Here is a 56,788-nt window from a genome sequence, read left to right as displayed (position 1 = left end):
CCTACCCTCCACTGCACCTCAGCTGAGCCGCTCGATGACCATGGCCATGCCCTGGCCGCCTCCCACGCACATCGTCTCCAGTGCGAACTGCTTGTCGTGGAACTGGAGGCTGTTGATCAAGGTGGCCGTGATGCGGGCGCCCGTCATGCCGTAGGGGTGGCCGACGGCGATGGCGCCGCCGTTGACGTTCAGCTTGTCGATGTCGATGTCGATGCCCAGATCCCGATAGGACGGGATGACCTGGGCGGCGAACGCCTCGTTGATCTCGACCAGATCGATGTCGTCGATGGTCATCCCGGCCCTGGCGAGTGCCTGCTTGGATGCCTCGACCGGTCCGTAACCCATGATCTCGGGCGAGAGTCCGGAGACTCCGGTGGACACGATGCGGGCGAGGGGCGTCAGCCCCAACTCGCTCGCCTTGGTGTCGCTCATGATCACGAGAGCGGCGGCGCCGTCATTGAGCGGACAGCAGTTGCCGGCCGTGATGAACCCATCGGGCCGGAAGACGGGCCGCAGCCCCTGGACGCCCTCCAGCGTCACCCCGGCCCGCGGGCCGTCGTCCGCGCTGACGACGGTGCCGTCAGGCGTGGTGACGGGAGTGATCTCGCGCTCCCAGAACCCCTTGGCGATGGCGGCCTCGGCGAGGTTCTGCGAGCGGACGCCGAACTCGTCCATCTCCGCCCGAGTGATGCCCTTGAAGCGGGCGAGGTTCTCGGCGGTCTGGCCCATGGCGATGTACGCGTCCGGCAGAAGACCGTCCTCACGAGGGTCGTGCCAGCTGTCGACACCGCCCTCGGCGGTCGTGGCGGTACGCGCCTGAGCCTGTGCGAAGAGCGGGTTCTGGGTATCGGGCTGCGCGTCGGAGGAGCCCTTGGCGAACCGGGAGACCATCTCCACGCCGGCCGAGATGAAGACATCGCCCTCACCGGCCTTGATGGCGTGCATGGCCATACGGGAGGTCTGCAGCGACGATGAGCAGTAGCGGGTGATGGTGCACCCCGGCAGATGGTCCATCCCCATCTGAACGGCCACGATCCGTCCCAGATTGTGCCCCTGCTCACCGCCGGGGAGGCCGCAGCCGAGCATCAGATCGTCGATGTCCCGGGGATCGAGCTCGGGCACCTTGGCAAGGGCCGCCTGAATGATCGTCGCGGTCAGGTCATCGGCACGCAGATCCTTGAGTGAGCCCTTGAAGGCTCGGCCGATGGGGGAGCGGGCGGCGGAAACGATGACGGCTTCAGGCATCACGGCTCCAGAGGGAGGGAGAAGTGGAAGGGAGAGGCTGCGTCGGAAGTTACCTCTAGGTAGCCGTGAGGTCACGGGTGCGGGGGTGTGATGGTCAACTCAATTCTAAGCGAGCGCTCGCTTCTGAAGCTGGGCCACTCGGCACCGCGCGCCATCTGCCCTGCCTGATGATTTCCTGCCGATGCCGATGCCGATGCCGAAGCTCGATTGCGTGGTGCGGGCTGCCGCCCCGGTCCGCCTCGCCGAGCCGTCCGAGCGCGCCTGCCTTCGTATCGGCCCGCTTGCTGTCGAGGTGCGACGCGAGCTGCCGCCCGTACCCGCGTTGCCGTTGCCGTTGCCGAGTCGCCCGGGGGTGCGCTCCCGTATCCGCCCAGGCGCACCCCGGGCAGGCGCCTGGGCGCCCGCCCGCGGTAGCCCCTATCGGTGGGTCGTCTCCGAGGCGTGTGGCTTGGGTGAATCCGGCACCGACGCGGGCTCCGGCAGCCGCCGCCGTCTGCGGTGCTTGAGCAGAGCCCAGGGAGCTCGGGCCCCTGTGACCTCGGTGCCCGCCTCCTTCGCCGCCGTGACAGCGGCCTTGGCCACGGGGAGCATCGCCTCGTCGCGAGCCGCCTCCGGGCGGTCCGACTCGGGCCACACGCCCAGTGCCGCACACACGGTCGGCAGCATCGCCATCGCCGCCGTCGCGTACCCCTCCGCGGACGGGTGGTAGTTGTCCGCGCCGAACATCTCCCGGGGGTTCGCCTCGAACTCGGGGCCGAGCAGATCCCCGAGGGAAACCGTACGGCCCCCCTGCTCCACCGTCACGATCGTCTGGGCCGCCGCGAGTTGCCGTGACGCCCTTCGGGCCAACCAGCGCAACGGTTGGTAGACCGGCTCGATCGTGCCCAGGTCAGGGCAGGTGCCGACCACGACCTCGGCGCCTGCCGTGCGGAGTCTGCGGACGGCCGCTGCCAGATGGCGCACCGAATCCGTGGCGGGGATCCGGTGCGTGACATCGTTCGCACCGATCATGATCACGCAGACATCGGGTCTTCTGGACGGGTCCGCGAGCAGTTCGGCGATCTGGCGCTCCAGATCGTCCGACCGTGCCCCCGGCAGGGCCACATTGGACAGCTCGACCGGTCGCTCCGCGACCGCTGCCAGTCCCGAGGCCATGAGCGCCCCCGGTGTCTGGCCCGCTCTGCGTACCCCCTGCCCCGCCGCCGTGGAGTCGCCGAGCAACCCAAGGAGCAGCGGATTGGTGCGCCCGTAGGCCAGTCCGTAGAGACCGTTCCCCCGGGGTGGCACCGGGGCGGTACCCCCGCCGACCGTGCGCTTCGCCAACTGAACCTCTGCGACCACTACGCCCACGGTCGCCACTCCGAGCAGGCCGATGCTTCCGCCGCCGTAGGCGGCGCCCGCTGCGATGCGCCGTGCCACTCTCGCCCTCGACACCGTCCGGACCTCCTCTCCTCGCGCTCCGACGCCGTTCACTACTCGTCGGTTATGAGCTAACTGCCCCGTAGCCGCCGTCCCCCAATCCCGCCCCGGTCCGCTTACTCTGGCCGCATTCACTACGGAGCTCCCGGAGATACATTGTGCGCATTCACCACTCGATGATCAGTCTTGTCGGCAATACCCCATTGGTGAAGCTCAACAGCGTGACCGAGGGCATTCAGGCGACGGTCTTGGTCAAGGTCGAGTACTTCAACCCCGGCGGCTCGGTGAAGGACCGCATCGCCCTGCGGATGATCGAGGCTGCCGAGGAGAGCGGCGCGCTGCTGCCGGGTGGCACCATCGTGGAGCCGACCAGCGGAAACACCGGTGTGGGACTGGCGATCGTGGCCCAGCAGAAGGGCTACAAGTGCATCTTCGTCTGCCCGGACAAGGTCTCCACGGACAAGATCAACGTGCTGCGGGCGTACGGCGCCGAAGTGGTGGTCTGCCCCACCGCGGTGGACCCGGAACATCCCGATTCGTACTACAACGTCTCTGATCGGCTGGTCACCGAGACGCCGGGTGCCTGGAAGCCCGACCAGTACTCGAACCCCAACAACCCGCGTTCGCACTATGAGACGACTGGTCCCGAACTGTGGGATCAGACCGAGGGAAAGATCACCCATTTCGTCGCGGGTGTGGGCACCGGCGGCACCATCTCCGGTACCGGCCGCTACCTCAAGGAGGCCAGCGGCAACACCGTCAAGGTGATCGGCGCTGACCCCGAGGGCTCCGTCTACAGCGGGGGTTCCGGCCGCCCCTATCTCGTTGAGGGCGTCGGTGAGGACTTCTGGCCCACCGCCTACGACCGGACGGTGACCGACGAGATCATCGCCGTGTCCGACAAGGACTCCTTCCAGATGACCCGCCGTCTCGCCAAGGAGGAGGGCCTGCTGGTCGGCGGCTCCTGCGGCATGGCGGTCGTCGCCGGACTGGAGGTGGCCGCGCGCCTTGGGCCCGACGATGTGGTGGTCGTCCTGCTCCCCGACAGCGGACGCGGCTATCTGAGCAAGATCTTCAACGATGAGTGGATGGCGGACTACGGCTTCCTGGAGGACTCCGGCCCGTCCGCGTCCGTCGGTGACGTGCTGCGCCACAAGGAGGGCGGCAGGATCCCCAGCCTGGTGCATATGCACCCGGAGGAGACCGTGGGCGAGGCCATCGAGGTACTGCGGGAGTACGGCGTCTCCCAGATGCCCATCGTGAAGCCCGGCGCCGGTCATCCGGATGTGATGGCCGCCGAGGTCATCGGCTCGGTGGTGGAGCGGGAACTGCTCGGCGCCCTCTACACCGAGCGCGCTTCCCTCTCCGATCCGCTGGAGAAGCACATGAGCTCCCCGCTGCCCCAGGTCGGCTCGGGCGAGCCGGTGGCGGATCTGATGAGTGTGCTGAGCGATACGACCACCGCGGCGGATGCGGCGATCGTGCTGGTGGAGGGCAAGCCCAAGGGAGTCGTCAGCCGTCAGGACCTGCTGGCGTTCCTCGCCGCCGGCAAGTGATGCCGCCCCGGTAGCCGGTAGGGCGGCTCAAGCCCCTGCCCCGGTAGCCGGTAGCCGGTAGCTCGGGTGCGTACGGCTGTCGGCTTTCGGATGTCCCCCGGCGCAGTCGAACGCCTGTGGCCATACACGGCCGGGGGCCGGGGCTGTGCCCGTGACGGGTCTTTGGGGAGCGGAGCAGTTCGCATGATCGGTACGTGTGTGTCACATATGCGCAGCATCCGGTTAACACGCGTCCTGCACAGTGGTGAGACCACCGACGGCGTCGAGAACTCCGGAGCGGCTCCCGGATCGAAGACGCCCAGGACGCGGTGACCGGCCCTGACCCGGGACCGTGTCCCTCGCGGGGACCGCCGTCGTCCCGCTCCCTGGCCGGCGGCCGGGGGTGCGGCGGTTCCCGCGCCGGACTTCCCCGTGCCGCCCGGTCGGACGGCCTGCTGGTCGATGATCCCCCCGGCCGTACGAACCCGGGCTCGGGCCCGCCCTCCAGAGACGGCGGTGCGGGTTTCCGGACCCACGTGGCCAGGACCCGGAACTGAGACTCCGCGCCGCTGGACAGGATTGGCGCTGGTGGTCAGGCTCGGGGATCACTCCTCCCAGTCGGAGGCCTTCTGCTTCTCCTCGCGCCGACGCGAGAGGGAGAAGCCCCTCGACGCATGGACGAAGTTGACCCCCACAATGCCGATCCAGGTCACGGTCAGCCCGGGGAGGTCGGCGTTCACCACGCCGATGGCGGACAGTGGCACCGCCAGGATCATGGTGATGATGCCGAAGCCGAACCGTTCCCCGAAGTTCGGATCGACACTCTGCTGAGGTGGGCGGGCACCGCGTGCCACGACCATCTGCTGTTCGGCGAGCTGGCGGCGTACCCGGCGGTCCACCGTGCCGTCGAGACGTTGCTCCACCTTGTCCAAGAAGGACTCGACGAGTGCGGACTCGTATTCTTCGCCCAGTTCGCGGCGGGCATGAAGGGTGGCGTCGAGCTCTTTCTTGAGCTCTGGGTCGCGGGCTTCCATAACCCGGAACGCTACGGGGCGAAATCATCCGAGTCAGTGGGGCTACCCCCACTGTTTCCCGTTCGGTCACCCGGAGGGACCGGAACCCGGCCGTGGCGCGCCGCTCTGACCGATGATGGGACGTCAGGGTCCGGCTCGCCGGCCACCACCGCACGGATACCACGGACCCAAGGAGTGAAGAGGCGATGACAGGCGCGATGAGGGGGGACGGCATGAGCGACGGCCCCGCCGCACGACTACAAGAGCTCTTCGAAGGGCACCGGCTCACTCCCACCCAGCGGCGAATCGCCCACAGCATGGTGCGCCGGGCGGCCGATGTGCCCTTTCTGTCCAGTGTGGAGTTGGCGGAACTAGCCGGGGTCAGCCAGCCGTCCGTCACCCGCTTCGCCGTTGCGCTCGGCTTTGACGGCTATCCGGCGCTGCGCAAGCACCTCCGGGAGTTCGCACCTCCCGACAGCGCCCCCACGGCCGACGACGCCCCGAACGGATACCAGCAGGCCGTCCACGCCGAGATCGAGAACCTTCGGCAACTCTCCGAACTGCTCGCCAACCCGGTACCGGTCGAACGCGCCGGGAGGCTGCTCGCCGCTTCCCGACCGCTGCCCGTTCTCGGGCTGCGCGCAGCCGCCGCCCAGGCCCGTGGCTTCGCCTACTTCGCCGACAAGGTCCACCCGGACGTCCGGCTCCTCGACGAGGGGGGCAGTCTGCTGGCCGACCGCATCGACAGCGCTCGTCGCGCGGGCGCCAGCGTGCTGCTCTGCTTTGCGCTGCCCCGGCATCCGCGGGAGGTCGTGGAGACGCTCGCCTATGCCCGGGGCACCGGGCTGACCGTGGTGACGGTCGCGGACTCGGCGTTCGCCCCGGTCGCGGAGCACAGCGATCTGCTGATCCCGGCCGCGGTGGGCACGGGATTCTCGTTCGACACCGCATGTGGGCCGATGTTGTTGGGGAGGGTCCTGCTGGAGTCGATGTGCGACGCGCTGCCGGACGCCCAGGCGCGGTTGGAGGACTTTGACACCCGAGCGGCGGCACGCGGGTTGTTCGTGGACTAGGGGTGGGATCGGCGTGGTCTTCTCAAGTGTCTTCTCAGACGCCCCTCAGAAATCACGGCTATTCTCCGCGCGGGACAGCCGCTGAGGGGTGCGATGGGACACCGCGACGGGACACAACAACGAGCGCGACGGGGCAGAGCGACGGGCGCCCGCCTGCATGGGCCCCTACCGACTTGTGCTGGTGGGCCGCGGTCGGTCGGAGAGCTGGTTGCCAGGGTGGGTTGGGGCAGCCCAGCCAGCCGGCACGTAGGGCACCGACTGCTCTGACAGGCTGGCTGACACGCCGATTGACAGGCCGGCTGACACGCCGGCTGCTCTGACGCACTTGCTGCTCTGACGCACCGGTGGTTGGGGCGGTCCCGACAGCATTGACGGCACGACGGATGGAGTGGGACAAGTGGGGCGCGGGGCGCAGTCGCTGGTGAGGGTCGCGGTGGTGGTACGTGCTGGGGCGGCGCCCCTGTGGTGGGCGGGGTTGATCGCCGCAGGTGTCGGGGTACTGCTGCCCGGCCTCACCGGGCGCCGTATCGGGGTGCTGTCCGGGGCGGCGCTGCTGCTGATCACGGCCGTGGTCACCGCGCTGCTGCGCCGTCGCCGCTATACCCACTTCGCTGAAACCGCCACCCGCGCGGGACGCGGCGATGTGCTCCAGGACCGCCGGGTGACCCTGCGGAACTGGCGGCGTGCTCATCGATGGCAGTTGCTGGCGGCGTTCGCCGTCGCCGTCGCCAGCTCGTTCGCCCTGCCCGCTGCGGGCGGTCTACTGCTGGCTGGTGTCGGTGCGGGCCTCTGGGCCAAGGCGCTGTGGCTCGGTCGGTGGGAGCGCGATGCGCAGACGCTGCTCTGGTTGCGTACGGACTGGGTCAAGGGCGGCCCGGTAGGGAAGCGGGCCAAGGGCTTTCGCACCACGGGGATCGCGGCGGGGGACGCCGCGCCCGGTGGGGCGCGACGCCGCTAGCGCCTCTCGTTCGGATCTTGCCAGGCTCGCCTGATCCTGATCCTGATCCTGATCCTGATCCGAACGAACTACCCCAGTCCTCCTGGGCCCCAGGCCGGGCGGGTCACGTTCGCCCTTGACCCGCCCGCGCGATCAGATCTCCAGCTGGGACTCGATCTTCTTCAGCTGGTGGCGGGCCATCGCCAGATTGGCGCGGCTCTTGTCGAGCGCCAGATAGAGGAAGAGACCATCGGTGCCGCGGCCACGCAGCAGCCGTATCAGGTGGTACTGGGTGCCCAAGGTGATCAGGATGTCTTCGATGCCGTCTTGCAGACCGAGCTGCTCCATCGTGCGGACCTTGGCACGCACCACATCGGTGTTGCCCGCTGCGGCGACCGCGAGATCGAGGTCTTTCCCGCCGCCGATCGTGCCGAGGGCCATTCCGCTGGTGTAGTCGACGAGCGCGGCGCCCAGGACGCCCTCGATGGAGGTGGTCGCTTCCTTGAGGGCGGCTTCGGTGTTGGCCATGAGCTGTGTGTTTCCTTCCGGTTATTGCTTTGCTGCTGGTATCGCGATGGTTGTGGTGCGACTGCGTTCTGTTCAGTGGCGCAGTGTGCAAGTGGGCGAGGGGTGGTCAGTTGGCCTCCGGCCGTTCCAGGGCGCCCAGCGCGTCATCGATCAGATCGCCGACGCGGGCACCGGCGCGCCGGGCCTCCAGATGGAGCCGCCCCACATTGACCCGGGGGCCGGCCAGCAGGGCGAGTACGGCAGATGGGCCCGCCCCGTACACGCCGGTGTAACCCTGCTCCCCGCGGACCAGCAGCTCACGGAAGCCGCCCTGTCCGCCCACCCCGCTGAGCTGTGCTGCCGCGCCGAGTACGGACGCGGTCAGGGCGGCGAGCCGCTCGGCGCGCTCCTTGGCCTCTTCCGGTGTACTTCCGATATCCGCGGCCAGCACCACCCCGTCGGTACGGGCGGCGAATGCCCCGGTCAGCTGAGGTACGCGGACCCGAAGCCGTCTTAGCTCTGCCAGCACATCGGCCTCGGCCGTCATCAGCTGTCTCCTCTCGGCGCGCAGCCGTGTGGCGCGCCTCATGAGGTCCGACGAGGGACCTGGCGGGCGGTGGGGGAATTCACCGGGGTGCCTCCAGTGCTTCACGGATACGGCGGAGCAGAGCGCTGTCCGGCGCGGGCGGTGATTCCTTGACCGCTGGGTCCGATGGTTCTTTGGATGGCTGTGCCCCGGCTGCGGACGGTTGTTGTCCGGGCGGAGGCGGGACGCCGGCGCTTGCGTCGATAAATCCGTCGGCGGCGAGTCTGCGCACTTCGACCAGGGTGTTGAAGGCTGGGCGGCCCAGTTCCCTGGCGATGGTCGATGGTGTCCGTATCCCGTCCGCCAGGTCCAGCAGTGCTCGGCGGTGGGGGCTGATCACCCGCCCGGCGAGTCGAGTTCGGCGTCGTACGGGGGCCGTGTCCACCTCGGCGTAGGGCCAGACGGAGTTCAGCAGCCGAACCCGGCGCATGGATTCGCGCTCGACCGTTCCTGGGGGGACCGGCCGGATGGGCCCCAACCAGTGGGTGACTCCATAGCGAAACCGGGTCGCCCCGCTTCTTGTCGCGAGGGTGAAGAAGGCGGCGTCGAAGAGGGTGGCGAGATGGCAGAGCTCCAGCTCGCCGACCGTGAGGTGGCCATTGATGACGAGTTGGCGGGCGACCTGGCAGCGGGTGCCCGCCTCGGCTATCGCTTCTTCCCAGTGTTCGGGGCGCAGTCTTCCCCCCGAGGTCAGCAGCACATCCAGCCCGGGTGCGGCGGCTGCTTCGGCGTGGACCACCTGGCCGTCGATCAGGTAGAGCGCGCCGTGGTCGCGTATCAGCACTCCGGTGGCCCGCTCATCGGTGAGGCGTATGAGCATGGGTGAGACGACGGAGACGGGGTTTCTCATCCGAGTACCAGCCGTTCGGCGAGGTCACGCATCCTCAGTCGAGCCAGGGCGAGATTGCCCAGATCCCGATCGAGCCAGAGATGGAGGCAGACGGTGCTGTCGAAGGAGGTGGCCAGAAAGCGGACCAGGTGGTAGCCGGAGCGGGTGGTCAGGATGAGGTCCTCCACCAGTGGGGTCGAGCCCCGGGCGGACTGGGATGCCAGGACCGGGAGCGCGGGGACCGCGGTGGCGGGGGCGGTGGCAGGGGCGGTAACGGGTTTGCCGTCGACGAGCGCCCCAGAAGACGGAGTGGCGGCGAAGGTGGCGAACTCGGCGCTCAGACGGGCGAGTTCCCCCGTCTCGGCCGCGGTGGTTTCGTGGTCGTCGCCCGGTGCCTCGCCGACGCTGCCGAGGGACAGCCCACTGGACCAGTCCACAACGGAGGCTCCGCGTGCGCCGGGTACCAACATGGCTTCCAGCAGACACTCATCGATTCCAGGCACGTGGACTCTCCTTTCTCACCCCGGTGTTCCGCGCACAGATGTACGGCGGCAGTGACGGGGAGGCTACGTTATGTGGTGACCCGGGATGAGAGTTCTTTCATTTCTCGTCGAAACCTGAGCATAAACGATAAAATACGCGCACCACATACCCAGTTCATGGCACTATGGGGTCGAACGACCGTCTCGTATGGCTCGCTGCGGTCCTGTCCGGGCGCGCCCGGTTGTGCCGCTTTCGGTTTCAGCCGGTACGGGCGGGTGTGCATCGCTTCCGCAGGCCCCGGCAAGTGAGTTGCTCGGCGGGGGTTGGCTGGTGCCCGCCGAGGCCTTTCCGCGGCGGATGCGTTCGCCGCGACCGGGCTCGCGGCTGGGACGGCGTTGAAGCTCGCGGCTGGGACGGCCGTTGAGATCCGCCCAGATCGCGGCTGAGAGCGAGACTGGGCTCGCGGGTGTGGGTGGACACTCTCCTGACGGTTGGCCACTCCCCGCCACAGGAGAGGCGCCGTCGCGCCGAGAGGGGCCGAAGAGTCGGACCCCTCGCCTCTGCCAGACCCCTCGCCTCTGCCAGACCCCTCAGAGCCTTGTGCGCCATCCGCCGCTGCCCACCCGCGTAGTCCGGCGCGACGTCCGATGACTCGCGACCGAGCTCCAGGACCGATCAGGCCCGCTCCTCGCCGCGTGTCTTCAGTACGGCCTTGTTGACCGCCCAGAGGGCGATGCCGATCGCCAGCAGCACGCCCGCCCGGATGTAGACCTCGACATCTCGGTCGGCCAGCGGGCTGGCCAGGATCAGGGCGGTGATCGCACCGAGCACGGGCAGAGCCGTGGGCGCACGGAAGTGTTTGTGCGCCACCGGGTCTCGACGCAGCACCAGCACCGCGATGTTGACGACTGCGAAGACACAGAGCAGTAGGAAGGCCGTGGTGTCGCTGAGCCCCTCGATCTCGCCCGTGGTCACCAGGCCGATCGCGAGCACCGACACAAACGCGATCCCCACGACGGGGGTGCATCGGCCCGGCAGCACCTTGCCCATGACGCGCGGCAGGATGCGCTCATTGGCCAGGCCGTAGCAGAGTCGCGAAGCCATCATGATGTTGATGAGCGCGGAGTTGGTGACCGCGAATAGGGCGATCAGCGCGAAGAGTTTCGGCGGGAAGTCGACTCCGCCGGCCTTGACCACTTCCAGCAGCGGGCCGCTTGAGCCCGCCAGGGTGCGATGGTCGACGAGGAGCGAGGAGACCAGGGCCACCAGGACGTAGATGGTTCCGGTGACGGCGACGCCGATGAAGATTGCCTTGGGGAAGGTGCGGACCGGGTCCTTGGTCTCCTCGGCCATGTTGACGGAGTCCTCAAAGCCGACGAAGGCGAAGAACCCCAGGGCGGTGGCTCCCAACACGCTGGTGATCAGGGCGTATCCGGTGCCACTGGCTTCGAACTCGGTGAGTCGGGAGGCGTCTCCATCGCCGGAGAGAACCGCCCACGCGCCGATGCCGAGAATGATCGCGAGACCGCTCAACTCCACGATCGTCAGCACCACATTGGCCTTCACCGACTCCGAGACACCGCGCAGATTGAGCGCGGCCAGGACCAGGATGAACAGGATCGCGATGAGGGTGGCCGGGACGGCGTCGGTGAACTCCAGGAAGTAGTCACCGCTGAAGGCGCGGGCCGCGGCACTGGCGGATGCCAGTCCCGAACACATCACCAGGAAGGCCACGATGAAGGTCACAAAGGGGACCTTGAACGCCTTCTGGGTGTAGAGGGCCGCGCCGGCCGCTTTGGGGTACTTGCCGACCAGTTCGACGTAGGAGGCCGCGGTGAGGACGGCGACAAGGAAGCCGATGACGAACGGCAGCCACAGGGCGCCGCCGACTTTGCCCGCGACCTTGCCCGTCGTGGCGTAGATACCGGTACCGAGGATGTCGCCGATCACAAACAGGATCAGCAACTTCGGCCCGATGGCCCGCTTCAGCGGACCGTCGCCGTCCGGAGCCTCGGCGGCTCTGGCGGTTTCGGATGCTGTGGTCATGGCCTCTCCCGATCTTCAGGTGCGGTGTGGGAGGAGGCCTGCCCCCTCAGGCGTGGCTGATGCCTGGGGGATGTGCAGTTAGTGCGTTCGTTCTGTACTCCGATCATGGGCGCACGGGCGGGATCCATGGCTTGCCAACTGCCCGAAACGCAGCCCGTGATGATGGCTCTGAACAGTCTTTGGGCTGGGGGGAGCCTCGATCGCGCACCACTGGCGGTGAACCCGCGAACTGGCCGCCTCCGACCGTGTGGACTTCAAGCGTCCACTGGCGGTGTAACTCGCGACCCGGGCCCCCGACCGTATGGCGCCCGGGTGGTGCTCAACCGTCCACTGGCGGTGAACTCGCGGTTCGAGCCCCTGATCCGTATGGCGCTCCGGTGGTGCTCAGGCGCCCCCGTGCCCCTTCTCCACCGCCGATGCCACCTCTTCCAGGTCCTTGGCGATCGTTTTGGCGACCGCTCGGGCGCCGATCCCCCCGAAGAGCTTGGCCAGCAGCCCGCCCACCCCCGAGGGCGGTACGGCCGTGAAGGTCATCCGCACCTGGGTCGCGTCGGGTCCCACCTCCCGCAGGAGGAACTCCGAGTCGTAGTGGGCGCCGCCGGGGGAATCGGCCTCCACCACATAGCGGTACGGGGCGTCGCTGGCCGTTACATACATTTCCTCGGTGGCCTGCTTCCCCAGCACCCGCCGGGTCTCCCGCCACCGCGTCCCGACCCCGAAGGGTCCTTGGGACAGCATCTCCACCGCATCCACACCACTGAGCAGTGCGGGTGCGCCCTCCAGGTCCGTCAGCGCGTGCCAGACCCGCTCGATGGGGGCCGCGATCCGGCGCTCCACGACCACGCTCCTGTTCGCCATGAGTCCAGGAAAGCAGCCCCCGGTGACAGCCGCCCCTCGGCCGCGCGGTGCGATGCCAGGGTGGCCAGGCCTGGAACCGGCCGCTCCGGGCGCCCCAGGCCGGGGCCCGCCGGGTTCCGTCCTCCGTACGCCTCAGCAGCAGTCTCTACAGCAGCGACCTGGCCAGCCCGCCGCCCGACTCCGCCACGATCTCCGCCGTGGTCTGCGGAGCCCGTACCAGTGAGAACCGCACCCCTCCGTCGGTGCCGTCAGTGCCGTCGGTCACCGCGTATCCGTGCACCCCCACCCGGGGCAGGCTGTTGTAGCCGTAGTGGTTGGAGAAGTAGTACGCACCCGTGTCCAGGGCGGCGACCACATCGCCCTGCTCCAGCAGCGGTAGCGCCCGCCCCTGAGCCAGTAGATCGCCCGCGAAACAGGCCGGCCCGGCCACGTCCTGAACCACTGGCTCACCCGCCTTGGGCCGCCCCTGTCCGTCGTACGCGGCGATCCGCAGCGGCCAGGACTCCGGGTCGTAGACCGTACGGGTCGCCACCTGCACCCCCGCGTGAGTGACCGCGATCGGCCGGGAGCCGGACGTCTTGGTGTACTCCACCCGGGCCAGGAAGAACCCGTTCTTGGCCAGCAGGGACCTGCCGAACTCCGTCACCAGTCCATAGCGTCCATCCAGCAGCCCCGGCACCTGCTCCTTCAGCAGCGCCGCGTACTCGGCGTAGGTCGGTGCCGTCTCCTCGGAGTCGAAGTTGACCGGCAGCCCGCCCCCGATGTCGATGGTGGTGACCTGCTGGCTTCCCGCCGCCGCGTTGATCTCCTGCGCGAGTTCGTACACCTCCCGTACGCCCTCGACCATCCGGGCCAGCGGTATGCCCTGGGAGCCGGAGTGGGTGTGCAGCCGGGTCAACCAGGGGCGGTCGAGATAGGCCCGCACGACCGTTTTGCGGGCGCCCTCGTCCCGGAGTGCCACACCGAACTTGGAGGTGGCGGTGGCGGTCGACAGCGCGCCGATCGAACCGCCGCCGATCTGCGGGTTGACCCTGATCCCCAGCGGCGACGACGTGCCGCCCGCGGTGAGCTCGTCCAGTCGGGCCAGCTCCTGGGGGTTGTCGGCGTTGACCGCGATGCCCAGGGTGAGTGCCTCGCTCAGTTCGGCCAGGGTCTTGGCGGGCGAGTCGAGGACGGTCCGGTCGGCGGGTATCCCGGCCGCCTGGGCCAGTGCCAGTTCGCCGGGGCTCGCCACCTCCGCGCCGATGCCTTCGTCGTTCAGCAGTGCCAGCACGGGAACCAGGGGAGCGGCCTTCACGGCGAAGGCGTGCAGTACGGGGGCGTCGGTGACGTCGGCGAACGCGCCGCGCAGCGCGGCGGCTGAGGCGCGGATGCCGGCGATGTCGAGGAGGGCGGCCACCGGCTGCTCCTCGGTGAGAAGCCCCTGTTCGACGGCGGCTCGTACGGCGTGGTTGCGACGGTCGGCAGTCATTGCAGTAGCCAATCATCCGGGTAGGTCCCTACGCATCTGTTGACTAGAGCTATTCATGTAGTCAGGATGTGAATATCGAACTCAACAGTGGTCGTCACGGCCATGAGGAGGCTTGCCCGATGTCAGGACCCGCAACGCCAGGATCGTCGCAGCCGGCGCGGTCAGCGCAGCCGATGCCGGGCGCTCGTCCCGTACGCGCTCCTCGCGGCACCAAGCTGAACACCCTGGGCTGGCAGCAGGAAGCCGCCCTCCGGATGCTTCAGAACAATCTCGACCCCGAGGTCGCCGAGCACCCTGACCAACTCGTCGTCTACGGCGGCACCGGCAAGGCCGCCCGCGACTGGCGCAGCTACGACGCCATGGTTCGCACTCTGCAAACCCTCAAGCAGGACGAGACGATGCTCGTCCAGTCCGGCCGGCCCGTCGGTGTGATGCAGACCCATGAGTGGGCCCCGCGGGTGCTGATCGCCAACTCCAATCTGGTCGGCGACTGGGCGAACTGGGAGGAGTTCCGCCGCCTCGAAGCCCTCGGTCTGACCATGTACGGGCAGATGACGGCCGGCTCCTGGATCTACATCGGCACCCAGGGCATCCTCCAGGGCACCTATGAGACCTTCGCCGCGGTCGCCGCCAAGCGCTTCGGCGGCACCCTGGCCGGCACCATCACCCTCACCGCAGGACTCGGCGGCATGGGCGGAGCCCAGCCGCTCGCCGTCACCATGAACGACGGTGTGGCGATCTGTATCGACTGCGACCCGCGCGCCATCGAACGCAGGATCGAGCACCGCTATCTCGACGTCCGCGCCGACTCCCTGGACCACGCGCTCCAGCTGGCCACCGAGGCCCGCGACGCCCGCCGCCCCCTCTCCATCGGGGTGCTCGGCAACGCCGCCGAACTGCTTCCGCGGCTGCTCGCCATGGGCGCCCCGATCGATATCGTCACCGACCAGACCTCGGCCCACGACCCGCTGGCCTATCTCCCTCTCGGCGTCCCCTTCGACGAGATGGCGTCCTACGCGGCCGAGAAGCCCGCCGACTTCACCCTCAGGGCCCGGGAGTCGATGGCCCGCCATGTCGAAGCCATGGTCGGCTTCATGGACGCGGGCGCCGAGGTCTTCGACTACGGCAACTCCATCCGCGGCGAGGCCCAGCTCGCCGGCTACGACCGGGCTTTCGCCTTTCCCGGCTTCGTCCCCGCGTATATCCGTCCGCTGTTCACCGAGGGCAAGGGCCCCTTCCGCTGGGCCGCGCTCTCCGGTGACCCGGCCGACATCGCCAAGACCGACCGGGCGATGCTCGACCTCTTCCCCGAGAACGAGTCGCTGCGCCGCTGGATCAACCTCGCGGGCGAACGCGTCCAGTTCCAGGGTTTGCCCGCCCGTATCTGCTGGCTCGGCTACGGCGAACGCGACCGCGCGGGCGAGCGCTTCAACGACATGGTCGCCAGCGGCGAACTGGCAGCGCCGCTGGCCATCGGCCGCGACCACCTCGACTGCGGCTCGGTGGCCTCCCCCTACCGCGAGACCGAGGCGATGCTCGACGGCTCCGACGCGATCGCCGACTGGCCCCTGCTCAACGCCATGGTCAATGTGGCGTCCGGCGCGTCCTGGGTCTCCATCCACCACGGCGGCGGAGTCGGCATGGGCCGCTCCATCCACGCCGGTCAGGTCACGGTCGCCGATGGCACCGCGCTCGCCGGTGAGAAGGTCCGCCGGGTGCTCACCAATGACCCCGGGATGGGTGTCATCCGCCATGTCGACGCCGGCTACGACAGTGCGGAAGCGGTCGCCGAGGCGCGCGGAGTCCGTATCCCCATGCAGGAGGGCGAGTGATCACCACCGCGCCCAGCTCCTTCCACACCATGTGGACGGAGCTCGCCCCCATCGGCCGCGACCAGGGCAGCGGCGGCTACCGTCGCTACGCCTGGACCGGCGCCGACGCGGACTGCCGCACCTGGTTCCAGGAGCAGGCCCAAGCGCGCGGACTGCACTACGAGAGCGATCACAACGGCAACCAGTGGGCCTGGCTCGGCGACCCCACCGCGGGCGATGCGGTGGTCACCGGCTCCCACCTGGACTCGGTCCCCGACGGCGGCGCCTTCGACGGCCCGCTCGGAGTGGTCTCGGCCTTCGCCGCACTCGATGAACTCCGCAGCAGGGGAGTGGAGTTCACCCGCCCGCTCGCCATCACCAACTTCGGCGACGAGGAGGGCGCCCGCTTCGGTCTCGCCTGCGTAGGCTCCCGACTCACCGCGGGACTCCTCAGCCGGGAGCAGGCGTACGCCCTGACGGACGCCGACGGCATCAGCCTGCCGCAGGCCATGGAGAACGCCGGATACGACCCCGAGCACATCGGCCCCGACCGGGAACGGCTCGCCCGCGTCGGCGCCTATGTCGAACTCCATGTGGAGCAGGGCCGGGCGCTCGATCTCACCGGGGACGCGGTCGGCATCGCCAGCGCCATCTGGCCGCACGGCCGCTGGCGCTTCGACTTCCGGGGCGAGGCCAACCACGCGGGCACCACCCGGCTGATCGACCGCCGCGACCCGATGCTGACATACGCGGAAACCGTCCTCGCCGCCCGCCGAGCCGCCGAGCTCGCGGGCGCGGTCGCCACCTTCGGCAAGGTCTCCGTCGAACCCAACGGCGTCAACGCGATCCCCTCCCTGGTCCGCGGCTGGCTGGACTCCCGGGCCGCCGACCAGTCCGCGCTCGACACCGTCCTCGCCGAGGTCGAGCGGGCCGCGCGCGAGCGCGCCGAACGGGACGGTGTCGACCTCACCGTCGTACAGGAGTCCTTCACCCCGGTGGTGGAGTTCGAGCACGCGCTACGAGACGAGATCAACCGGCTGCTGGGCGGTCAGGCACCCATTCTCGGTACAGGCGCGGGACACGACGCCGGAATCCTCTCCGCGGCCGTACCGACCGCCATGCTGTTCGTACGCAACCCCACCGGCGTCTCCCACTCCCCGGCCGAGAACGCGGCCGAGGACGACTGCACGGCCGGGGTCCTCGCACTCGCCGACGTACTGGAAGGTCTCGCGTGCCGCTGACACCGAGCATCGTGTACTGGGCCGAACACGCCTGGCTCGGCGCCTACACCGAACAAGGCGTCGTACTGGAGGTCGCCGAAGGCCGCATCACAGCCGTCCACCCGGGCATCGACACCCCACCGCCCGGAGCCGAGGTACTGCGCGGCCTGACCATCCCGGGCCTGGCAAACACCCACTCCCACGCCTTCCACCGGGCCCTGCGCGGCCGGGTCCAGGTCGGCGGCGGGTCCTTCTGGACCTGGCGCGAAATGATGTACGCGGCCGTCCACCACCTCACCCCCGACAACTACTTCACCCTCGCCAGGGCCGTCTACGCGGAGATGGCACTGGCCGGGGTGACGGCCGTGGGCGAGTTCCACTACCTCCACCACGGCCCCGAAGGCGTCCGCTACGCCGACCCCAACGCGATGGGCGAGGCCCTGATCGCGGCAGCCGCCGAAGCGGGCATCCGCATCACCCTCCTGGACACCGTCTATCTCCACGGCGGTCTCACCCGCGACGGCTACCAGCCGCTGCAAGGCCCCCAGCTGCGCTTCGGCGACGGCACGATCGATGCCTGGCACGACCGCTGGAGCCGGCTGCGGGAGAGCGACCACGTACGGATCGGAGCGGCGATCCACTCCGTACGCGCCGTCTCCGACCGGGACGGCTACGAGGACTTCGCGGCCCGCACCGACGGTGTCCCCGTCCATGTCCATCTCTCCGAGCAACCCGCGGAGAACGAGGCCTGCCTCGCCGTCCACGGCCGCACCCCCACCCGCCTCCTGGCCGACGCGGGCTTCTTCAAGCCCACGGTCACCGCCGTCCACGCCACCCATCTCACCGACGAGGACATCGCGATCCTGGGCGGCGCGGCCACCGGCATCTGTATGTGCCCCACCACCGAACGCGACCTGGCGGACGGCATCGGCCCGGCCCTCACCCTCCAGCGCGCGGGCTCCCCGCTCTCGCTCGGCAGCGACAGCCATGCCGTGATCGACCTCCTCGAAGAGGCCCGCGCCATGGAACTCAACGAACGCCTGCGCACCCAGGCCCGCGGCCACTGGACCATCGCGGCCCTGCTGCGCGCAGCCACCGCCGACGGCCACAACGCCCTCGGCTGGCCCGAATCCGGCGCCCTGGAAACGGGCGCCTTCGCCGACTTCACCACCATCGCCCTGAACTCGGTCCGCACGGCCGGCACCCCGCGCCGGATGGCGGCGGAAGCCGTGGTGTTCGCCGGGACGGCGGCGGACGTAACGGATGTGGTGGTGGGCGGTCGCCGCATTGTGCGGGGCGGGGAACACGCGCTGATCCCGGATGTGGCGGGGGCGCTGGGGGAGGCGATCGAGGGGGTGTGGGGGTAGTTGGACTTCCCACGGTGACGGCCTTTTGACAGCCGCATCCTGCCGTCGTGTCATCGAGCCATGCTGTACGAGACGCCCTCCCTCGACGCCGACGATCTCCGCGTGCTCTCCGAGCTCGCGGAGATGCGTGAGCGACTGCTGCTTGCCCTCAACGCCAAACCCCCCTGGCTAGCCCAACTCCGGCGGAATCTCACCGCGCGAGCGATCGCGGGGTCGAACACCATCGAGGGCTATGCGGCGACGGTGGACGATGTGGAAGCGCTCATGGCGGGGGAGGAGCCTTTGGAGACGGCCGACCGCACGCGGGTCGAGCTGGAGGGCTACCAGCGGGCCATGACCTACATCCAGGCCCTCGCCGACGCAGCGGAGGACTTCCGCTATGACGCCGGCCTCCTCAACGGTCTCCACTTCATGCTCCAGGGCCACCATCTGAACAAGCGCCCCGGCCGCTGGCGCGATGGACCGGTCTTCGTCACCAGCCCGGACGACCCCCTGGTGCCCGCGTACACCGCGCCCGCCCATGAGCAGGTCCCCGCTCTGACTGCTGAGCTGATCGAGTGGCTCAACGAGGGTGAGCTAGCTGCTCCGGTGCATGTCAGGGCCTCGATGGCCCATCTGAATCTGGTCAATATCCATCCCTGGAAGGACGGCAACGGGCGTATGTCCCGTGCCCTCTCGACACTGGTGTTCGCGCGTGAGGCGCTGATGCCACCGGAGTTCTCATCCATCGAGGAGTGGCTGGGGCGGGGCCAGAACACCTATGGCTACTACCGCGTCCTCCAGCAGGTGGGCGGCCCTCGGTGGACCCCACAGATGGATACCCACCCCTGGATTCGTTTCTGCTTGGAAGCCCACCACCGCCAGGCCCAACAGGCCCAGCGCCGCACTGATCTCCTCTCCCGTGCATGGGTTCACCTGGGAGAGACCACCGCCGCCAGCGGCCTGGACGAACGGGTCGTCTACGCGCTGCTGCCGGCTTTCTGGGGCTCCAAGGTCCGGCGCACGGTCTACCAACAGGACGCGGAACTCTCCGACCAGCAGGCCATCCGCGACATCCGCGAACTGGTCCGACTGGGCTGGCTGACCCCCCACGGCAAGGCACGCGCCCGCTACTACGCATCCGGGCCGCGCATGGCGGCGGCGAACGCTGAGGTACGGCAGAGTCTGGAGCCGTACGCCGATCCGTACGAGAGATGACATATGGGTTTCTGACTTCCCTGGTACCCAGGGCCTCGATCGCGGGCGGCGCAAGCGGTAGTGAAACCTGCGCGGTCAGTGCCTCCCTGCGCGGTAGGGAAGTCCTTGGCCGTCAGTTTCCGCCTCTCTAGCATGACGTGGTCAGGAGGGCGATTGAATTGGTAAGCCATGAATTACCCGCACCCACCCCCCGAAGCTCGGGCGGTGAGAACGGCGGCGACGATGGGCACCCCGGCCAGCCGTGGCAGCCGCCCGAGGACCCGCCGAGCCCCGATGGCGGGTCGCCGCCAGGAGACGGGAAACACCGCAAGTGACCTTCACCGAGCACGAGATGCGGCCCGCTCGTAAGGAACTGGGCCGCTATCTCCTGGAGGCCGGGGCGATGTCGGCAGACTGGCTGGAGTCGTTCCAGTCCGTCGACCGTGCCGCGTTCTTACCCCGGCTGATGTGGCCGTACGACATGAACTCACGGTCGAGCACGGTCTGCGACCGCGACGCCGATCCGGTGAACTGGTACGAGCGCGCCGACTCGAATGTGCCGATCACCACCCAGTGGGACGACGGCCAACACATCGGCCCCGCACCCGGCAAGGTGCCCACCTCATCGGCCTCGATGCCCAGCGTGGTGCTGTCCATGCTGCGGGACCTGGATGTACGGGACGGGATGCGTGCGCTGGAGATCGGCACCGGTACGGGCTGGAACGCAGGCCTACTCAGCCATCGGCTCGGCGCGGGCAATGTGGTCTCCGTGGAAGTCGACGAGACGGTGTCGGCGAAGGCACGGGCCGCCCTGAGCAACGTTGGTCTGCGGCCGGCGGCCGTGGTGGGTGACGGCCTCGAAGGCTTCGTTGCCTTGGCCCCGTACGACCGGCTGATAGCCACGGTCGGGGTGCGTCACATCCCTTACGCCTGGGTCGAGCAGACATCTCCGGGCGGTGTGATCGTCGCCCCCTGGGGCACCCACTTCACCCACACCGACCACGTTGTCCGCCTGGTGGTCAGTGCTGATGGGGCCAGTGCATCGGGCCACTTCACCACCCCGGTGGAGTTTATGAAGGCCCGCTCCCAACGCCCGTCCAGGCCCCCACACAACGCCTACCTCCCCGAGGGGTTCCCCGGCGACGCCACAACATCCACCACCTGCCTCACCGCCCGCACCACGGGCTTCGGTGAACTCCTACAACACCCCTTCCCCACAGTGGCTGGGCTGTTGTTACCCCACTGTGCCCACGCGAGCGACCGTCGCGGGCCCAGCCTCAGCGTCTGGCTGTACGGCCTCTCGGACCGCTCGTGGGCTGCGGCGGTACTCCACGACGATCGACCAAGCGCCACGGTGCACCAGGCCGGGGAGCGCAGGCTGTGGGACGAGTTGGAGTCCGCGTACGCGTGGTGGACCGGGGCGGGAAGCCCGTTGTTGGCTCGCTTTGGTATGACGGTTGACGCGAAAGGCGAGCGGGTGTGGGTTGATTCGCCGGAGCAGACCGTTGGGGTGTGAATATGCTGTGCGACGGCGTATCAAGGAGCCGCACCCCGTCTGGTGAGTGGCCGCGTTCTCGCTGAGCTGTCTGTACCGCGCTCCACTCTTTTGGGTGATGCTCTTGTTGGTTGGCCTCCCTGCCGTAGTCGGCGCGAGTAATAAGTACGCTCATGGTACGTGGGGATCGACATCCGAAGAAGGACGTTGAGGCAACAGCTGTGCGTAGTTGGCACTTCATCATGCATACTCAAGACCCGCTTACTCCAGAGCAATCGGATGCCATGGACCATCTCGAATGCTTCGCTGATGGCTTTTTGGGCTTGGAGGAGGGGCCAGGATTTTCAAAGTTCGAGTGCTATTTTCAGGCCGATAGCCTTATGAACGCCATGAGGGAGGCCCTTGTTCGTCTGGAGCAGGTGCCGGGTGTTCTTATCAGTAGCATTGAGTTGAGCCCGCGTTCGTTTGAACACAACGGCATGACCACTAATTCCGTGGTACCCCCTCCCTCGTTGAGAGCTCTGCTACCCGCGCAGGGCATGCGCCCGCAGCCCTCATGAGTGCAGCGTCAGGGCGAAAGGGATTGATGAGCTCAACCGTAGAAACCGAAGCCGTTCGAAAATGGCACTTCGTCCTGCACACGCAGGACCCACTCACTCGGGAACAGGAAGATGTCTTGTCGGGCCTCGACGCTTTCGCCAACGGCGACGTTGGGCTGGAACAGCGCCCCGGGGTGTACTCGCTATTCACCTGCTATGTGGATGCGCCGAGCCTGACCGAGGCGATCGAGGGGGTGCGAGGGTAGCGCTGCTTCCTCGGCATGGGCGGGCCGCGGCCTGAAAGCTTGCGATGTTCGAAGGCGGCTTTGCCTCTCTTCGGCCTACGAAGAGTGGCAGAGTGGGCCAAGAGACGTTGTTGATCCGAGGAGCCCGAGTGAAGTTCGTGATGCGACCAGCCCTGCCCAAGGATGCGGCGGCTGTTATCCGAATCATCCTTGCCCGCTCCGAATGGCTTGAGAAGCGCGATATGCCGAGTTGGCGTGGGAGTGCGGAGAAGCTTGCCGCGCTCACCAGCAACGAGGATGGGTCGATGTTTTTACTCGAAGCAGATGGCCAGCCTGTGGGCTGTACTACTGTGACCGATTCCACCCCCCCAATGGCATGGACTCAAGAGGAGCTTGCAGAGCCTTCGCTCTACTTGTACAGCACGATTACTGACCCGGTGATTCGTGGAGCGAACCCTGGTGCACTCATTGCCCTCTGGGCCATTGATCGCGCAGCTCTTGAGGGGAAACGATGGGTGAGACGCGGCTGCCGTTTCTCCGGCTTGGTCACCTACTATGAGCGCCAAGGTTTTCGAGTTGTTCATGAGATGCAGAAGACGAATGGGCCTATGTATCTCATGGGGCGACACGCCGAGCGAATCGAAGACCTGGAAGATAGACTCAATGGCGTCTTGAGCCCTTTTGGCTAGCAATAAATTCGGTCAACCTCTAAAGGAAAACTGTAGCGGCTGCGTGCAAGTGAATTACCTCGATCAGTTGAGAGTCTCTTCGCTCCTCATACGTGTCGAGTCCTAGTGTCAAGAGCGCTTGCTTTAGGCCGTCAGGGTCTATAAGTCTTGCGTCGAATAGCGGAGATCCAGTTTTCAGCATGTGATGCAGCAAGGATCTGCCGTGAGTGATCAGTGAATCGCGAACGATCTCAGCAAAGCTCTCGCGTTCGACTGGATGGGTCACGTCACGATTCATACCCATGGATGTGAGTCTTCTGCGTTGCAGTTGTTTCAACTGCCGCCAATCTAGCGGAAGTGATTCGCCGAGCTCGACCATGCCGGGGTCTGCGAATGGATGCAGTGGCCATAGGCCAGCTCGGAGTAGTACGGGTGCAGATGTCTCCAGGGACAATAGGGTCATGCTGTTCACAGCTGCTGGTGGAGCAATCCCCAGGTCTCCAAACTCTGCTGTCTCTTGCACGCGCTGGCCGATCCACGGCAATGAAGCAGCATCTTCCATCCGGCCAGACGCTCTATGCGGAAATTCTGCTTGGGAAAGGGCGACCATTTCGTCCCCACCCAAGCCGGTCACCACGCTGTGGGCTCCTGATGCGGCGATCTCTTCAGCCATCCTTACGAAGGGATAGTGCAGAGGCTCCTCGTAGGGACTGATCAAGGCGCCGCGAACACGAGCACATGATGGGTGTAGAGGTTGATCCGTGGTCGCGTCGATCACGACATCCCTGGGACCGAATGGTGTTGCGCGCAGTATCTCTGCACGCCGTCTAACCTGCTGCTCGCGTCCAGGTCCGCCAATCAAGAGCGTGGCACTGGTGATCAGGCCAGGGTGGCGCTGAGCGGCATGTGTAGCAACGGTTCCGGAGTCTAAGCCCCCCGTCAGGTGGAAGACGGTTTTTTCTGGGATCAGGGGGCGAGTATACAAAGCGCAGTCCAGAGCCTGGGTAAAGGCTCCGAGGACGTCTGCATCTGGAGCCAGAATTCGCGGACCGGCGTGCAGCGCTGGATCTGGGTACCGCAGGTAGAGGTGGCCCCCGAAGTGTGCGGTGGAGCGCTCGGTAAGCCGATGAATCCCGCTGAAGAGAGTGGCGTGGCTATACCGAGGCCTATAGAGCAGAAGCCGTGTGGCTTCGAGCGTATTTAGCCCACCGGCGTGCTCCCAGAGGTCAGCCATATCCCACGAACCATAGAGGGTCGATGCGTCGTGCGCGAGGTAGAAGGGTGTCGTACGGCATGGGCCAGCCGTTACCTCTACCGGCTCGTCGGCCTGCGTTTCCACTGATACATAGTCCGTAGGCCACGCATGGATTGCAGTGAGCCCTTGATCGTATTCGTTCCGTGTGACTGAACGTACAGAGGGTTCGCAGACTGGTCGATCAGCGACGCGTTCCCGTACTACTAGCACTGAACGGTGTCCATCCGTCATTGCCAGATGTTCGACCATCGGGTGTTGGAACGGCTCGATCTTGCTCAAGGTATCAGTGGTCGCGTACTGCGTTCCGGTCCATCGCCAGGCGCTTTCACCTAGGTATGGAGTGACTTGAATTTTGAGCAAAGAAACTCCCACTCACTAAGGAGTGAGGCCACTAGCAGCCTCACCCCCAGCTTGCATTCACTGTGTTAGATGGCGGTTGTGTCATAGGTGTGCGATCCGTCAGAGGATCCTTGCTCCTTCTTGTACTCGTGAGTCTCAGCAGGTGTCTGGACGCGTCGCACTGCCTTGGTGACGAAGAGGTGCTCAAACGGCAGACGGCGCCGCGGCGGGGGAGCTGTTAGATCGTGATGCGGCATGAGTGCATCCCTCCGCAGTGATTGCGGTTGATGGAGCGTCAACCGCAATGCTACGAAGTGTAGTTGTTCGTTTCCAGAAGGTAATTGGTCATCTTCGGGAGATGAGGTGCAGGCCAAGCAGGGTGCCCCCATGTCTGGGGCACCCTGCGTTGTGCGTTGTGGCGCTGCGTGTTGAGGTCAGGCAGCGCCGGCCCTCGCTGCGAAGGCAATGAAACCGTGCCAGGCCCCCGACGGGACGACCAGGGCGGGGCCCTGCTTGTTCTTGGAGTCGCGGATGCCGACCCCGCTTGTCAGGCGCGCGACCTCCACACAGCAACCTCCCGAGTCGTTGCTGTATGAGGACTTGAACCAGGCCGTTTCATTTGTCGCGTTGGAGCCTCTGTTTAGTGGCATGTCTCCCTCGATTGCAAGATCAGTTCCTGAATGTGCGCTAACGACTCGTTGAGACATAGGCCCGTGGGTCCATGCGCACCAGGCCGACGAACGACAACCAGACAGCCGATGGAACGACCAGGGCGGGTCCTTGCAGGTTCTTGGAGTCGCGGATGCCGACCCGGTGGGACAAGATCGCAACTTCCAGGCACGCCCCTCCAGTGTCGTTGCTGTAGGAGGATTTGAACCAGGCGGAGTCCTCGGCGACATCAAGCGCCGTGGTGTGAGTGCTGATGATTACTCCCATCCTTGGGCTAGTTGTTGTAGGAAGTCAGCGGTACGAGCCGGAGGAAGCGCGCTGTCTCGCATTGCATCGAAGCGCCTGATGTTCCTCTGAACCTCTCTCCACTCGTCCGTGACGCTGATGGTGTTTGACATGTCGACTTGGACGACTGGGGCGAGCGCGTCGGAGAAGTCGAGCAAGATGAAGTTGCTCTCAGTTCGGTAGGTCACCACATCGTGCGGGAGGATCTGGATGGTCACGTTGTCCAGCCGCCCCAACTCCACGATTGCGGCGTACTGCTCACGCATTACCTCGGTACCCTCCACCATCCGACGCACAGCCGCCTCATCCATGATGACCCGCAGCTCAAGAGGGGAGTCAGACCGAGTGATCAGTTCCTTCCGCTCCATGCGAAGCCTGACGTTCTGCTCGATGTACTCCGAGGTGGTCTCTTCGACAGGTTTGGCGATCGTGTAAAGAGCCCGTGTGTACGCCTCGGTCTGAAGCAGCCCGAACACAAAACTCGGCTGGAACGCCCGCATCACCCGAGCGTCCTGCTCCAGCCCCCGATACGTCGGCATCTTCGACGGCATAAAGGCCTTGTACGGCGTCCACGGTTCCTTGCTCAGTGACTCTCGGTGGAGCTTGAGCAGTGTGTCTCGATCCTCCCGAGGCATATGGGCGTCGTAGAGGTCCATCAGGGCGTCGAGATCGCCCGAGCGAGGGAGGTCGTTCTCGCCGATCTCCACCCGCGCCAGTTTGGTGAATGAGAAGCCCAACTCTCCTGCCACTTCCTGGAGGGTTAAGCCCTTCCTCTCCCGGAGCTTCCTCAGCTCCTTGCCAAGCTCCCTGCGTCGGAACGTAGCGCCCCGTTTTGCTGCCACCTTGCTGTCCCCTTTCGTCATCGGTCTGTCGCTGGCTGACGTGACCGCTGTGGGGTACCGACGCATGTCGTACCCCCGAGTGTGCCACCCAGTGCCCACCCCTGAGCAACCCGTGTCCGTGCTCGGGCATTTGCCAATTCTTAGGTCAACAGCCATGAGCTTGAATATTAACTCCCATATGCGGCACGGTATTTGAGTCAAGCCAAGTCGGACGGCGATGAACAAAACTGGACCTTCTCTGCCTCTTGAGGTTCGGCTTTGCCCTGTCCGAAGACCGTGGAGGACCAGCCCATGTCGATCGCCGTTGCCCCACCCCGTGCCCGTACCGCCCACCACACCGGGCGGCTCACTCTCGGGCGGTCGGACATAGAGCCCGGGTTCCATCTCACCCTGCGTCGCACCGGGCAGGTCGGTGGGCAGATGAGCGTCCAGGACCGGACGTGGGCCGCCCTGATGCGGCGGGTCGGGCGGGTGCACCTGCGGATCTGGGGGCTGGAGGGGGTGGGCGACGCGGTGGAGCTGTTGGTGTCGGAGCTCGTGACCAATGGCTTTCAGCATGGGCAGGGCGACACCGTCGACGTACGGATGTGGCGGACCGGGAGCTATCTGGGGCTGGAGGTGGCCAGTGGGAGCGGGCCGGGGGTGCCGTGTCCTCGGGTGCCCGGGTTGTTTGAGGAGAGTGGGCGGGGGTTGGGCTTGGTCGCCGGGGTGGCCGACGCCTGGGGGATCGCGGACGGTGGGCGGATCTGGTGCCTGGTCGCGTTGGGGGAGGTCTGATGTGTCAGCTCATCGGGCCCGGCTGTGCGGAGACCGCCGGGCTGCCGTTGCAACTGCTGGTGTCCACCCTGGAGATCGCGCCCGATGAGCCCGGTCATCCGCTGGAGGTGGTGACCCATCTGCGGTGTGCGCTGGAGGCGGAACACAACGGGCCGCACTTCGATCTGGTGCGAGTGCTCGACGGTGATCAGGGGGAGGTCTGGGCGCGGTGGGCGGGCGGGCAGGAGCCGGAGTGGGTGGCCGTGCTGGCGGACTGCACTGCCGACAACGGTCTTCCCGGTGGGGCCAACGAGGCCTGCACCCTCTTTCAGGGGCATCGCGGCCGGCACAGTTTCGCCTGCGCGGACTTCGAACTGGACCCCCTCCCGGGGACTGACCGTGTCAGCAGTGCGCCGTAATGTGGGCTATGACCTGCGAGAGGACGTCATGAGCAGCACCCTCATCACCCATATCGGCAGCCTTGTCACCAACGATCCCGGCACCGGCGACGACAGCATCCTTCATGTCATCAAGGACGCGGCCGTGGTCATCGAAGGCGAGCGCTATGCCTGGGTCGGGCGGGCCGAGGACGCCCCGGACGCTGACACCGTGCATGACGCCGAAGGCCGGGCCGGTATCCCCGGGTTCGTCGACTCCCACTCGCATCTGGTGTTCGCCGGGGACCGTACGGCGGAGTTCAACGCCCGGATGTCCGGTCAGCCGTATGCGGCCGGGGGCATCCGTACCACCGTCGCCGCCACCCGGGCCGCGACCGATGAGGAGCTGGAAGCCAATCTCGCCCGTCATATCGCGGAGGCCCTGCGCCAGGGCACCACGACCATCGAGGTCAAGTCCGGCTATGGGCTCACCACCGATGACGAGGTCCGGGCGCTGCGGATCGCCGGGCGGCACACCGAGGACGTGACCTATCTCGGCGCGCATATCGTGCCGCCGGAGTACGCGGACGACCCCGCGAGCTATGTCGACCTGGTCACCGGCGAAATGCTGGACGCCTGCGCTCCGCACGCCCGCTGGGTCGATGTGTTCTGCGAGAAGGGCGCCTTCGACGGCGATCAGGCCCGGGCCATCCTCACCGCGGGCATGGCCCAGGATCTGATCCCCCGGGTGCACGCCAACCAGCTCGGTTACGGCCCCGGCGTTCAGCTGGCGGTCGAGCTGGGTGCGGCCAGCGCCGACCACTGCACCCATCTGACGGATGCCGATGTGGAAGCGCTGGCCCAAGGGACCACCGTGGCCACACTGCTGCCAGGCGCTGAGTTCTCCACCCGGGCCCAGTGGCCCGACGCGCGTCGGCTGCTGGACGCGGGGGTGACGGTCGCGCTCTCCACCGACTGCAACCCCGGGTCGTCGTACACCTCGTCCATGCCGTTCTGTATCGCCCTGGCCGTACGCGACATGGGGATGACCCCGGATGAGGCGCTCTGGGCGGCGACGGCCGGTGGGGCCGCCGCTCTGCGGAGTTCGTCAGAGGGGCGGGTCACACCGGGAGCGCATGCGGATCTGGTCCTGTTGGACGCGCCCAGCCATGTGCATCTGGCGTATCGGCCGGGGGTCCCGTTGGTGAGCGATGTCTGGCGTCATGGGCGCAAGTGCGCGTAGGACTCGGGGTTGGCGCGGAGGAAGTCGGTGAACGTCTGCGCCGGGTGTCCCGCTAGCTTGGGCACCGAGTCCGAGACGGCGGCCAGCTCACCACTGGCGATCGCCTCGTAGGAGGTGACCCAGCCGGCCACCTCCCAGGACTCGGCGCCGAAGATCGACCGGGAGGCGTAGGCCTCGTCCTCGGACTCCGGTTGGTAGACGACCGGGCGGCCGGCGAAGCGGGTCAGTTCGTCGGCGGCCTCGGTCAGGGTGATCGCCGTTGGGCCGGTGATGTCATAGGTGGCGCTGTCATGCCCCTCGCCGAGCAGTACGCCAACGGCCGAGTCGGCGATGTCATCGTGTGCCACCGCCGAGACCCGCCCCGCTCCGGCCGGCCCGCGGATCACCCCGTCCGCACCGGCCATCCGGGCGAGGGCGTCCAGATAGAAGCTGTCCCGGAGGAAGGTGTAGCGGAGGCTGGAGGCGCGGATGTACTCCTCCGTGTGCCAGTGGTCCCGGGCGAAGGTGAAGGTCGCATCCGGCGAAGCGCCTAGGAACGATACGTACACCAGCCGTTCCACCCCGGCCGCGACCGCCGCGTCCACGGCCGTCATATGCTCCCGCACCCGGCCCTGGGACTCCTGCGCCGAGACCAGGAACAGGGTCTTCACCCCATCGCAGGCCGCCCGCATGGCCTCGCCGTTGCCATAGGAGGCGGCCGGGCCGATCGAGCCTCCGGCGATCCGGGGCAGTCGGGCCGGGTTGCGGCCCAGGAGACGCACGGCCTGCCCCTGCTCGGCGAGGCGTGCGGCCACTCGGCCGCCGATCCGGCCGCTCGCTCCGGTGACGGCGATGACTGGAGGCATGGGCGCGTCCTCTCCGAGATCAGGAGATGAGGGTACGGGTGTACGAAGGCCAGTCTCGGTCAGTACCGCCCGGACCGCAGCCGCACAGAAAGCCTCCCGGCGGGCTACGGCGGGCCCGAGCCGTGCAGCCAGAACGCCCCGTACACCGCCGCGACCGCCGCCGCCGCCAGCACCACCGACCAGGCCACCCTCGTCCTGGCCCGGGCGAGGGCGAGACCGAGGGGGATCAGCAGCGGGAAGGCGGGCATCAGCAGCCGTGGCTTGGAGCCGAAGAACCCCGAGGAGCACAGGGCCAGCGCCACCACGATGGCGCAGTACGTCAGCAGGGGCGCGGGCTGTCCCTGCCGTACGCCCTTCGCATAGAGCCAGCCCACCAGCGCCACCCCGACCAGCAGCCCGACGCCGGCCGGGAAAGCCGGGCTGGACAGGCGCTCACCGATGAACTGGGCGAAGGCGACGCCACCGTCAAAACCGTTGCCCCAGGCCTTCTGCACATCGAGGTAGCCGAAGAAGCTACCGGTCTGCTGGCCCACCCAGAGGACATATCCGGCCGCGCCCAACGGGGCGAGCACCATCCCGGCCACCCGTCGGGGGCGGTCATCGGATGTCCTCCAAGAGACGATCGCGGCCACCCAGAGGGCGGCGGCGACCGCGAGGCCCACCGGCCGTGTCAGTCCTGCGAGCGCCGCCAGCACCCCGGCGAGCAGCCAGTTCGCCCGGAGCACCGCATACAGCGCCCAGGCGGCGAGCGCGGTGAACAGGGACTCGCTGTAGGCCATCGACTGGACGATCGCGACCGGCAGCGCGGCCCAGACGGCGACGGTGAAGAGCGCGGCCCGTTCCCCGTAGAGGTGATCGACGACCCGGAAGATCCCCCAGGCCGCCGCGAGCGAGGCGATCGCGCTGATCAGCACTCCCGCATCCGCGGGGCCCAGCGGGGTGATCGCCGAGAGCCCCTCTTCCAGCCAGGGCAGCAGCGGGAAGAACGCCATGTCCGAGAGCACCCGGCCATCGGGCGCGGTCAGGGTGAAGTCATAGCCCTGCTCGACGACCCTGACGTACCAGAGCGAGTCCCAGCGGGCGGAGAGCAGCTGGTAGGCATCCCTGCCCGCGAGCTGTGCCCAGAGGAAGAGCACGGCCAGACAGAGGGCCTTGATCGCGATGAACAGCAGCAGCGCGGGCCGCGCACGGCGCAGGGCCGGGAAGCGGTGGGGCTGCATACCGGAGTCCTTCGGAGGGAGACCGGCGGACCGGACGGGGGCGGGGGCTGACATAGACCACTCAGCGTACCGACCGTCTTGACCTGCTCCTGAGCCCGCCGGAACTGTCTCCGGGCCGGTCCCGGACTACTGAGGCGGCCCGGAAGCGGACTCCTCGTCGGGGACCGCTTCCTGGGTGCGCATCCGATGGCGCGGCGGTCTGGGCAGCTGGGGGCGGGTGAACCGGACGGGAAGTGCCGCGAGCCCCCTGCTCCACGGTGACTTCACCCAGGCCAGCTCGGACTCCGGGACGGCCAACTCCAGATCGGGCAGCCGATGGCGGATGGTGTCCACGGCGGTACGGGTGATCAGCCGGGCCGGGTCCTGGGCCGGGCACATATGGGGGCCGGCGCCGAAGGCGAGATGGGAACGGTTGCCGACCACGGGCTGACCGCTTTCGGGGAGCACCGAGGGGTCCTGGTTGGCGCCCGCGAGGCCGAGTACCAGCATGTCGCCGGCGCGGATCTGCTGGCCACCGAACTCCAGGTCCCGGGTGGCGTATCGGGCCGGGAAGTTCTGGGTGGGCGGATGGCGCCACAACACCAGGTCCAGGGCGTCATCCACGCTGAGATGGCCCACACTCACCGAGGAGCGGAACGCTGGATCGCAGATCAGCACGCGCAGGGTGCTGGTGATCCAGTTGACCGTCGTCTGATGACCGGTCACCAGCGTCACCACCAGATTGTGCAGCACCTCGTCGTCGGTGAGGCCTCCCGCGTGGTTCAGCAGCGCCGAGGTGATGTCAGTGCCGGGCCGGCGACGCTTCTCCTTGATCAAATCCTGGAGGATGGCGTCCATGCGCGCACTGGCGTTGTGGGAGTCGGCATTGGTGACGACCATCCCCATGATCGCCTGTGCCAGCAGTTGTCCGGTGCGGTCATCCAGCCCGAGCAGCCGGGTGAGGACCTGGAGCGAGAGTCCCCGGGCGTAGTGCGGTACGAGATCGGCCTCCCGGCGATCCGCGAAGGAGGCGATCAGCCCCTCGGCCGCCGCCCTCACCGTGCGCCGTAGTTCATGCCCGTCGATCGCGGCGATCGCGTCGGAGACGGCGGTACGCATCCGGCGGTGCTGTTGACCGTCGGTGTGGAGCAGCGCGGGACGCCAGCCGACGATGGGCATTAACGGGGAATCGGCCGGTACTCGCCCCTCGCGCAGTAGGGTCCAGCGCCGCGGGTCATGGGAGAAGTCCTGCTCCTCGCGGGTGAGTCGGAGCAGTTCGCGATGGCCGATGACCAGCCAGGCGGAGACACCGGGGGCGATCAGCACCGGGGCCACCGGGCCGTGGACCCGGCGCAGTCCCGCATAGAAGGCGGGCAGCGAATCGCCGTCCAACTCCGGGCCGTAGAGCGGGGCGGCCGGGCAGCGGCCAACGACCCTGGGCCGCGCTTGCGGAGGCACAGGGGGCGGCGGCAGGGTCACAGGGACTCCGTGGAGACGGGCACGGGGGGCCGTGCCGTGTCGATGAGATGGGAGAGCAGCGCGATCAACGCCCCGACGGAGGAGCGTAGATCCCGGGCGTCACAGCGGACCAGGGGGGTGTCGGGCAGTAGATCGAGCGCGGCCCGCAACTCCTCGTCCTGGTAGCGCGGGCCGTCGGGGAAGGAGTTGACGGCGACCGCGAAGGGCAGCCCGAGGTCCTCCAGATTGCCCAACGCATCGAAGGACGCGGCGAGATCACGGGTGTCGACGAGGGCGAGCGCGCCCAGTGACCCGCGTGCCAAGTCGCGCCACGCGGGGAGGAAGCGTTGCTGTCCCGGGGTGCCGAAGAGATAGAGCACCAGCGCGCCGTCGATGGTGATGCGGCCGAAGTCGAGGGCGACGGTGGTGGTCGTCTTACCGGGGGCGGGTAAGGCGTCGACCAGGGCGCCGGCCTGCGTCATCAACGCTTCGGTGGAGAGCGGCTTGATCTCGGAGACCGTGCCGATCATGGTCGTTTTGCCCACCCCGAGCGGTCCGACGATCAGGATCTTGGCGGAACCGGTGACGGTGGGGCTGACATAGGTGCCGGGTGGCGCGGGAACATCGGATCGGGTGCCGATGGGAGAGCGGTCCACCGCTTCGGCCGGGATCGCCCGGGCGGTCGGTGCGGTGGCCGTCGCCGTTTCCCTCGCTCCGCCCGGGTGGCCGAAGGAGCCCTGAGCGGTATGGGGAACCGTTTCGCCTGCTCCTGCCGCCGGAGCCCCCCGGGCAGCGGACGCGGCATGCGCGGCGTCCGGGCGAGGCGTCGACGGAGCGTGGGGATGGAGGCCCGGGGACGCTCCCGGGATCGGGTAGGGGGCGGAGTCCGCGGGGAGCAGGGGTTCCGAAGGCGCGCCGGGAGCCGGCCGCGGTAGCGAGTCCGCTTGTCCGGCCGGCTGTTCACCTGACTGCTGGTCCGGCTGTTCATCCGGGGCCCGACGCACATCGGAGTCCGGCTGCCGGGGGTGGCCGGTGAACCGCGGGCCCGGTGCTGTGCCCGGGCCCTGCTGTTGTCGCGGCGCCCCGTCCTGGGCGTCAGAGACGGCTTTCGAGGCCATGGAGGACCTTTCTCAGCATGGTCACATCGTGGTGTTCGGCCGGCGGGATGGGCGGGCGGATCACGATAAGCCCCCACGCTACGAGGTCGGACAGCAGGACCTGTACGACCGGGGGCGGCTGGCCTAGATGAGCGGCCACCTCGGCGACCGACAACAGGCCGTGACAGAACGTCAGAATGCGTTGGTGCTCGGGTTGCAGGGAGGCGGGGAAGGCGGCGTCCGTGGCCATCACCAGGGTCTCCCAGGCCAACGGTTCGGTGCCGGTCTCCGAACGCCCACGGGTGATCACATACGGGCGCACCGCCGAGGGAGTCCGGTGATCCGGACGGTCCGTCATCAGGAGTCGATCACCGGGTCCCGTGGCTGGCTGCTCAGGTGTGCGCCGATCTTCGCCACGAGGAGTTGCATCTGCTGGGCGACCAGACCCACATCGGCGTCCGTGTCGGTGGCCACTCCCAGGTGGGTACCGATACCGGCATGGGTGAACAGGACGAAGCCGTGCTCGGACTCCAGCATCAACTGGCGTACGCCGGCCCCTCGCCCGAAGAGCAGCGTGGCGGTGGAACGTCCGGTCATCGTCATCGCGGCACAGGCGGCGGCCAGCGACTCCGCCTCCGCGACGGAGAGCGCCGAGACCGGCCCGAGAAGGTTCTCCGAGGAGACATGGCCGAGCCGTAGACCGTCCTCGGAGACCACGACGGCATGTCGCACTCCGGGGATCTCCGTCAACGGGCGGAGCATCCAGCCCAGGTCGGGCAGTCTGGTGATGATCCCGGTCACAGCCGGCCTCCATGGTGCGGATTGGGTTCGGAAAGTTGCTCGGAGGGTGTGGTCCCCGCGACCGTCGCACGACCGCGGCGGGAGCCGGACACCACACTGCTGATGGACGCCCTGGCTGCCTCGGGAGTCCATGCGGGCTGATCCGGTGGGACGGGTGCGGCGGTTGGTACGAACGGCTGCGGCTGGAGCGCCTGTTGGGCCGCTGCCTCCACGGCGGCACCACGACGGCTACGCCGACGCGGTAGCGGCTGCTGGGGTGGGGCCTGCCCCTGACCCGGGCGCTCGGACTGGCCCTGGACCTGGGCTTGGCGCTGTGGCTGGCCCTGTGTCTGGCCCTGGACCTGTGTCTGGGCCTGGACCTGGGTTCGGCGCTGGCCCTGGACTTTGGGTTGGCCCGTGAACCATGTCTGACCCTGGCTCGGGAACCGCGTCTGGCCTTGGTTCGGGCCGCCCGGGTTCTGCGGTGCTCCTGGGCGGGTGCTCGGTTCCTCGCGTGGGGTCTGGGGCTGCTGTGCGGTCTCCCGCAGCCGTGGGGGGCGCGGTGGTGTGGCGGCCCCACCCTCCTGCTGCGTTGCCCCGCCATAGCGAGGGGCGTCCGTGCGGGCCCGCGCCGGGTAGGCGTCGGTGTGCGCGGCTTGGCCATCCGACCGTGCTCCGGGTGGAGGAGGTGGAGGGGTGCTGGGATGCTGCGCCCCGCCCTGCCCGTCCTGGTGCCCCCCGGGGTACGCGGTCGAGTGTTGTGGCGTGCCCTGGTAGGAGGTCGGCTGTCGCACCATCCCGCGGTAGGCCGCGGCGGCCTCGGCCGCGCCCGACCCGGGATGGTCCTCGGACCCTTCGCCGCGTCCTTCGTACGGCGAGGCCCCCGCCACCTGGTCCGCGGGCCCCGCGTATCCGGCGGAAGCGGCGTCCTGCCGGGCCGCTTGCTGCTCCTGGTGCGCGGCCGTTGCCCGGACCTGGTTCTGGTAGGCGGCGGACGCCGTACTGCGGCCCCGCGCCTGGTACACCGCGCCAGCGGTGCTGGTCGTGCCTCCCGTGTCGTCGCGGTGCCGTCCGCCGGGACGCCCGGTGCCGCCGTACTCCATTCCGCCGGGGGCGGGTCCGGTGTACTCCGTACCCCCGTACTCCACGGTGTCCGGACCGGCTCCGCCGTATTCCGTACCGCTGTATTCCCCACCCGCGTACTCCGGGGCCCTGTAGTCACCTTCCGGGTAGGTCATGGAGCTGTAGGAGGCGGTGGAGGGTGCCGGCTCGGCGGCCGACCACTCGGTGTGGGAGGTGGCCTCGTGCCGTTGGGCGCGGCCCGGGTGCCGGTCGTCCGAGAAGTGCGATCGGGGCTCGGTCAGCAGTCGGTAGGGCACGAAGGCCACCGCGCGGGTGCCGCCGTACGCGGAGGCGCCGGACAGTTCCACACTGAAGCCGAGCTCCCTGGCCCAGCGCCCCACACAGGCGAGCCCCAGGCGGGGCACCGCACCGAGGTTGGCCAGGTCCAACTCGTCCTTCAGCCGTGCCGTCGACTGGAGGAGCACATCGGGCGGCATCCCCAGCCCCGCGTCGTCGATCTCCACCACCGCGCCGGCCCCCACCTCGCGGATGGTGACCATGACCTGGGTACGGGACGGCGAGAAGACCGTCGCGTTCTCCAACAGCTCGGCGATGGTGTGCATCAGCCCCTCGACCGCGGGCGGCACCGCGTAGAGCGTCTGACCGCCGTGCACCTCGATCCGGTTGAACTCCACGATCCGCGACTGCGCCCCTCGGACGCAGTCATAGAGGGAGACGGGCCTGGTCTCCCGCCTGGCCGGCCAGATACCGCACATCACCAGCAGTGTCTGGGCCTTGCGGGTCATCTGGGCCGCCGCGTGGTCGGCCTTCATCACCTCGGCCAGCAGCCGGGGGTCCTCAATGGTCTGCTCCACCCGGTCCAGCACCTGCTGCTGGACCGTGGCCATCGCGTGCATATTGCGGGCGACTGATTCAAAGGCAGCCTGCACGGAGTCACGCAGGGTGCGCTCCCGACGCACGGCGTCCTCCGAGCCGAGTGCCTCGACGATCGAAACCAACGCGTCCGCGAAGTCCTCGCCGACCTCATCGGCCGGGGCGAGGGGGCCCGGGGCCGAGTCCAGCCGCTGGCCGGCGCGCAGCCGCTCGGTGATCGCGGGCAGGCGTACGGAGACGAGATGGGCGACTTCGTCGGCCCGGGCTTCGGCGGTGTGGTGTTCGGCCCTGCGCGCGGTGCGCTCAGCCCGTAGCAGCCGTATGAGCAGCAGTGTCCAGGCCAGTGCGAGCAGTGCCACGGCCGCACAGGCCCACGCAAGTATTTTCCCCAGGTCAGCGTGGGTGTAGAGGTCCGCGAGTATCGATGCTCCGACGACGAGGGTCAGGCCCGCGAGGGGCCACCACAGCGTGGGTCCGGTGCCAGAAGTGGTGGTTGTGCCGGGTGCCCGGCTCACCATGACGATCCCGCCCTGCTCGACATGATGTCTCTGTAGACCACGACCACGAAGACCGAGCCCTTCACGAAGACTGAGCCCTACCAGGACACACCGGACTCCCGCGGAGAATCGGGGAGCGTTAAGAATCCTACGATCAACAGAGCGGGTTCGAATATCAGTTGGCCAACTCACCTGAGATTGTTGCTGCGCCCGGCCCGGATTCATGCTAAGTCCCAGGCACAACTTGAACACCAGGCGCAACTTTCCGATGAGCTGTCATCGATTCTTCACGAATTCGCCACAAGTGGTGGGGGGCGCGTTCCTCGCCGGTGGGTTGCCCGGTACCGTCCCTTCTGGGGTTGGCTCATGGGGGAGTACCGGGGGGTCGCGTTGAGCGGGGTTCAAAATTGCGGTGCCCAGAATGATGGCGTCCGCATTCGAGTGATCAAGCCTGAACAGCTGAGGGACCAGGAGATCGAGTCCTGGCGTGCGCTGCGTGCCAAGACCGGCCTGCCCGCGAGCCCGTTCATGGAACCGGAATTCACCCTCACCGTCGGCCGGGTGCGCCCCGCCGCGTGGGTGGCCGTGCTCCGCCAGAATGGCGAGGACGCCGGCTTCTTCCCGTATGAGCGCGGACCGCTCGGCCATGGCAGGGCCATCGGGTTCGGTGTCTCCGACTGCCAGGGCGCGGTGCTCCGCTCCGGTCTCGGCATCAGCGCCCGCGACCTCCTGCGAGCCTGCTCACTCTCCGCCTGGGAGTACGACAACCTCGAAGCGGGCCAGGATCTGTTCACACCGTCCGTCGCCGAGGGATTCGACTCCCCGGTGATCGACATAGGGGAGGGGTACGACGCCTATGAGCAGCGGTTGCGCGGTGCGTCGCCCAAGTTCCTGAAGACCACCCTGGCCAAGGAGCGCAAGCTCGGCCGGCAGGTGGGTGAGGTCCGCTTCGTCTTTGACGAGCGCGATCCCGCCGTGCTGCGCACACTGATGGAGTGGAAGTCCGCCCAGTACCGAAGGACCGGCCGCCGCGACCGGTTCGCCAAGGACTGGATCAACACGCTGGTGCAGCTGCTCCATGAGACCCGTACGTCCGGCTGTTCCGGCACGCTGTCCGTCCTCTACGCCGGCGACCGCCCGATAGCGGCTCATTTCGGACTTCGCTCGGCCACCGTGCTCTCCTGCTGGTTTCCGGCATATGACCCTGAGTTCTCCAAATACTCACCAGGGCTGATACTGCATCTGCGGATGGCGGAAGCCGCCGCGGCGGAAGGTATCGGGATGCTTGACATGGGGCGTGGGTCGGCCGAGTACAAGAACTCCCTGAAGACCGGGCAGTTGCGGGTCCACGAGGGCTCCTCCTTCCGGCCAGGGGCGGGTGCCGCTCTGTACTGGGTGAGCCGCGAGCCCTCCCGTCGAGCCCACGGCTTTGTGCGCAACAGGCCCAAACTCGCCGGGATCGCCCAGCAGACGCTGACTCGGATCGGCAAGCTGCGCGGCAACTGACGGCCGGGTCCCTCACCGGCCGTACGCCTTACAGAAGCAAGGAAGAACATGGAAAACCCACCCAAGCTGCCTCCGATCCAGGTGGCTCAGCTCGACCTGGACGGACCCGAGGGCGCGGTACTGGACTTCGGACCCGCCATCGGATCGGGTACTGAGATCGGCGGCGGCGATGTGTACGCGCTGGTGCGGCTGCGCGGAAGGCCCGTGGCCACCGTCGTCTGCCGGGTCCCGCCCGGGAAGAAGGCGGCGGACGCGGTTGCCGCCGAGGCCCGGGCACTGCTCGCTCGATCCGCTCCCGAGCCGCCCGCCGAGACCGTCCCCGGCCCGCTGCCGCGGACCAGTGTCATCGTCGCCACCCGTGAGCGCGCCGATTCCCTCGCCCGTGCGCTGGACTCGCTGCTGGCCCAGAACCACCCCGACTTCGAGATCATCGTCGTTGACAACGCGCCGGTGACCAGTGCCACTCAGGACCTTGTCGAGCAGAAGTACGAGGGCCGCGTCCGCTACGCCCGCGAAGAGGTCCCCGGCCTGGCCATCGCCCACAACCGCGGGGTGGCGGTGGCGACCGGCGAGGTCCTCGCCTTCACCGACGACGACGTCATCGCCGACGCGAACTGGCTCACAGCGCTCACCACACCGTTCGCCGCCGACCCCGCCCTCGGTTGCGCCACGGGACTGATCCTGCCCGCCCAACTCGGCACTCCCGCCCAGATCCTGCTGGAGAGCCACGGCGGCTTCGCCAAGGGCTTCGCACCCAGGACGTACGACCCCGCCAACCCGCCCGCCGATGAGCCGATGTTCCCCTTCACCGCGGGCAGCTTCGGCTCCGGCGCCAACATGGCCTTCCGGGCCGCGGCGCTGCGCTCGGCGGGCGGCTTCGACCCCGCCACCGGCACCGGTACGCCCGCCCGCGGTGGCGATGATCTCTTTGCCTTCGTCAGCGTCCTCGCCACCGGACACAAACTGCGCTACTCACCCGAAGCGCTGGTCTGGCACCATCACCGCGAGACCTGGCAGGACCTCAAGAACCAGGCGTACGGGTACGGCGCGGGGCTCACCGCTTTCCTCACCGCCACCCTGGTCCGCCGCCCCTCTCTGCTCCCTTCTCTGCTGCGGAAACTACCCCGTGGCCTGGCCCATGCCCGTACGATCACGGCTCACCGTGATACCGGCGACGCGGCCGTGCCTGGGGCCCATGGCGCACAGGACTATCCCTGGCCACGTCACCTCTCACGGCTGGAGCGCCGCGGCATGCTGGCGGGGCCCATCGGGTACGCGAAGGCCCGGCGTCGGGTCCGCGGCGTATCCCTGCCGTGGGACAGAGAGGAGCAGAGATGAATGACGGCGGTGAGGCGCCCGCGCCTCATATCCCCGTCCTGCTGTACCACGCAGTCATGGACGATCCACCCGAGTGGATCGCGGAGTTCACGGTCTCGCCGAGAGACTTCGCGGCACAGCTCGACGCGATCGTCGCCAGTGGGCGCACCCCGGTGACGGTCAGCGCACTCGCCACCGCACTCGCCGGCGGCACACCGCTGCCCGAGCGGCCGGTGATCCTCACCTTCGACGATGGATTCGCCGATCTGCCGGGGCCGACCGCTGAGGCCCTGGCCGCCCGCTCGCTCCCCGCGACGGCGTATCTGACGACGGGGGCGATCACCCCGGGGCGGCGCAGCCTGCTGCCACCGGCTCCGATGATGACGTTGTCGCAGACACCGCTGCTGGAGCAGTACGGCATGGAGATCGGCGCGCACACGGTCACCCACGCCCAGCTGGACACCCTGCCGGGGAAGGCGCTGCGGCACGAACTGCGCGAGTGCAAGGCGGTCCTGGAGGATGTACTGGGGCATGAGGTGGCACATCTGGCGTATCCGCACGGGTACAACAGCCGTAGGGTACGCAAGGCGGCACTGCGGGAGGGCTATGCCTCCGCGGTCGCGGTGCGCCATGCGCTGAGTTCCCAGACCGATGAGGCGTACCGCATCGCTCGGCTGATCCTTCGGTCCACGCACACGGTGGCGGACGTCGAAGCGTGGATGGACGGCCGGGGCGCGCCGGTCGCGCCCTTCCCCGACTCACTCCAGACGGTCGGCTGGCGGTTGTTCCGCCGCGCCCGCGCGACGATCAAGGGGCCGGTCTTCGCCGGATAGCGGCGGCGGGCAGGTCCGGATGGAGCTCTGAGAGTGCCGACGCTCTCAGAGCTGGATGTCGATGTGCTGGATGTCGATGTGCTGGATGTCGATGTGCTGAACGCGCCGCCGAGACGTCCGGCGGGGATGCCCCAGTGGGTTGTTTCCGTCGCGGTTTTCCATGGGCTTCGGTGTGTTCCCATGACGCCGCCGAACTACTGGATGAGATGTGGGCGGCGCTGGCTCCCGGGTACCGGGTCGCCGCCGCTGTGCTGGACCCCGAGGAGGGCCCGGCCCGGGCGTTGCGACGGATGGTCTGAGCCGCGCCGGGTCCTGCCCGACGGCCAGGGGCGCCGAACCCGTCGTGCCGGCGACAAGGGGCCGGGCTGCGTGATGCAGCCCGGCCCCCGCGTCGTACTGGGTGTCGTTACGGTCTGGGCTGGTTGAAGTAGGGGTCGGAGACCGCGGTGCGCAGGCTCTTCCAGGTCTCATCGCGGGCGAGGGAGAGATCGCAGTGCGGTCCCGGGTCACGCCAGTTCCACTGGAGCGCCGCCTTCACCCCTGCCAACTGCTTCACCACCCGCGGTACCTCCTGGTACCACTCGGCCTGTCGGGAAGGCCTCGACGGATCGTCCGCCGTGCCGAACTCCGCGAGCATCAACGGCTTCTTGGCGGAGATGTTCTGCCGAATCCACTGGTGCGCGTCGGTCTGGGTCTCTTCGAAACTCATCCATGGCGCCTTGTGGCAACGGTAGTAGTTGTACTGGTTGTAGCCGATCCAGTCGACGTACTGATCGCCAGGATAGAGCTGGGTGAAGAGCTTGTTGTTCCCCTCATAGCCGGTGATGTTCCAGACCCACACCACATTGGTGACACCCAGCTCACGGAACCGGTCATGGATATGGCGGTGGGCGGCCACGAACTGAGCCGGAGTGCCCTCGGCGGGGACCCGGGTGTCCATCTCCAGGTCGAAGGAGAGGAAGACCGGCTTTCCGTACTCCTTGAGTCGCTTGGCCTGGACATCGATGACGGTCTTGTCGAGTGCCCCCGAGGAGATCTGGGGCCATCGCGGTTGCTGCGCGGTGGTGCCGCCCCACCACTTGCTCTCCCACGACAGCAGGAGCATGCGGTCCTTGCCGACGCGCTTCTCCTGGTCGGTGAGGAGCTGTCCCTCCACCCCCTTGGTGGACATGTCGTGGTAGGCGTAGACGATGTCCAGCTTGCGGTCGATGCGCTTCTCATAGGCCTTGACCTTCTCTTCCAGGTCCGGCTTCTCATGTCTGACATACGCTCCGAACCATGCCCCGCACCGTGGCTCAAGCAGCTTGGTCGGTTTGCATTTGGGGTCATGGGCGACGGACTTGGAATCGTCCGCCATGGTGTTCTGGAGGGTCAGTACCCCCACGAGCAGTACGCCGGCGAGAGCCGCGGACAGGGTCCACAGCTTTCGTCGTCCGTGCGGCCTGCGAAGAATGCCTGGCGCCCCAGGCTCGGGGCGTCGGGGTTCCGTCACAGAGTTCAGCCTTTCCGAGGCGGTGATGGCGCGCGTGCCGACCGGTGCTTGCCGATGGTGGAGGGCAGCTGCGGACAGCAGGCGGCAATCATCGTTGCGAGGGTGAGCAGTCCCAGGACCGCAAGTCCGCTGAAGAGTTCAACCGCAATCAACGCGGTGGCGACGATGACGGAAGCGCTCAGGCTCAACAGAATGATGAGGAGGAACTGCTCGATACGGTCCGAGTCCCGCTCGAAGTTTCTGTCCCAGTTCTCCGCGGGCCCGACCGCACGATTGCGGTTCAGGGCAGGACCGGCGATACGCAGCGCGGCGAATCCCGGGCCGGCGGCGAGGAACAGAGCCACAGGGGCTATTCGTAGCGGAGACGCGGCGGGCAGGGCGGTCGCGCCCATGGCGACCAGGCCCGCGGCGGGCGTCAGCAGTCGGATGGCGAGGGGGCGGTGCTTCATGAAGTCCTCCTCATGAGGCCGACAGCCGTGCCGGATGAACCGGCTGCTGAGTCGTCGGTCTCTGTGTTCTTTGCCTTCGCCGCGTTCTCCGCGCTCTTCGCGGGCTCCTCGCCCCTGCCCTTGGCGCCGGTCTCAGCCTTACGGTCCTTGGCGGCGGGTTTGGCGGCCGGGGGCGCCGGGGTGCGCTTCAGCTCGAAGAAGACACCCGCGCTGTTGCGCGCCAGCTCCTTGAAGAGCGGCGACGCGGCCACCGAACGCTCGATATTGCGTAGATCGTCGCCCGTGAGCATGCCGTTCATCTCGGAGTTGGCCATCTGCCCCTGGGTGAGCAGGAGATACGCCTTGCCGGGCGGTTCTACGCCTCCCATGTCCGATGCGAGGGTCCCGGCCGGGTCTTTGACGATCGCGTCGACATGCGTCTTGGCGTCATCAAGGAACCAGTAATGCCCGACATCCCAGTACGAATCGTAGGCGAGGGGATAGTTCCGGTGTGCGGCAACGACCAGAGAGCCCTTGGGAGCCTGGTCGAACAGCTTCTGCACCAGGGCGACCTCCTCCGGCGGGAAGTAGCTCAGCCGGTCCTTGCCCGAGTAACTGGGCACGAACAGCGCCGTGAGCATCACCAGCACCACCGCGGGCACCACGCCGTAGCGGAAGCCCTTCACGGTCGTGGGCCGTCCCTTGCCACCGGGCTCGGCCGCCAGCGGGCGGGCGACCGGCAACAGCGCCGCCGCCGCGAAGAAGCAGAGCGCCGGCAGCATGAACATCAGCACCCGGAAGATCATTTCGCTGCCGTAGCCATTGGCGATGGCCAGCAGCGGTGGCATCCCGGCCAGCAGCAGCAGCGGCCGAGCCCGGTGCCTGAGCAGCTTTCCACCGCGTACCAGACCGATCGCGGCCAGCAGGACCACGGCCGCCGACAGGATCCTCGCCGCCCAGGAGGCGACCAGCGCTCCGGTGCCGGTGGGCTTGGCACCGTAGCCGCGCTCCAGGTTGTCGGCGACCTTTCCAAAGGAGTTGATCATGTCGGGGACCGCTTCCTTGAGGAAGGGCAACGACGCGGTCAGATTCCAGGAGAGGAACACCAGCATGAGGATGATCAGTAGCGTCCAGTCGCGGTAGCGCCGCATCAGCAGCAGCGAACCGAGGCTGACCGCCAGCATCACCGGCGTCAGCTGGTGCGCGATCACAATGCCGGCGATCAGCGGGACCAGCAACGCGGTCCACACCATCTGCCGGGAGCGCCTTCCGGGCGCACGCCGTTCCGCCCGGCGCAGGGCCACCGCGATCACGCCCAGATGCAGCGCGAAGGCGAGCGACTGGGGGGAGTAGTAGTCCTGGCCGACCCAGTTGGCGACGTAGAAGATCCAGACCGCGGTCCAGATCAGCCGACGGTCCTGGGTGAAGGTGCGGTAGATCAGCAGGAGCGGTCCCAGCAGCAGCAGACTGGAGAACAGCGGCCACCAGGCCATGAAGGAGGCCGCGGTCTCCGCGCCCGTCAGCTCCACGAGGGCCGCCTGGGCCGTGAAGAACCCGGGCCACTGGTCGTAGACGGCCATGTCGCCGAGCTCCGCACCACGCTGGAGACGGCCCGCGTCGATCAGATGGTCGATGACCGCGTCGTGTTTCCACGCCCAGGCGTACAGCGGGGTGGGATAGACCATCGCCTGGGTGGCGCGTTCCATCAGCAACAGGCCCATGGTGTAGGCGAAAGGCCACCAGTTGCTGCGCTGCGGATCGCGCACCACGATCCAGAAGCCCACGGTCAGCGCAGCCAGACCCACCCAGAAGACGATGGGCAGCTTCGGTACGAGCCCGTAGTCGGTGAGGTTCGAGGCGTCGGTGAGTGCCACCGCCACCAGCCACAGCACCAGTCCCACGATGAGCGGGGCCGCCAGCCGCAGCAGATAGGGCCAGGGCACCCGCTCGGTGACCGCGGCGCGTAGCCCGGCGACCGACAGATTCATGGTGGCCTGGTCATCCAGGCCGCTGTCGGTCAAGCCGGCGGCCCTGCGGGCCTCGGCCATCCGGAGATCGGCGACCGCGAGGGCCATGGTCGACTCATTGGTCGACTCGCCCGTGGGACCGCTCTCGGCCGGTTTGGGAGCGGTCTTCGCCGTGTGCTCCGCCGCGTTCCGGGCCGCCTTCCGCCGGGCCGCTTCCTGGGCGGCCTTCTGGGCCTCGCGCAGATCGGCGACCGACAGCGCCATGGTCGACTCGTTCAGCCGTTCACGGGGGCCCTCGCCATCCGCTGGCCCGCTCGCCGCCCGCTGGCTCCTGCGCAACTCGGCGACGGACAGGGCCATGGTCGACTCGTTCGGCCGCTCGGCGGAGGACTCCTCGTCGGCCCGTTCGCCCGGCGGCCGCTGCTCCGCGCTGGCTTCCTCGCTCTCGTGACTCTCGTCGGCCCCGCTGTTCTCGTTGCCCTCCGCCCTGCTCCCGCTGCTCCCTGAGCCGTCTGTCCGCTCGCCGGACGCGCGCTGCGCCTTGCGGAGATCGACGACGGACAGGGCCATGGTGGACTGGTCCTGCCCGACTGCGTCGCTCCGGTCGTCAGGAGCACGCTCGCCAGGGGGTGCCACGGGTTTCCCGCTGTCAGTGGCTCGTTGTTGCACGGTTCACCCCAGGTAGCTCAGTTCCTTGACGGCTTTGTACGCGCCGCGCGTATGCAGATCAGTGCCAACGCCGCACAGGTAAGGATCAGCTGAAGCGGCAGTGCGATGGGCGCCAGTGGACGCTGAAGTGCCCAACCGCACACCGCGAGCAGCCAGAGGACCCCCCACTGTGCCGGTACCGGAAGCGCCAGACCGCGCGCCATCGCCAGCACCGCCAGCAGGCAGAACAGTTGGCAGACGGTCGGCAACCAGCGCAGTAGGTGCTCGGTGCTCTCCATCCCCCCGGCGGCGGCGAGGAAGCGGGCCAGCGCGTCGTACCACGCGCCTTCCACGGGCTCCGGTTCCCAGCCGAGCACCGCGGGCGCGCTGTGCAGTGCGGCGAAGGTCAGCAGCATTCCCGCCCCCAGCAAGCCGGGCCGCGGGCGGAGCAGCGAGAGCGCCGCACTGTGCACCACGATCAGCAGCACCCCCGCGGTGAGGGTGATCGGGGGCAGCGCCTTCATCAACTCGGTGCCGGAGAGCTCGCCCCCGGTGACATCCGCGGCCCGCAGCAGCGGCACCCAGAACAGCACGGCGGCGAGCCCGAGCAGCAGCCACAGCGTCAACGCGATCCTGCCCTCGACGGCGTCGCTGACCGACACCTGCGAGGTGGTCGCCGTCCGAGGCGCGGCTTGCTGGGCCGTCCGGTCGGGCACATACATCGGGATGCCGAACGCGGGCGTCGCGGTGTCGTCGTGCACACCGCGCAGATAGGCGGTCTGGCGTGCCCAGTCCTCGCCGTACTCCTTGGCGTACTCCTCCGCCGCCGCCTCACGGCGCTCGGCTGCCTTACGGGCCCAACTGGTGCCGTACTCGACGTCCGGCTCGGTGCCCTTGCGGAGCGAGCGGGCCAGTTGGCCGAGCATCTTGGCGGTACGGGACGGCTTGGGTTCCCGACCCACGAGCGTGGCCCGCAGCCCCGGCGCGGAGATGACGGCCATCAGCAGCATCGAGCCGAGCATCGCCCAGCCGGCGCCCGAGATTCCCAGCGGACCGAGCAGCATCGCCGCACTGCCCAGGACCAGGGCGCACATGGTGCTCTGGATGGCGGCCAGCATGCCCGTACGGCCCTGGACGCGCAGCACACCGATATAGAGCTCAACGGCCACCCGAGGCAGTGCCGCGGCGGCCAGCAGACGCAGGACGGTGGTGCCGTTCTCGGCGTACGCGGCCCCGAAGGGGGCGAGGATCAGGGGGGCGAAGAGCACCAGGAACAGCACGACCGGTACCAGCAGCAGGGCCATCCTGCGCAGTGCGCCGCGTACTCCGGCCGCCAGTGTCTCGGGGCTGTGCGAGGCGTGCGCGGTCAGCGACGAGGCCATGTTGATGGCCATGAACTCCATCGTGCCGCCGACGGTGTACGCGATGTAGAAGAAGCCGTTGTGCTCGGCGTTGAAGTTGACCGCGACCATCACCGGCAGCAGATTGATCATCGCCAGTGAGAAGAGCGAGCCCACCGAGTCCCCGGCGAGGAACCGGCCGATCTCCTTCATCCGCGGTGGTTCGCGGTCGCGATCGGCCGCGGCCTGCTGGGGGATGAGCTTGCGGAAGATCAGCCAGGCCAGCGGGAACACCGACAGCACCATGGCCGCTGCCCAGGACACGAAGATCCCGAGGACGGGCAGGGTCGCGGCGAGCGCGGCGAGCAGCAGCAGCTTCCCGACGGAGAAGACCGCATTGCCCACCGGCACCCACACGGCCTTGCGCAGTCCGGTGAGCACCCCGTCCTGGAGGGTCAGCAGCGCCCAGCCGACACATGCCGCGATGAAGAAGAGACCGGGCCCGACCCCGTCGAGGGGCTCATAGGAGGGCCCCCACAGATCGAGGGTGAAGAGGAAGACGACGGAGGCCAGGCAGACCACCACTGAACTGGCCAGATAGGTGCGCCAGACCAGCGGCCCGGTGGCGCGGCCCGCGCGGGGTACGTACCGCACCACCGCGCCGATCATCGTGGTCGCCGTGATGGAGGACAGGAGCCGCATCGCGGCGATGGCCGCGGAGCCCTCGCCGACGGCGTCCTTGCTGTAGTAGCGGGCGGCGACCAGCCAGAAGCCGAGGCCCAGCCCCGCGGAGACACCGGTGGAGAGCATCAGCATGTACGCGTTGCGGAACATGGAGTCTCCGCTGGTGCTCTCGGCCTCGGCGGCCGGCTTCCCCTCTCCCGCTACGGCGCCGGCTGCATCGGCTGCATCGGCTCTGTCAGTTCTGTCAGTTCTGTCGGTGGGGGGCCCTATGTGGCGAAAGTTGAGTGTGCCCGGATCTTCCGGGACGTCCCCGGAGCCAGGGTCGGACGGTTTATGCAGTCGGGTGATGTCAGCCACCGGTCTCGCCCTGAGTGGCGGGATGCCCCGCCGCGGTCCCGGTGTGCGGCGCAGCGCCAGCGGCCCCGCCGGCTTCGTCGGCCGCAGGGGATCCGTCGGCTGTGCCGGTCGGACCGCTCGGCTCGGACGCGGACGTGCCGGGTGACCTCTCCGGGGCGGCGGGCGCTGGACCTATGCCGGACCGGTGCAGTACCGAGAGCACCTGCTCCGCCCGCAGTGGGTCGACCGGCAGGGCGTGCCGAGCGAAGTAGGCGGCGTTCTGCGGCGAGGGCGAGGGATCGGTGAACTCCTCGCCCGCGTAGTCGTCCAGCGGTGGGTCGTAGAGATAGCCGGTGGTTATCCGATGCCGGGCCAGCGCAGCTATGGCCGCCGTCCGGTCGTCCACCAGCAGCGGCACCCGAAACAGCGGCTGCACGGGCCCTGACCGCGGTGGTGCCCACGGTGAGGAGGCGAGCCGTTCCGTACCGGTGCGACAGGCCGTGAGGTGGGTGTCGAGCCGCCTGAGCAATCGCTCGATGCGCCGCAGCCGGGTCCCGCCCGGGGTCAGCCGGTAGTCGTGCATGTCCACTCGTATCCAGGAGTTGAAGTCTTCGAGCGCGGGTGCACCCGTGACCGCTTCCTTCAGCTCACCGGGCCGCAGTGCCATTCGGATTTCCTCGCGCTCCTCAAGGCCCAGCAGCCGCAGGGCGGCACGGGCCGCTCCCGTGAGCCGCAGTCCCCGCACACCGGCCTCGGCGTACGGTCGCAGGCCGTAGGTCAGCTCCGCAGCCAGCCGTGTCGGCTGGAGGAGTTCGTCCCGGGCCCGCTCAAGTGTCCCTCGCAGCGCCGGGTCGGCGACAGCGAGGAAGCCGCCCGTTTTGGCCCCCGTGTGTTTGGAGAGGCTGAAGACGGACGCGTCACCGAAGCTTCCCACGGGCTGCCCGGCTATCTCACTGCCTATGGCGTGGGCGGCGTCCTCAAAGAGCGGGATGCCGAGCCGGTCGCAGCGGGCGCGCAGTTCGGGAGCGGGGTCGGGATTTCCGTACAGATTGGTGGTGAGCACCGCCGAGAGGCCGGACCACAGTGAAGCAGGCACGGCGTCGACATCGATCGAGGCGTCATCAGCCCGCAGCGGGGCCTGCACCGGGCGCAGGCCCGCGGCGAGGACGACGAAGAAGAGCACATCGTCGTTGACGGGTGACATCAACACCCGTCCGCCCGGCGGGCACCAGTGGCGCAGTGCGACGTAGAGCCCCAGACGGCATGACGGCACATACAGACATTCTCTGCCCAGTCGTTGGCGCATCAGCTCTTCCAGTGCTGAGTACGCGGACGGGCAGCCCTCCCCAAGAGCCATTATTGTCCCCCCATTGACGCGGGCTCAATGGGACCCGATCAGGACACTTCCGTCAACACGAGGAAGGGCCCCTTCCGGAGGGGAAAAGGCCCTGTCCCCGTGGTTCGCACCGGGGCTGCTCACTCATCGAGTGTGAGCCCTTTCCGCAGCTTGGAGAGGGTGCGGGAAAGAAGTCGGGACACATGCATCTGAGAGAGCCCCAGCTCTTCACCGATGTCGGATTGTGTCATGTTTGCGACGAAGCGCAGGGAGAGAATTTTACGGTCCCGTGGCGGAAGGGTCGCAATCAGCGGCTTGAGGGATTCGATGTACTCGACCCCTTCCAGCCCGTGGTCCTCGTAGCCGATGCGATCCCCGAGCGTGCCCTCGGTGTCGCCGCTGTCCTCGCTGTCCGTCTGGGCGTCCAGTGAGGCCGCGGTGTACGCGTTGCTGGCGACCATGCCCTCGATGACCTCGTCCACGCCGATGCCGAGGTGCTCGGCCAGCTCGGCCGTGGTGGGCGCGCGGTCGAGCCGCTGGGAGAGCTCGTCGCCGGCCCTCGCCAGTTCGAGGCGCAACTCCTGGAGTCTGCGCGGCACCCGTACCGACCAACTGGTGTCGCGGAAGAACCGCTTGATCTCGCCGATGATCGTGGGCATGGCGAAGGTGGGGAATTCCACACCGCGGCTGAGGTCGAACCGGTCGATCGCCTTGATCAGGCCGATCGTGCCGACCTGGACGATGTCCTCCATCGGCTCGCTGCGGGAGCGGAAGCGGGAGGCGGCGAACTTGACCAACGCCACATTCAGTTCGACGAGGGTGTTGCGGACGTACGCGTACTCGTAGGTGCCTTCCTCAAGATGTTCGAGTCGGGCGAAGAGGGTCTTCGACAGGGCGCGCGCATTCAGCGGTGCCAGCTGGTCGAGAGGGGGGATCTCCGGCATCTCGGTGATGTCCGTGATGGCGGTGATCTCTGTGGTGGCGGCGCCCTTGCTGCCAGGGCTGAGCTCGGGGAGAGCTGCCGTGGTCCGGGTGATCGCGGGCCGGGTACCGGAGTGCCGGTACATCTCCGTGGCGGGGGTGGGGGCTGACATGGGTCTCCTCCATCGTGCTCGGCACAAGGCTGCCGATGCCTCTGCATGCGCTGCGGTGAGCGGCGCCTCCAAAGCCGTCGTCGGGGTTGGTTCTTACTGTCACTCACAGGCCTACCGGTTCCCCGGGGGCAGTTGCAAGTGTCATTTGTCCCAAATGCCTTCTTTGTTAGGGAGTTCTGCTGGCCGTGCCCTGTGAAGGAGGCGTAATGTTCGAGGCAAGTCGCCGTGATGAGTCGTATGACATCGCGGCGTCGGGGCACCCGAAGGCATTGGTCTCGCCGTGCGACAGTAGAAGTCACGAGGAGACCGACGGCGAAGGCCGCGGCCCAGGAAGTCGGCCCGTGGCGTACATCACGGCCGACGTCAGCACGGCGGACGGCATCAAGGCCGATGACACGGCTCACACGGCGAACAGGGACGGACATGGATCGCGGGATGGTTGGTAGCGCGAATCGTGGCCGACTTCAGGTCGAGGTTTGGACCGAGGGCGGCAGTGAAGTGGTGAGACCGGCGGGTGAGTTGGATCACCACACCGCCGATCTGCTGAGTGGACCCCTGGACGAGGCTCTCGCCAAGGGGCGTTCACGCCTGGTCGTCGACTGTTCGAGGCTGGAGTTCTGCGACTCCACCGGGCTCAATGTGCTGCTCGGCGCACGACTGAAGGCCGAGGCGGCCGGGGGAGGGGTCCATTTGGCCGGCATGCTGCCCGTTGTGGCACGGGTACTGGAGATCACCGGAGCAGAGGCGGTCTTCACCCTGCATGAAACGGTTGAGGACGCTCTAGCGCCCTGAGGGCCCGTATGCGGCGGATGCGCCGTCCGGGCCCCGAGATCCGCTTTCGGCGTAGTGAGTGTTGTCACCACGCGGCAGGGCAGGAGAACCCTCGCGGGACCCCGTAAAGGTCCGCCGTCCGGCAGTCTGATGTATGTGGGGCGGCGTCCGAGCGGCGCGGCGGTCACGCTGACCTGATGAGACATGAACGTGAACCGGTGAATCGGTGAGGTGAAGCGCTGATGAGCACCACCCGGCCGCAGCCGGGCGACTTCGGCCCCGAGTCGGACGACGTCGTCGGCGCTGCCTCCGGCGTACCCGGGGGCCCGGTGCGCACCCTTGCCCTGGGGAACGCCAGCGGTATTGTTCCGCTCGCCCGTGACTTCACTCGCCAAGCGCTCTATGACTGGGGATGGCTGCCCGCGGCCACCGCCGATCGCAGAGCTGCGGCCGAGGACGTGCTGCTGGTCGTCTCCGAACTGGTCACCAACGCCTGTCTTCATGCTGAAGGCCCCGAAGAGCTGAAGGTCAGCTGTGACGGCAAGGTGCTCCGGCTTGAGGTCTCGGACCGGGGCGCAGGCCAGCCCGCACCCCGCACCCCGCACCGGGCGGGCCGCCCCGGTGGGCATGGGATGTTCATCGTCCAGCGCCTCTGTCTGGACTGGGGAGTCGTACGGGTGCCGAGTGCGCCGGGCAAGACGGTCTGGGCGGAACTGGCCGCTCCGGCCTGACGCCACCTTTTCCGGCCCACGGCCGGGTGCCTGTCCCTGGTAGGGCACGCCGAGGCGCGGCGTGCTCTTTTGTCTTTTCCGCTCTGCCTCCGCCCTGCCTCAGCTGTGAGGTGTGAGGTGTGAGGTGTGAGGTGTGAGGTGTGCGAGGTGTGCGGGACCCCTATGACCTGTGTGATCCGCAGGGCCTCTTTGGGCCCAGCGGCCCGCTCGCCATGAGGCGCGGTTCCGCTGGCGCTGGTCACCGGGGAAGGCGGGACGGTCACCGGGGAAACGGTCACAGGAGAAACGGTCACCGGGGAAGGCGAAAGGCCGCCGCTCCGGTATCCCACCGGACCACCGAAGCGACGGGCCACTCTCACCCAGGAACGGACCCTGTCCGTTCGAGGGGAATCGTCAGTTCACGCCACCCATGAGCGGCTTGACCTTGCGCCGCCAGATGAAGATCCCGACACCGGCGAGCACGGCGACCACCCCTTGGCTGGCGAACCAGCCCTGGGTGTCCGTCGGAGCGCCCAGCAACTGCAGCAGCGCGATCACCGAGTTGCCCGCGGTCATGGCGAGGAACCAGACACCCATCATCTGGGACGCGTACTTCCGCGGCGCGAGCTTGGTCGTCAGCGACAGACCCACCGGAGACAGGCACAGCTCACCCACGGTCTGCATGAAGTAGACGCTGACCAGCCACATCGGCGACACCTTGGCATCGCCCCCGGCCAGGCCCTGCGCCACCATCATCACGAAGAACGAGCCGCCGACCATGAGCAGGGCGAAGGAGAACTTCGACAGGGTGCTCGGCTCACGGTTCCGCTTGAACAGCGCCACCCACAGCATGGCGAAGAGCGGTGCGAGCGCCATCACGAAGAGCGGGTTCAGCGACTGGAACCAGGTGGTCGGGAAGTCAAAGCCCAACAGCGTGGCCTCGGTGTCCTTCTTGGCGAAGAGCGAGAGCACGGAACCGGTCTGGTCGTAGATCGCCCAGAACACGGCCGCGGCGGCGAAGAACCAGATGTAGCCCGACATCCGGGACTGCTCGACCGGGGTCAGATCCCTGTCCCGGCGGATCTTCACCAGATACCAGGCGGGCAGCAGCAGACCGAGGATCGTCAGCGGCCACAGCACCCAGTCCACGGTGAAGGCACCGAGCAGGCCGACGACCCCGTACGCGGCAGCCGCCACGGCGACCCAGACCAGGCCCTTGCGCAGCAGCGCCGCCCGCTCCGTCGCGGACACCGGCGAGGGAACCCTGGCGGACTCCTCGCTCAGATGCCGGAAGCCGAGGAAGAAGAAGACCAGACCCAGCGCCATACCGACACCGGACATGGCGAAGGCCAGGTGCCAGTCGACGTTCTGGCCGACCGAGCCGATCGTCAGCGGGGCGGCGACGGCACCCAGGTTGATGCCCATGTAGAAGATCGTGAAGCCGCCGTCACGGCGGGGATCGTTCTTGTCCCGGTAGAGCTGGCCCACCATCGTGGAGATGTTGGACTTCAGCAGACCCGAGCCCATGGCGATGACCGCGAGACCCAAGAAGAACATCGCGTCCACCGGGATGGCCAGCATGAAGTGGCCGGACATGATGATCACACCGGCGATGGCCGTCGCCTTGCGCGCGCCCCACACCCGGTCACCCAGCCAGCCGCCCGGAAGGGCGAGCAGATAGACCATGGCGTTGTAGACGGAGTAGATCGCGACCGCGGTCGCCGTTTTCATACCGAGCCCGCCATCGACCACTTCCGTGGACAGATAGAGGACGAGCAGCGCCCGCATCCCGTAGAAGCTGTACCGCTCCCACATCTCGGTCATAAAGAGGAAGGCCAGTCCGCGGGGGTGGCCGAGGAAGGTCTTCTCCGTACCGGCGGAGCCGGCCGAGTCCTTCGTCAGGCTTGACGCCATGGGTCGATCCTTGCGTGCTCGGGACGCACCGCTGCATCAGCGGCTCAGCGCCCGGTGGGGGGTGGCCGGCACCGGTACGAGAACTTCCCCGCCCCACGCCTGATGCGGGGCTGCGCCGACGTTGGGGTGTCGGGGCAAGGGGACAGCACGCACCGGGATCCACGCCCCGAACGCGTCTTGCGCTCGGGGCCCGGCCCACAGGTCATTCACTGTCTTCGAAACCGGTGCTTCCGGCTTCGAGCACAGAAAGAGACCCTTGGATTCACTGCCGCGCTCACTGCTAGCTGCTTGCGCGCAGGCCAAAGGTCTCCGTGTAGTGCTACAGGCGTAGTCGACACCATACGACACGAAACAACGCAATACGAAAGTGCCGGAGAGAGGGATCGTAGGCGTTCACCTCAACCCAAGCCGTGATTCAAAGGCCCTTAGTAAGATCCACTCCCAGACCCGCAGGGGTTCTCGATCGCACCCCGGCGCGCGCGCCTTGCGGACTACCATCACTCCATGACGCGTGTACTGCTCGCCGAAGACGACGCATCCATCTCTGAGCCACTTGCTCGCGCACTGCGCCGGGAAGGATACGAGGTCGAGGTGCGCGAGGACGGCCCGGCCGCACTGGACGCCGGCCTCGCGGGCGGTGTCGATCTGGTCGTACTCGATCTCGGACTGCCCGGGATGGACGGCCTGGAAGTCGCCCGCAGACTTCGAGCCGAAAAGCACACGGTCCCCATCCTGGTGCTGACGGCTCGCGCGGACGAGGTGGACACCGTGGTGGGCCTCGACGCCGGAGCCGACGACTATGTCACCAAGCCCTTCCGCCTGGCCGAGCTGCTGGCCCGGGTCCGGGCGCTGCTCCGCCGCGGCGCGACGGAACCGGCACCTCCGCCGGCGACCCACGGTGTGCGGATCGATGTGGAGTCACATCGGGCGTGGATGGGCGATGAGGAGCTCCAGCTCACCGCGAAGGAATTCGACCTGCTGCGGGTGCTGGTGCGGGACGCCGGCCGGGTGGTCACCCGCGACCAGTTGATGCGCGAGGTCTGGGACACCACCTGGTGGTCCTCGACCAAGACCCTCGACATGCATATCTCCTGGCTGCGCAAGAAGCTCGGCGATGACGCGGCGAACCCCCGCTATATCGCCACGGTCCGTGGAGTGGGCTTCCGCTTCGAGAAGAGCTGACCCGACCGCCTGCGGTGATGCGCGCCTGACCCTGGCCGGCGCGGCCACCGCCGGTTGCCGGTCGTTCCCGTCGGGTGGGTTCGCTGCCGACAGGGGGCGGGAAGGCGGACGGCAGGCTCCGGAGCCGTCATGGGTCGGTGCGGGTGTCTGTTGAAGCCGCACGGTGAGTGGGCGCCTCCCTGGAGACGGGTCGACGCGAGCACGCCCTTTCGGCGGTTGGCCGCCGGCCCTGTGGACACAGGGCAACAAGATCGGCGTTCTTGGCCACGGGACGGTCGACTGATCGCGCGTCGCCGCCTACTCGGTTCCGGCGAGTGCTTGTTTCTGGACCGGGGACGGCCTGATGTGGGTCGTGGGGCGGCCCAACCCTGTGGAACGCTAGGCCGATGATCACTGGTGCACCGGATGACGCGGAGTCGCTTGCCGTCGGGGCCCTTGAGTGGCTGATGAAGGCTGCGCGGGACATCGACGACGGTGTGGCCTGGCCGAACACTCCCGCCGACGACCAGGTCACGCCAACGCTGTACAGCGGAACTTCGGGAGTGCTGCCGACTCTCCTCGACGCATGGCGGTACTTCGGCGACGATCGGTACGCGGACATGGCTTTGCGCGGTGCCCGCAGCGTCGCTGACGCGGTCGAGGATTGGGATGACAGCGGCCTCTACCCGGGAGTGGCCGGCATGGCTGTCGCCCTGCGGGGCGTGCACCGTGTGCTCGGTGACACCGCGGCGGGGGCGTCCGCCGACCGTGCTCTGGACATCCTGCGGTCCCGCTACGACGGCGCGGGATGGAACGACTGGTTCGAACTGATCGCCGGCAACGCCGGCATAGCGCTCGCCGCGCTGGCATGCGGCGATCTCGACCTCGCCCAGCTGGCCGTGGATCGCTACGCGCACACTGCCGAGCCCACCACGGCTGGCGTTCAGTGGGAGATCCGGGCCGGTGCGGTCCCCCGCCTGCACCATATGTCGCACGGCACCCTCGGCATCGTCTACGCGCTCGCTGCCGTCGGCCGGGCAGCCGACCGCCACGACCTCGTCGACCTCGCCGTGGCCGGAGCCGCCGATGTCGTCTTCCGCAACGAAGCAGGCCCGGAGGGCTTCCTCGTCGGGCACTCCGATCCGCAACAGCGGCACGAGAAGATCGAACGCCACAACTACGGCTGGTGCCACGGCCCAGCCGGCGACGCCCAGGCATTCCGCCTACTGACCCACGTCCTGCCCGACGATCCCGCCTGGCCCGCCCTCGCCGACCGCTGCTGGCACACAGTCGTCAACTCCGGCATCCCACGACGGATCCGCCCCGGCTTCTGGGACAACAACGGCCGCTGCTGCGGCACCGCCGGCGTCCTGGCCCTCGCCTGCGACCGCCAGGTCGAACGCGGCGACGGCCGTGACTTCGCCGACATCCTCGTCGCCGACCTCGCGGCCCGCGCGACGACCGATGCCGAGGGTGTCCGCTGGTCCAATGTCGAACACCGGGAGACGCCCAGTGACCTCGCCCCCGCCACCGGCTGGGGCATGGGCAACGCGGGCATCATCCGGGAGCTCCTGCGCCACGCCCGCATCACCGCGAACCGCGAACCGCGGTACGCCGTCCCCCTTCCGGACCATCTACCCACTGCCTGAGCAGAGCTGCTCTGTGCCTCCGGCGATCGATTCGCCGTGATCGCCCGGGCAGAGCCAAGCAGCGTGTGCGGATCCTCCGCTGACGTTGGGAACGCCATCGGGGACGGGGTGGCCAGGGAACGTGTGCGTACCGCTGTGATCGACGCGCGTACCCGGCTGATCGGGAGGGAGCCATTTCCCAACGGGCCCGGGCTCCGGCCTCGCGTACTGGGCCGAACGGCTCGCCTTCAGGTTCCGGTTCTGGTTGCGGGGTGCCGAACGGTTCGCCTTCAGGTTCCGGTTCTGGTTGCGGGGTGCCGAACGGCTCGCCTTCAGGTTCCGGCCTCGCAGTGGTAGACCGAGCGGGCTCTCGGGCTCCGCCCTTCGATCACTGACCCGAACGGGCGACAAGTGATCGTTTCCGCACCCCGCCCAGGTGAGCTGGGGTGATCCACCGGGGTAGGCCGCTGGCGTCCCGCACTCCAGGGACCTTCTACGGACAAGGAGCCTTCCGTGCGACCCCGTATCTCCGCCGCTGCCCTCGCTCTTGGCGCACTCGCCCTGGTGATGCCGCTGGCCTCCCCGGCCCATGCGGCCAACGGCGACTTCCACTACCGCTACACCGGTCTGGACGGGCAACCCCAGCCGGGCGTGATCTTCGACCCGCCCAGCCGCAGGTGCCTGGTCATTCCCGAGGCCGCGAACCCTGGGTCCTCCTCGCCCGCGTTCGGGCCCCGGAACGACACCGACTCCATCGCGGTCGTCTACACCGAGCCCGACTGCACCGGTGAGTCCTTCCGCTTGCGCCCGCACGGGGAGCAGACCACAGACCGGCTCCTGCTTCGCTCGGTGATCTTCAGCTGAGCGAACGGGAGCCCGCCCGCCCCGGCTCGCGCCGCCCCCAAGGCGCGCGCCGGGGCTTTCGCTTCACTGCCGTTGCCGCACCCCGCTCACCAGGGCGTACCCAAGAAGTTCTCTGCGGAGGGCAAAGAGCGCGGGGGGCCATGCGCCGGCGCATAGGCTCGGGGCCGACACCCGACCCCGGAGGGACCACCCTTGCGTCGACGACTCATCAACTCCACACTCGCCGTCGTCCTCGTGGTGATCGCCGTCTTCGGTGTCTCCCTCGTCCTCGTCGAGACCCGCACCATCACCAGCAGCGCCGAGCAGAGCGTCAAGGCCGAGGCCCTGCGGCTGGTCAGCATCGTGGACAACAGGCTCATCGTCGGTGAGCCCCTCAACCCGGTCATCCTCGCCAGACAGATCGGCGGCGGACGGTACGCGCGCATCGAGATCCCGGGGAAGCCCGACATCGAGATCGGCGATCGTCCCAGCGGCAGCGTGATCCGGAGCGAGGTCCTGGGGGAGCGGAACGAGACGGTCACCGTTGAGGAGTCCCGTTCCTCCATCACCCGAGAGATCGGCCGCACCCTCCTGATCATCGGTGGGGTCGCCCTGCTCGCCGTGATCGCCGCGATCCTGCTCGCCGTACGGCAGGCGAA

Annotated in this window: 52 protein-coding genes (1 of these 52 running past the window's edge); 24 read left to right on the top strand and 28 right to left on the bottom strand. The window is 68.0% G+C overall.

What is annotated here, in order from left to right; translation table 11 throughout:
• Positions 1-18 precede the first annotated feature (18 nt).
• Both NBG84_RS17945 and NBG84_RS17940 read right to left on the bottom strand, forming a co-directional pair.
• A complete protein-coding gene (locus NBG84_RS17945; protein ID WP_250920481.1) occupies positions 19-1,245 on the bottom strand; it encodes an acetyl-CoA C-acetyltransferase in 1,227 nt (408 codons plus the stop codon).
• Between the two features lie 417 nt (positions 1,246-1,662).
• The gene (locus tag NBG84_RS17940; protein ID WP_250920588.1) at positions 1,663-2,664 is read right to left on the bottom strand and encodes an SGNH/GDSL hydrolase family protein; all 1,002 of its coding nucleotides are present in this window, start codon (positions 2,662-2,664) and stop codon (positions 1,663-1,665) included.
• A 158-nt stretch (positions 2,665-2,822) separates the two neighbouring features.
• Between NBG84_RS17940 and NBG84_RS17935 the strand changes: the two genes are divergently transcribed.
• The gene (locus NBG84_RS17935; protein WP_250920480.1) at positions 2,823-4,220 is read left to right on the top strand and encodes a cystathionine beta-synthase; all 1,398 of its coding nucleotides are present in this window, start codon (positions 2,823-2,825) and stop codon (positions 4,218-4,220) included.
• A gap of 584 nt (positions 4,221-4,804) precedes the next feature.
• Here the strand turns inward: NBG84_RS17935 and NBG84_RS17930 are convergent.
• Positions 4,805-5,233 carry a hypothetical protein gene (locus NBG84_RS17930; RefSeq protein WP_250920479.1) on the bottom strand — a complete coding sequence of 143 codons (429 nt, stop codon included), beginning with the start codon at positions 5,231-5,233 and terminating at the stop codon, positions 4,805-4,807.
• Between the two features lie 212 nt (positions 5,234-5,445).
• On the opposite strand from NBG84_RS17930, the gene NBG84_RS17925 reads away from it, so the two are divergent.
• Both NBG84_RS17925 and NBG84_RS17920 read left to right on the top strand, forming a co-directional pair.
• Positions 5,446-6,285, top strand: a complete 840-nt coding sequence (locus NBG84_RS17925) for a MurR/RpiR family transcriptional regulator (protein WP_250920478.1) — start codon at positions 5,446-5,448, stop codon at positions 6,283-6,285.
• Positions 6,286-6,682: 397 nt separating this feature from the next.
• A complete protein-coding gene (locus tag NBG84_RS17920; RefSeq protein ID WP_250920477.1) occupies positions 6,683-7,243 on the top strand; it encodes a hypothetical protein in 561 nt (186 codons plus the stop codon).
• 132 nt (positions 7,244-7,375) lie between these two features.
• Here the strand turns inward: NBG84_RS17920 and NBG84_RS17915 are convergent, their stop codons facing one another.
• The 7 genes from NBG84_RS17915 to NBG84_RS17885 form a co-directional block, all read right to left on the bottom strand.
• Entirely contained in the window at positions 7,376-7,750 is a 375-nt protein-coding gene (locus NBG84_RS17915) for a hypothetical protein (RefSeq protein WP_250920476.1), read from the bottom strand.
• 106 nt (positions 7,751-7,856) lie between these two features.
• Positions 7,857-8,276, bottom strand: coding sequence for a roadblock/LC7 domain-containing protein (locus NBG84_RS17910; RefSeq protein ID WP_250920475.1), 420 nt, complete (start codon positions 8,274-8,276; stop codon positions 7,857-7,859).
• Positions 8,277-8,355: 79 nt separating this feature from the next.
• On the bottom strand, positions 8,356-9,165 hold the full coding sequence (locus tag NBG84_RS17905; protein ID WP_250920474.1) for a transcriptional regulator: 810 nt from the start codon (positions 9,163-9,165) through the stop codon (positions 8,356-8,358).
• Complete coding sequence (locus NBG84_RS17900) at positions 9,162-9,647, bottom strand: hypothetical protein (protein WP_250920473.1); 486 nt, start codon at positions 9,645-9,647, stop codon at positions 9,162-9,164. Before NBG84_RS17900 ends, NBG84_RS17905 begins: the two co-directional genes overlap by 4 nt.
• A gap of 655 nt (positions 9,648-10,302) precedes the next feature.
• Positions 10,303-11,673: an APC family permease gene (locus NBG84_RS17895; RefSeq protein WP_250920472.1), complete on the bottom strand. Its 1,371-nt coding sequence runs from the start codon at positions 11,671-11,673 to the stop codon at positions 10,303-10,305.
• Between the two features lie 384 nt (positions 11,674-12,057).
• The gene (locus tag NBG84_RS17890) at positions 12,058-12,531 is read right to left on the bottom strand and encodes an SRPBCC family protein (protein WP_250920471.1); all 474 of its coding nucleotides are present in this window, start codon (positions 12,529-12,531) and stop codon (positions 12,058-12,060) included.
• A gap of 145 nt (positions 12,532-12,676) precedes the next feature.
• Positions 12,677-14,002, bottom strand: a complete 1,326-nt coding sequence (locus NBG84_RS17885) for a type III PLP-dependent enzyme domain-containing protein (protein WP_250920470.1) — start codon at positions 14,000-14,002, stop codon at positions 12,677-12,679.
• A 173-nt stretch (positions 14,003-14,175) separates the two neighbouring features.
• Between NBG84_RS17885 and hutU the strand changes: the two genes are divergently transcribed.
• From hutU to NBG84_RS17845, 7 genes are all read left to right on the top strand, one after another.
• Positions 14,176-15,834: a urocanate hydratase gene (gene hutU / locus NBG84_RS17880; RefSeq protein ID WP_250920587.1), complete on the top strand. Its 1,659-nt coding sequence runs from the start codon at positions 14,176-14,178 to the stop codon at positions 15,832-15,834.
• Between the two features lie 29 nt (positions 15,835-15,863).
• Complete coding sequence (locus NBG84_RS17875; protein WP_250920586.1) at positions 15,864-17,054, top strand: allantoate amidohydrolase; 1,191 nt, start codon at positions 15,864-15,866, stop codon at positions 17,052-17,054.
• Complete coding sequence (locus NBG84_RS17870; protein WP_250920469.1) at positions 17,045-18,400, top strand: formimidoylglutamate deiminase; 1,356 nt, start codon at positions 17,045-17,047, stop codon at positions 18,398-18,400. The genes NBG84_RS17875 and NBG84_RS17870 overlap by 10 nt, the downstream gene beginning before the upstream one ends.
• Positions 18,401-18,460: 60 nt before the next feature.
• Positions 18,461-19,597, top strand: a complete 1,137-nt coding sequence (locus tag NBG84_RS40680; RefSeq protein ID WP_285367019.1) for a Fic family protein — start codon at positions 18,461-18,463, stop codon at positions 19,595-19,597.
• 310 nt (positions 19,598-19,907) lie between these two features.
• Positions 19,908-21,092 (top strand): methyltransferase domain-containing protein, encoded by a 1,185-nt coding sequence (locus NBG84_RS17860; protein ID WP_250920468.1) that lies wholly within the window; start codon positions 19,908-19,910, stop codon positions 21,090-21,092.
• A gap of 565 nt (positions 21,093-21,657) precedes the next feature.
• On the top strand, positions 21,658-21,876 hold the full coding sequence (locus NBG84_RS17850; protein ID WP_250920466.1) for a hypothetical protein: 219 nt from the start codon (positions 21,658-21,660) through the stop codon (positions 21,874-21,876).
• 128 nt (positions 21,877-22,004) lie between these two features.
• Positions 22,005-22,544, top strand: a complete 540-nt coding sequence (locus NBG84_RS17845; RefSeq protein WP_250920465.1) for a GNAT family N-acetyltransferase — start codon at positions 22,005-22,007, stop codon at positions 22,542-22,544.
• 19 nt (positions 22,545-22,563) lie between these two features.
• On the opposite strand, the gene NBG84_RS17840 is transcribed toward NBG84_RS17845, so the two are convergent.
• The 4 genes from NBG84_RS17840 to NBG84_RS17825 form a co-directional block, all read right to left on the bottom strand.
• Positions 22,564-23,757 (bottom strand): asparagine synthase-related protein, encoded by a 1,194-nt coding sequence (locus NBG84_RS17840; RefSeq protein ID WP_250920585.1) that lies wholly within the window; start codon positions 23,755-23,757, stop codon positions 22,564-22,566.
• A gap of 794 nt (positions 23,758-24,551) precedes the next feature.
• Positions 24,552-24,767 (bottom strand): DUF397 domain-containing protein, encoded by a 216-nt coding sequence (locus tag NBG84_RS17835; RefSeq protein ID WP_250920464.1) that lies wholly within the window; start codon positions 24,765-24,767, stop codon positions 24,552-24,554.
• A 37-nt stretch (positions 24,768-24,804) separates the two neighbouring features.
• A complete protein-coding gene (locus NBG84_RS17830) occupies positions 24,805-25,053 on the bottom strand; it encodes a DUF397 domain-containing protein (RefSeq protein WP_250920463.1) in 249 nt (82 codons plus the stop codon).
• Entirely contained in the window at positions 25,044-25,934 is an 891-nt protein-coding gene (locus NBG84_RS17825) for a helix-turn-helix domain-containing protein (RefSeq protein WP_250920462.1), read from the bottom strand. Before NBG84_RS17825 ends, NBG84_RS17830 begins: the two co-directional genes overlap by 10 nt.
• 270 nt (positions 25,935-26,204) lie before the next feature.
• Here NBG84_RS17825 and NBG84_RS17820 point away from each other — a divergent pair, with 270 nt between their 5' ends.
• From NBG84_RS17820 to hutI, 3 genes are read left to right on the top strand one after another with little or no spacing between them, the layout of a single operon-like run.
• Positions 26,205-26,690: an ATP-binding protein gene (locus NBG84_RS17820; RefSeq protein WP_250920461.1), complete on the top strand. Its 486-nt coding sequence runs from the start codon at positions 26,205-26,207 to the stop codon at positions 26,688-26,690.
• Positions 26,690-27,088 (top strand): hypothetical protein, encoded by a 399-nt coding sequence (locus NBG84_RS17815; RefSeq protein ID WP_250920460.1) that lies wholly within the window; start codon positions 26,690-26,692, stop codon positions 27,086-27,088. Before NBG84_RS17820 ends, NBG84_RS17815 begins: the two co-directional genes overlap by 1 nt.
• Positions 27,089-27,116: 28 nt before the next feature.
• Positions 27,117-28,289: an imidazolonepropionase gene (gene hutI, locus NBG84_RS17810; protein ID WP_250920584.1), complete on the top strand. Its 1,173-nt coding sequence runs from the start codon at positions 27,117-27,119 to the stop codon at positions 28,287-28,289.
• Here the strand turns inward: hutI and NBG84_RS17805 are convergent.
• From NBG84_RS17805 to NBG84_RS17775, 7 genes are all read right to left on the bottom strand, one after another.
• Positions 28,268-29,134: an SDR family oxidoreductase gene (locus NBG84_RS17805; protein ID WP_250920459.1), complete on the bottom strand. Its 867-nt coding sequence runs from the start codon at positions 29,132-29,134 to the stop codon at positions 28,268-28,270. The two genes, hutI and NBG84_RS17805, sit on opposite strands and share 22 nt — an antisense overlap.
• Positions 29,135-29,238: 104 nt before the next feature.
• Complete coding sequence (locus tag NBG84_RS17800) at positions 29,239-30,354, bottom strand: glycosyltransferase family 39 protein (protein ID WP_250920458.1); 1,116 nt, start codon at positions 30,352-30,354, stop codon at positions 29,239-29,241.
• A gap of 126 nt (positions 30,355-30,480) precedes the next feature.
• Positions 30,481-31,806 (bottom strand): cytochrome P450, encoded by a 1,326-nt coding sequence (locus NBG84_RS17795; RefSeq protein WP_250920583.1) that lies wholly within the window; start codon positions 31,804-31,806, stop codon positions 30,481-30,483.
• 2 nt (positions 31,807-31,808) lie between these two features.
• On the bottom strand, positions 31,809-32,321 hold the full coding sequence (locus NBG84_RS17790) for a GTP-binding protein (protein ID WP_425608656.1): 513 nt from the start codon (positions 32,319-32,321) through the stop codon (positions 31,809-31,811).
• Positions 32,322-32,886: 565 nt separating this feature from the next.
• Positions 32,887-33,246 carry a DUF742 domain-containing protein gene (locus tag NBG84_RS17785; protein WP_250920457.1) on the bottom strand — a complete coding sequence of 120 codons (360 nt, stop codon included), beginning with the start codon at positions 33,244-33,246 and terminating at the stop codon, positions 32,887-32,889.
• The gene (locus NBG84_RS17780) at positions 33,246-33,689 is read right to left on the bottom strand and encodes a roadblock/LC7 domain-containing protein (RefSeq protein WP_250920456.1); all 444 of its coding nucleotides are present in this window, start codon (positions 33,687-33,689) and stop codon (positions 33,246-33,248) included. The genes NBG84_RS17785 and NBG84_RS17780 overlap by 1 nt, the downstream gene beginning before the upstream one ends.
• Positions 33,686-36,142 carry an ATP-binding protein gene (locus NBG84_RS17775; protein WP_250920455.1) on the bottom strand — a complete coding sequence of 819 codons (2,457 nt, stop codon included), beginning with the start codon at positions 36,140-36,142 and terminating at the stop codon, positions 33,686-33,688. Before NBG84_RS17775 ends, NBG84_RS17780 begins: the two co-directional genes overlap by 4 nt.
• A 414-nt stretch (positions 36,143-36,556) precedes the next feature.
• Here NBG84_RS17775 and NBG84_RS17770 point away from each other — a divergent pair, with 414 nt between their 5' ends.
• From NBG84_RS17770 to NBG84_RS40675, 4 genes are all read left to right on the top strand, one after another.
• Positions 36,557-37,627: a GNAT family N-acetyltransferase gene (locus NBG84_RS17770; RefSeq protein ID WP_250920581.1), complete on the top strand. Its 1,071-nt coding sequence runs from the start codon at positions 36,557-36,559 to the stop codon at positions 37,625-37,627.
• A gap of 48 nt (positions 37,628-37,675) precedes the next feature.
• Positions 37,676-38,965, top strand: a complete 1,290-nt coding sequence (locus NBG84_RS17765; RefSeq protein ID WP_250920454.1) for a glycosyltransferase family 2 protein — start codon at positions 37,676-37,678, stop codon at positions 38,963-38,965.
• Positions 38,962-39,777 carry a polysaccharide deacetylase family protein gene (locus NBG84_RS17760; protein ID WP_250920453.1) on the top strand — a complete coding sequence of 272 codons (816 nt, stop codon included), beginning with the start codon at positions 38,962-38,964 and terminating at the stop codon, positions 39,775-39,777. Before NBG84_RS17765 ends, NBG84_RS17760 begins: the two co-directional genes overlap by 4 nt.
• A 170-nt stretch (positions 39,778-39,947) precedes the next feature.
• Positions 39,948-40,076, top strand: coding sequence for a hypothetical protein (locus tag NBG84_RS40675; RefSeq protein WP_285367011.1), 129 nt, complete (start codon positions 39,948-39,950; stop codon positions 40,074-40,076).
• A gap of 107 nt (positions 40,077-40,183) precedes the next feature.
• Here NBG84_RS40675 and NBG84_RS17755 read toward each other — a convergent pair whose 3' ends face one another.
• From NBG84_RS17755 to NBG84_RS17730, 6 genes are all read right to left on the bottom strand, one after another.
• Positions 40,184-41,269, bottom strand: a complete 1,086-nt coding sequence (locus NBG84_RS17755) for a glycoside hydrolase family 26 protein (RefSeq protein WP_250920452.1) — start codon at positions 41,267-41,269, stop codon at positions 40,184-40,186.
• Between the two features lie 5 nt (positions 41,270-41,274).
• Positions 41,275-41,718, bottom strand: a complete 444-nt coding sequence (locus NBG84_RS17750) for a hypothetical protein (RefSeq protein ID WP_250920451.1) — start codon at positions 41,716-41,718, stop codon at positions 41,275-41,277.
• Positions 41,715-44,234 (bottom strand): glycosyltransferase, encoded by a 2,520-nt coding sequence (locus tag NBG84_RS17745; protein WP_250920450.1) that lies wholly within the window; start codon positions 44,232-44,234, stop codon positions 41,715-41,717. Before NBG84_RS17745 ends, NBG84_RS17750 begins: the two co-directional genes overlap by 4 nt.
• A gap of 116 nt (positions 44,235-44,350) precedes the next feature.
• Complete coding sequence (locus NBG84_RS17740; RefSeq protein WP_308312075.1) at positions 44,351-46,486, bottom strand: lipopolysaccharide biosynthesis protein; 2,136 nt, start codon at positions 46,484-46,486, stop codon at positions 44,351-44,353.
• A 199-nt stretch (positions 46,487-46,685) separates the two neighbouring features.
• On the bottom strand, positions 46,686-47,978 hold the full coding sequence (locus NBG84_RS17735; RefSeq protein WP_250920579.1) for a DegT/DnrJ/EryC1/StrS family aminotransferase: 1,293 nt from the start codon (positions 47,976-47,978) through the stop codon (positions 46,686-46,688).
• Positions 47,979-48,148: 170 nt separating this feature from the next.
• Complete coding sequence (locus tag NBG84_RS17730; RefSeq protein ID WP_250920578.1) at positions 48,149-48,952, bottom strand: RNA polymerase sigma factor SigF; 804 nt, start codon at positions 48,950-48,952, stop codon at positions 48,149-48,151.
• A gap of 356 nt (positions 48,953-49,308) precedes the next feature.
• Between NBG84_RS17730 and NBG84_RS17725 the strand changes: the two genes are divergently transcribed.
• The 3 genes from NBG84_RS17725 to NBG84_RS17715 all read left to right on the top strand — a co-directional run bounded on the left by NBG84_RS17725 (position 49,309) and on the right by NBG84_RS17715 (position 50,604).
• Complete coding sequence (locus NBG84_RS17725) at positions 49,309-49,548, top strand: hypothetical protein (protein ID WP_250920449.1); 240 nt, start codon at positions 49,309-49,311, stop codon at positions 49,546-49,548.
• The gene (locus NBG84_RS17720) at positions 49,526-49,894 is read left to right on the top strand and encodes an STAS domain-containing protein (RefSeq protein ID WP_250920448.1); all 369 of its coding nucleotides are present in this window, start codon (positions 49,526-49,528) and stop codon (positions 49,892-49,894) included. The genes NBG84_RS17725 and NBG84_RS17720 overlap by 23 nt, the downstream gene beginning before the upstream one ends.
• 221 nt (positions 49,895-50,115) lie before the next feature.
• Complete coding sequence (locus NBG84_RS17715) at positions 50,116-50,604, top strand: ATP-binding protein (RefSeq protein WP_250920447.1); 489 nt, start codon at positions 50,116-50,118, stop codon at positions 50,602-50,604.
• A 393-nt stretch (positions 50,605-50,997) separates the two neighbouring features.
• On the opposite strand, the gene NBG84_RS17710 is transcribed toward NBG84_RS17715, so the two are convergent.
• Positions 50,998-52,497, bottom strand: a complete 1,500-nt coding sequence (locus tag NBG84_RS17710; RefSeq protein ID WP_250920446.1) for a peptide MFS transporter — start codon at positions 52,495-52,497, stop codon at positions 50,998-51,000.
• Between the two features lie 504 nt (positions 52,498-53,001).
• On the opposite strand from NBG84_RS17710, the gene NBG84_RS17705 reads away from it, so the two are divergent.
• The 4 genes from NBG84_RS17705 to NBG84_RS17690 form a co-directional block, all read left to right on the top strand.
• Positions 53,002-53,679: a response regulator transcription factor gene (locus NBG84_RS17705; protein ID WP_250920445.1), complete on the top strand. Its 678-nt coding sequence runs from the start codon at positions 53,002-53,004 to the stop codon at positions 53,677-53,679.
• Between the two features lie 386 nt (positions 53,680-54,065).
• Entirely contained in the window at positions 54,066-55,307 is a 1,242-nt protein-coding gene (locus tag NBG84_RS17700; RefSeq protein ID WP_250920444.1) for a lanthionine synthetase LanC family protein, read from the top strand.
• Between the two features lie 492 nt (positions 55,308-55,799).
• Positions 55,800-56,150, top strand: coding sequence for a hypothetical protein (locus NBG84_RS17695; RefSeq protein WP_250920443.1), 351 nt, complete (start codon positions 55,800-55,802; stop codon positions 56,148-56,150).
• A 192-nt stretch (positions 56,151-56,342) separates the two neighbouring features.
• Positions 56,343-56,788, top strand: the 5' end (the start) of a protein-coding gene (locus NBG84_RS17690; RefSeq protein WP_250920442.1) for an ATP-binding protein. It continues 820 nt past the right edge of the window; only the first 446 of its 1,266 coding nucleotides appear in the window; the start codon lies at positions 56,343-56,345; its stop codon lies off the right edge, out of view.

It is taken from the genome of Streptomyces albipurpureus (genome assembly GCF_023701525.1).
Classification (GTDB): Bacteria; Actinomycetota; Actinomycetes; order Streptomycetales; family Streptomycetaceae; genus Streptomyces; species Streptomyces albipurpureus.
Note: the sequence above shows the minus strand (reverse complement) of the source record. Positions and strands in the feature narration are given on the sequence as shown.

Excerpts from the sequence above, each read along its gene's own strand:
- NBG84_RS17945 (WP_250920481.1), bottom strand. The coding sequence starts at position 1,245 with ATGCCTGAAGCCGTCATCGTTTCCGCCGCCCGCTCCCCCATCGGCCGA.
- NBG84_RS17930 (WP_250920479.1), bottom strand. The coding sequence starts at position 5,233 with ATGGAAGCCCGCGACCCAGAGCTCAAGAAAGAGCTCGACGCCACCCTT.
- NBG84_RS17925 (WP_250920478.1), top strand. The coding sequence starts at position 5,446 with ATGAGCGACGGCCCCGCCGCACGACTACAAGAGCTCTTCGAAGGGCAC.
- NBG84_RS17915 (WP_250920476.1), bottom strand. The coding sequence starts at position 7,750 with ATGGCCAACACCGAAGCCGCCCTCAAGGAAGCGACCACCTCCATCGAG.
- NBG84_RS17910 (WP_250920475.1), bottom strand. The coding sequence starts at position 8,276 with ATGACGGCCGAGGCCGATGTGCTGGCAGAGCTAAGACGGCTTCGGGTC.
- NBG84_RS17905 (WP_250920474.1), bottom strand. The coding sequence starts at position 9,165 with ATGAGAAACCCCGTCTCCGTCGTCTCACCCATGCTCATACGCCTCACC.
- NBG84_RS17895 (WP_250920472.1), bottom strand. The coding sequence starts at position 11,673 with ATGACCACAGCATCCGAAACCGCCAGAGCCGCCGAGGCTCCGGACGGC.
- NBG84_RS17890 (WP_250920471.1), bottom strand. The coding sequence starts at position 12,531 with ATGGCGAACAGGAGCGTGGTCGTGGAGCGCCGGATCGCGGCCCCCATC.
- NBG84_RS17885 (WP_250920470.1), bottom strand. The coding sequence starts at position 14,002 with ATGACTGCCGACCGTCGCAACCACGCCGTACGAGCCGCCGTCGAACAG.
- hutU (WP_250920587.1), top strand. The coding sequence starts at position 14,176 with ATGCCGGGCGCTCGTCCCGTACGCGCTCCTCGCGGCACCAAGCTGAAC.
- NBG84_RS17875 (WP_250920586.1), top strand. The coding sequence starts at position 15,864 with ATGTGGACGGAGCTCGCCCCCATCGGCCGCGACCAGGGCAGCGGCGGC.
- NBG84_RS40680 (WP_285367019.1), top strand. The coding sequence starts at position 18,461 with ATGCTGTACGAGACGCCCTCCCTCGACGCCGACGATCTCCGCGTGCTC.
- NBG84_RS17850 (WP_250920466.1), top strand. The coding sequence starts at position 21,658 with ATGAGCTCAACCGTAGAAACCGAAGCCGTTCGAAAATGGCACTTCGTC.
- NBG84_RS17840 (WP_250920585.1), bottom strand. The coding sequence starts at position 23,757 with ATGGCTGACCTCTGGGAGCACGCCGGTGGGCTAAATACGCTCGAAGCC.
- NBG84_RS17835 (WP_250920464.1), bottom strand. The coding sequence starts at position 24,767 with ATGCCACTAAACAGAGGCTCCAACGCGACAAATGAAACGGCCTGGTTC.
- NBG84_RS17830 (WP_250920463.1), bottom strand. The coding sequence starts at position 25,053 with ATGGGAGTAATCATCAGCACTCACACCACGGCGCTTGATGTCGCCGAG.
- NBG84_RS17825 (WP_250920462.1), bottom strand. The coding sequence starts at position 25,934 with ATGACGAAAGGGGACAGCAAGGTGGCAGCAAAACGGGGCGCTACGTTC.
- NBG84_RS17820 (WP_250920461.1), top strand. The coding sequence starts at position 26,205 with ATGTCGATCGCCGTTGCCCCACCCCGTGCCCGTACCGCCCACCACACC.
- NBG84_RS17815 (WP_250920460.1), top strand. The coding sequence starts at position 26,690 with ATGTGTCAGCTCATCGGGCCCGGCTGTGCGGAGACCGCCGGGCTGCCG.
- hutI (WP_250920584.1), top strand. The coding sequence starts at position 27,117 with ATGAGCAGCACCCTCATCACCCATATCGGCAGCCTTGTCACCAACGAT.
- NBG84_RS17805 (WP_250920459.1), bottom strand. The coding sequence starts at position 29,134 with ATGCCTCCAGTCATCGCCGTCACCGGAGCGAGCGGCCGGATCGGCGGC.
- NBG84_RS17800 (WP_250920458.1), bottom strand. The coding sequence starts at position 30,354 with ATGCAGCCCCACCGCTTCCCGGCCCTGCGCCGTGCGCGGCCCGCGCTG.
- NBG84_RS17790 (WP_425608656.1), bottom strand. The coding sequence starts at position 32,321 with ATGATCGGCACGGTCTCCGAGATCAAGCCGCTCTCCACCGAAGCGTTG.
- NBG84_RS17785 (WP_250920457.1), bottom strand. The coding sequence starts at position 33,246 with ATGACGGACCGTCCGGATCACCGGACTCCCTCGGCGGTGCGCCCGTAT.
- NBG84_RS17775 (WP_250920455.1), bottom strand. The coding sequence starts at position 36,142 with ATGGTGAGCCGGGCACCCGGCACAACCACCACTTCTGGCACCGGACCC.
- NBG84_RS17765 (WP_250920454.1), top strand. The coding sequence starts at position 37,676 with ATGGAAAACCCACCCAAGCTGCCTCCGATCCAGGTGGCTCAGCTCGAC.
- NBG84_RS17760 (WP_250920453.1), top strand. The coding sequence starts at position 38,962 with ATGAATGACGGCGGTGAGGCGCCCGCGCCTCATATCCCCGTCCTGCTG.
- NBG84_RS17750 (WP_250920451.1), bottom strand. The coding sequence starts at position 41,718 with ATGAAGCACCGCCCCCTCGCCATCCGACTGCTGACGCCCGCCGCGGGC.
- NBG84_RS17745 (WP_250920450.1), bottom strand. The coding sequence starts at position 44,234 with ATGGCCCTGTCCGTCGTCGATCTCCGCAAGGCGCAGCGCGCGTCCGGC.
- NBG84_RS17740 (WP_308312075.1), bottom strand. The coding sequence starts at position 46,486 with ATGTTCCGCAACGCGTACATGCTGATGCTCTCCACCGGTGTCTCCGCG.
- NBG84_RS17735 (WP_250920579.1), bottom strand. The coding sequence starts at position 47,978 with ATGCGCCAACGACTGGGCAGAGAATGTCTGTATGTGCCGTCATGCCGT.
- NBG84_RS17730 (WP_250920578.1), bottom strand. The coding sequence starts at position 48,952 with ATGCCGGAGATCCCCCCTCTCGACCAGCTGGCACCGCTGAATGCGCGC.
- NBG84_RS17725 (WP_250920449.1), top strand. The coding sequence starts at position 49,309 with ATGTTCGAGGCAAGTCGCCGTGATGAGTCGTATGACATCGCGGCGTCG.
- NBG84_RS17720 (WP_250920448.1), top strand. The coding sequence starts at position 49,526 with ATGGATCGCGGGATGGTTGGTAGCGCGAATCGTGGCCGACTTCAGGTC.
- NBG84_RS17715 (WP_250920447.1), top strand. The coding sequence starts at position 50,116 with ATGAGCACCACCCGGCCGCAGCCGGGCGACTTCGGCCCCGAGTCGGAC.
- NBG84_RS17710 (WP_250920446.1), bottom strand. The coding sequence starts at position 52,497 with ATGGCGTCAAGCCTGACGAAGGACTCGGCCGGCTCCGCCGGTACGGAG.
- NBG84_RS17705 (WP_250920445.1), top strand. The coding sequence starts at position 53,002 with ATGACGCGTGTACTGCTCGCCGAAGACGACGCATCCATCTCTGAGCCA.
- NBG84_RS17700 (WP_250920444.1), top strand. The coding sequence starts at position 54,066 with ATGATCACTGGTGCACCGGATGACGCGGAGTCGCTTGCCGTCGGGGCC.